The 57671-nt window shown below is 32.6% G+C and carries 62 protein-coding genes, 1 pseudogene and 1 riboswitch (2 of these 64 running past the window's edge); of the genes and pseudogenes, 7 read left to right on the forward strand and 56 right to left on the reverse strand.

What is annotated here, in order from left to right; genetic code table 11:
* The 17 genes from HYG84_RS03390 to HYG84_RS03470 form a co-directional block, all read right to left on the reverse strand.
* Positions 1-935, reverse strand: the 5' portion of a protein-coding gene (locus HYG84_RS03390; RefSeq protein WP_305829061.1) for a nucleotide sugar dehydrogenase. Its footprint begins 376 nt before the window's first position; only the first 935 of its 1311 coding nucleotides appear in the window; the start codon lies at positions 933-935; its stop codon lies off the left edge, out of view.
* 26 nt (positions 936-961) lie between these two features.
* Positions 962-2524, reverse strand: a complete 1563-nt coding sequence (locus HYG84_RS03395; protein WP_212380729.1) for a class I SAM-dependent methyltransferase — start codon at positions 2522-2524, stop codon at positions 962-964.
* A 68-nt stretch (positions 2525-2592) separates the two neighbouring features.
* Complete coding sequence (locus tag HYG84_RS03400) at positions 2593-4719, reverse strand: glycosyltransferase family 2 protein (protein ID WP_212380730.1); 2127 nt, start codon at positions 4717-4719, stop codon at positions 2593-2595.
* Positions 4720-4905: 186 nt separating this feature from the next.
* Entirely contained in the window at positions 4906-5958 is a 1053-nt protein-coding gene (locus tag HYG84_RS03405; protein WP_212380731.1) for a flagellin N-terminal helical domain-containing protein, read from the reverse strand.
* Between the two features lie 235 nt (positions 5959-6193).
* Entirely contained in the window at positions 6194-7141 is a 948-nt protein-coding gene (gene flgL / locus HYG84_RS03410; protein WP_212380732.1) for a flagellar hook-associated protein FlgL, read from the reverse strand.
* A 12-nt stretch (positions 7142-7153) separates the two neighbouring features.
* Positions 7154-8665, reverse strand: coding sequence for a flagellar hook-associated protein FlgK (flgK, locus tag HYG84_RS03415; RefSeq protein WP_212380733.1), 1512 nt, complete (start codon positions 8663-8665; stop codon positions 7154-7156).
* Between the two features lie 12 nt (positions 8666-8677).
* Entirely contained in the window at positions 8678-9172 is a 495-nt protein-coding gene (locus tag HYG84_RS03420; RefSeq protein WP_212380734.1) for a flagellar protein FlgN, read from the reverse strand.
* A 47-nt stretch (positions 9173-9219) separates the two neighbouring features.
* The gene (gene flgM / locus HYG84_RS03425) at positions 9220-9513 is read right to left on the reverse strand and encodes a flagellar biosynthesis anti-sigma factor FlgM (protein ID WP_212380735.1); all 294 of its coding nucleotides are present in this window, start codon (positions 9511-9513) and stop codon (positions 9220-9222) included.
* An 80-nt stretch (positions 9514-9593) separates the two neighbouring features.
* Positions 9594-10013 carry a TIGR03826 family flagellar region protein gene (locus HYG84_RS03430; protein WP_212380736.1) on the reverse strand — a complete coding sequence of 140 codons (420 nt, stop codon included), beginning with the start codon at positions 10011-10013 and terminating at the stop codon, positions 9594-9596.
* Positions 10014-10082: 69 nt separating this feature from the next.
* Positions 10083-10817 (reverse strand): ComF family protein, encoded by a 735-nt coding sequence (locus tag HYG84_RS03435; RefSeq protein WP_212380737.1) that lies wholly within the window; start codon positions 10815-10817, stop codon positions 10083-10085.
* Positions 10818-10834: 17 nt separating this feature from the next.
* The gene (gene recD2, locus HYG84_RS03440) at positions 10835-13060 is read right to left on the reverse strand and encodes an SF1B family DNA helicase RecD2 (RefSeq protein WP_212380738.1); all 2226 of its coding nucleotides are present in this window, start codon (positions 13058-13060) and stop codon (positions 10835-10837) included.
* A 162-nt stretch (positions 13061-13222) separates the two neighbouring features.
* The gene (locus HYG84_RS03445) at positions 13223-13387 is read right to left on the reverse strand and encodes a YvrJ family protein (protein WP_212380739.1); all 165 of its coding nucleotides are present in this window, start codon (positions 13385-13387) and stop codon (positions 13223-13225) included.
* 112 nt (positions 13388-13499) lie between these two features.
* Complete coding sequence (locus HYG84_RS03450; RefSeq protein WP_212380740.1) at positions 13500-13715, reverse strand: DUF2922 domain-containing protein; 216 nt, start codon at positions 13713-13715, stop codon at positions 13500-13502.
* Between the two features lie 84 nt (positions 13716-13799).
* Positions 13800-14021, reverse strand: a complete 222-nt coding sequence (locus tag HYG84_RS03455) for a DUF1659 domain-containing protein (RefSeq protein WP_212380741.1) — start codon at positions 14019-14021, stop codon at positions 13800-13802.
* 49 nt (positions 14022-14070) lie between these two features.
* Positions 14071-14643, reverse strand: a complete 573-nt coding sequence (locus HYG84_RS03460) for a sigma-70 family RNA polymerase sigma factor (RefSeq protein ID WP_212380742.1) — start codon at positions 14641-14643, stop codon at positions 14071-14073.
* A gap of 176 nt (positions 14644-14819) precedes the next feature.
* Positions 14820-16007, reverse strand: a complete 1188-nt coding sequence (metK, locus tag HYG84_RS03465) for a methionine adenosyltransferase (protein WP_212380743.1) — start codon at positions 16005-16007, stop codon at positions 14820-14822.
* 138 nt (positions 16008-16145) lie between these two features.
* Positions 16146-16253, reverse strand: a riboswitch (SAM riboswitch).
* A gap of 114 nt (positions 16254-16367) precedes the next feature.
* Positions 16368-16835, reverse strand: a complete 468-nt coding sequence (locus tag HYG84_RS03470; RefSeq protein ID WP_212380744.1) for a COG2426 family protein — start codon at positions 16833-16835, stop codon at positions 16368-16370.
* A 172-nt stretch (positions 16836-17007) separates the two neighbouring features.
* Between HYG84_RS03470 and HYG84_RS03475 the strand changes: the two genes are divergently transcribed.
* Together HYG84_RS03475 and yyaC are read left to right on the forward strand one after the other, a co-directional pair.
* Positions 17008-17160: a Spo0E family sporulation regulatory protein-aspartic acid phosphatase gene (locus tag HYG84_RS03475; protein ID WP_212380745.1), complete on the forward strand. Its 153-nt coding sequence runs from the start codon at positions 17008-17010 to the stop codon at positions 17158-17160.
* Between the two features lie 97 nt (positions 17161-17257).
* On the forward strand, positions 17258-17827 hold the full coding sequence (gene yyaC, locus HYG84_RS03480; protein WP_249168702.1) for a spore protease YyaC: 570 nt from the start codon (positions 17258-17260) through the stop codon (positions 17825-17827).
* Positions 17828-18042: 215 nt separating this feature from the next.
* Here yyaC and HYG84_RS03485 read toward each other — a convergent pair whose 3' ends face one another.
* The 18 genes from HYG84_RS03485 to HYG84_RS03570 form a co-directional block, all read right to left on the reverse strand.
* A complete protein-coding gene (locus HYG84_RS03485; RefSeq protein ID WP_212380746.1) occupies positions 18043-18606 on the reverse strand; it encodes a GerMN domain-containing protein in 564 nt (187 codons plus the stop codon).
* Positions 18539-18760: a hypothetical protein gene (locus HYG84_RS03490; protein ID WP_212380747.1), complete on the reverse strand. Its 222-nt coding sequence runs from the start codon at positions 18758-18760 to the stop codon at positions 18539-18541. The genes HYG84_RS03485 and HYG84_RS03490 overlap by 68 nt, the downstream gene beginning before the upstream one ends.
* Positions 18753-18983: a hypothetical protein gene (locus HYG84_RS03495; protein WP_212380748.1), complete on the reverse strand. Its 231-nt coding sequence runs from the start codon at positions 18981-18983 to the stop codon at positions 18753-18755. Before HYG84_RS03495 ends, HYG84_RS03490 begins: the two co-directional genes overlap by 8 nt.
* Positions 18984-19123: 140 nt before the next feature.
* A complete protein-coding gene (locus tag HYG84_RS20240) occupies positions 19124-19549 on the reverse strand; it encodes a DUF1292 domain-containing protein (RefSeq protein WP_249168703.1) in 426 nt (141 codons plus the stop codon).
* A 63-nt stretch (positions 19550-19612) separates the two neighbouring features.
* Entirely contained in the window at positions 19613-21127 is a 1515-nt protein-coding gene (locus HYG84_RS03505; protein ID WP_212380749.1) for a putative bifunctional diguanylate cyclase/phosphodiesterase, read from the reverse strand.
* Between the two features lie 116 nt (positions 21128-21243).
* Positions 21244-21678 carry a 3-hydroxyacyl-ACP dehydratase FabZ gene (fabZ, locus tag HYG84_RS03510; protein ID WP_212380750.1) on the reverse strand — a complete coding sequence of 145 codons (435 nt, stop codon included), beginning with the start codon at positions 21676-21678 and terminating at the stop codon, positions 21244-21246.
* Positions 21665-21811, reverse strand: coding sequence for a hypothetical protein (locus tag HYG84_RS03515; protein ID WP_212380751.1), 147 nt, complete (start codon positions 21809-21811; stop codon positions 21665-21667). Before HYG84_RS03515 ends, fabZ begins: the two co-directional genes overlap by 14 nt.
* Positions 21812-21859: 48 nt before the next feature.
* Entirely contained in the window at positions 21860-22762 is a 903-nt protein-coding gene (locus HYG84_RS03520) for a phosphatase PAP2 family protein (RefSeq protein WP_212380752.1), read from the reverse strand.
* A gap of 132 nt (positions 22763-22894) precedes the next feature.
* Positions 22895-23896, reverse strand: coding sequence for an ABC transporter substrate-binding protein (locus HYG84_RS03525; RefSeq protein WP_249168740.1), 1002 nt, complete (start codon positions 23894-23896; stop codon positions 22895-22897).
* A 41-nt stretch (positions 23897-23937) separates the two neighbouring features.
* Complete coding sequence (locus HYG84_RS03530) at positions 23938-24726, reverse strand: ABC transporter permease (RefSeq protein WP_212380754.1); 789 nt, start codon at positions 24724-24726, stop codon at positions 23938-23940.
* The gene (locus HYG84_RS03535) at positions 24720-25541 is read right to left on the reverse strand and encodes an ABC transporter permease (RefSeq protein WP_212380755.1); all 822 of its coding nucleotides are present in this window, start codon (positions 25539-25541) and stop codon (positions 24720-24722) included. Before HYG84_RS03535 ends, HYG84_RS03530 begins: the two co-directional genes overlap by 7 nt.
* A 1-nt stretch (position 25542) precedes the next feature.
* The gene (potA, locus tag HYG84_RS03540) at positions 25543-26586 is read right to left on the reverse strand and encodes a spermidine/putrescine ABC transporter ATP-binding protein (protein ID WP_212380756.1); all 1044 of its coding nucleotides are present in this window, start codon (positions 26584-26586) and stop codon (positions 25543-25545) included.
* A 235-nt stretch (positions 26587-26821) separates the two neighbouring features.
* A complete protein-coding gene (locus HYG84_RS03545; RefSeq protein WP_212380757.1) occupies positions 26822-27361 on the reverse strand; it encodes a spore coat protein in 540 nt (179 codons plus the stop codon).
* An 85-nt stretch (positions 27362-27446) separates the two neighbouring features.
* Positions 27447-28616 carry an NAD(P)-dependent malic enzyme gene (locus HYG84_RS03550; protein ID WP_212380758.1) on the reverse strand — a complete coding sequence of 390 codons (1170 nt, stop codon included), beginning with the start codon at positions 28614-28616 and terminating at the stop codon, positions 27447-27449.
* 74 nt (positions 28617-28690) lie between these two features.
* A complete protein-coding gene (locus tag HYG84_RS03555) occupies positions 28691-29884 on the reverse strand; it encodes an N-acetylglucosamine-6-phosphate deacetylase (RefSeq protein WP_212380759.1) in 1194 nt (397 codons plus the stop codon).
* A 12-nt stretch (positions 29885-29896) separates the two neighbouring features.
* On the reverse strand, positions 29897-31225 hold the full coding sequence (locus HYG84_RS03560) for a family 4 glycosyl hydrolase (RefSeq protein WP_212380760.1): 1329 nt from the start codon (positions 31223-31225) through the stop codon (positions 29897-29899).
* A 4-nt stretch (positions 31226-31229) separates the two neighbouring features.
* Entirely contained in the window at positions 31230-31985 is a 756-nt protein-coding gene (locus tag HYG84_RS03565; protein ID WP_212380761.1) for a MurR/RpiR family transcriptional regulator, read from the reverse strand.
* Positions 31985-33559, reverse strand: coding sequence for a PTS transporter subunit EIIC (locus HYG84_RS03570; RefSeq protein ID WP_212380762.1), 1575 nt, complete (start codon positions 33557-33559; stop codon positions 31985-31987). The genes HYG84_RS03565 and HYG84_RS03570 overlap by 1 nt, the downstream gene beginning before the upstream one ends.
* Positions 33560-33904: 345 nt before the next feature.
* Here HYG84_RS03570 and HYG84_RS03575 point away from each other — a divergent pair, with 345 nt between their 5' ends.
* Together HYG84_RS03575 and HYG84_RS03580 are read left to right on the forward strand one after the other, a co-directional pair.
* Positions 33905-34636: a zinc dependent phospholipase C family protein gene (locus tag HYG84_RS03575; RefSeq protein WP_212380763.1), complete on the forward strand. Its 732-nt coding sequence runs from the start codon at positions 33905-33907 to the stop codon at positions 34634-34636.
* Positions 34637-34739: 103 nt separating this feature from the next.
* A complete protein-coding gene (locus HYG84_RS03580) occupies positions 34740-34949 on the forward strand; it encodes a hypothetical protein (RefSeq protein WP_212380764.1) in 210 nt (69 codons plus the stop codon).
* A 116-nt stretch (positions 34950-35065) separates the two neighbouring features.
* Here the strand turns inward: HYG84_RS03580 and HYG84_RS03585 are convergent, their stop codons facing one another.
* The 4 genes from HYG84_RS03585 to HYG84_RS03600 all read right to left on the reverse strand — a co-directional run bounded on the left by HYG84_RS03585 (position 35066) and on the right by HYG84_RS03600 (position 39732).
* The gene (locus tag HYG84_RS03585; RefSeq protein ID WP_212380765.1) at positions 35066-36442 is read right to left on the reverse strand and encodes a GntP family permease; all 1377 of its coding nucleotides are present in this window, start codon (positions 36440-36442) and stop codon (positions 35066-35068) included.
* 93 nt (positions 36443-36535) lie between these two features.
* Complete coding sequence (gene pdxA / locus HYG84_RS03590) at positions 36536-37534, reverse strand: 4-hydroxythreonine-4-phosphate dehydrogenase PdxA (protein ID WP_212380766.1); 999 nt, start codon at positions 37532-37534, stop codon at positions 36536-36538.
* Between the two features lie 37 nt (positions 37535-37571).
* Positions 37572-38897, reverse strand: a complete 1326-nt coding sequence (locus HYG84_RS03595; RefSeq protein ID WP_212380767.1) for a four-carbon acid sugar kinase family protein — start codon at positions 38895-38897, stop codon at positions 37572-37574.
* Positions 38898-38970: 73 nt separating this feature from the next.
* A complete protein-coding gene (locus tag HYG84_RS03600; RefSeq protein ID WP_212380768.1) occupies positions 38971-39732 on the reverse strand; it encodes a DeoR/GlpR family DNA-binding transcription regulator in 762 nt (253 codons plus the stop codon).
* 349 nt (positions 39733-40081) lie between these two features.
* Here HYG84_RS03600 and HYG84_RS03605 point away from each other — a divergent pair, with 349 nt between their 5' ends.
* Positions 40082-40675: a LysM peptidoglycan-binding domain-containing protein gene (locus HYG84_RS03605; protein WP_212380769.1), complete on the forward strand. Its 594-nt coding sequence runs from the start codon at positions 40082-40084 to the stop codon at positions 40673-40675.
* A 316-nt stretch (positions 40676-40991) separates the two neighbouring features.
* A complete protein-coding gene (locus tag HYG84_RS03610; protein WP_212380770.1) occupies positions 40992-41570 on the forward strand; it encodes a cyclodeaminase/cyclohydrolase family protein in 579 nt (192 codons plus the stop codon).
* 81 nt (positions 41571-41651) lie between these two features.
* On the opposite strand, the gene HYG84_RS03615 is transcribed toward HYG84_RS03610, so the two are convergent.
* From HYG84_RS03615 to HYG84_RS03645, 7 genes are all read right to left on the reverse strand, one after another.
* Positions 41652-41978, reverse strand: coding sequence for a rod-binding protein (locus tag HYG84_RS03615; protein WP_212380771.1), 327 nt, complete (start codon positions 41976-41978; stop codon positions 41652-41654).
* Positions 41979-42046: 68 nt separating this feature from the next.
* A complete protein-coding gene (locus HYG84_RS03620; RefSeq protein WP_212380772.1) occupies positions 42047-42241 on the reverse strand; it encodes an ATP-binding protein in 195 nt (64 codons plus the stop codon).
* Between the two features lie 112 nt (positions 42242-42353).
* Complete coding sequence (locus tag HYG84_RS03625; protein ID WP_249168704.1) at positions 42354-42818, reverse strand: VanZ family protein; 465 nt, start codon at positions 42816-42818, stop codon at positions 42354-42356.
* Positions 42819-43427: 609 nt separating this feature from the next.
* The gene (locus HYG84_RS03630; RefSeq protein ID WP_212380773.1) at positions 43428-43943 is read right to left on the reverse strand and encodes a hypothetical protein; all 516 of its coding nucleotides are present in this window, start codon (positions 43941-43943) and stop codon (positions 43428-43430) included.
* A gap of 146 nt (positions 43944-44089) precedes the next feature.
* Positions 44090-44932: a 4-hydroxy-3-methylbut-2-enyl diphosphate reductase gene (gene ispH, locus HYG84_RS03635; RefSeq protein WP_212380774.1), complete on the reverse strand. Its 843-nt coding sequence runs from the start codon at positions 44930-44932 to the stop codon at positions 44090-44092.
* Between the two features lie 273 nt (positions 44933-45205).
* Positions 45206-45445: a DUF2442 domain-containing protein gene (locus tag HYG84_RS03640; protein WP_212380775.1), complete on the reverse strand. Its 240-nt coding sequence runs from the start codon at positions 45443-45445 to the stop codon at positions 45206-45208.
* Between the two features lie 16 nt (positions 45446-45461).
* Complete coding sequence (locus tag HYG84_RS03645) at positions 45462-45860, reverse strand: DUF4160 domain-containing protein (protein WP_330655566.1); 399 nt, start codon at positions 45858-45860, stop codon at positions 45462-45464.
* A gap of 516 nt (positions 45861-46376) precedes the next feature.
* Here HYG84_RS03645 and HYG84_RS20250 point away from each other — a divergent pair.
* Positions 46377-46760 (forward strand): hypothetical protein, encoded by a 384-nt coding sequence (locus HYG84_RS20250; RefSeq protein ID WP_249168705.1) that lies wholly within the window; start codon positions 46377-46379, stop codon positions 46758-46760.
* A 684-nt stretch (positions 46761-47444) separates the two neighbouring features.
* Here HYG84_RS20250 and HYG84_RS20725 read toward each other — a convergent pair.
* The 10 genes and pseudogenes from HYG84_RS20725 to HYG84_RS03700 form a co-directional block, all read right to left on the reverse strand.
* A pseudogene (locus HYG84_RS20725) lies at positions 47445-47611 on the reverse strand (UDP-N-acetylglucosamine 2-epimerase (non-hydrolyzing)); the annotation flags it as partial.
* 33 nt (positions 47612-47644) lie between these two features.
* Positions 47645-48805: a Coenzyme F420 hydrogenase/dehydrogenase, beta subunit C-terminal domain gene (locus HYG84_RS03660; protein ID WP_212380776.1), complete on the reverse strand. Its 1161-nt coding sequence runs from the start codon at positions 48803-48805 to the stop codon at positions 47645-47647.
* A gap of 13 nt (positions 48806-48818) precedes the next feature.
* Positions 48819-50036, reverse strand: coding sequence for a polysaccharide pyruvyl transferase family protein (locus HYG84_RS03665; protein WP_212380777.1), 1218 nt, complete (start codon positions 50034-50036; stop codon positions 48819-48821).
* A gap of 34 nt (positions 50037-50070) precedes the next feature.
* Positions 50071-51099 carry an EpsG family protein gene (locus tag HYG84_RS03670; RefSeq protein ID WP_212380778.1) on the reverse strand — a complete coding sequence of 343 codons (1029 nt, stop codon included), beginning with the start codon at positions 51097-51099 and terminating at the stop codon, positions 50071-50073.
* A gap of 35 nt (positions 51100-51134) precedes the next feature.
* Entirely contained in the window at positions 51135-52256 is a 1122-nt protein-coding gene (locus HYG84_RS03675) for a glycosyltransferase (protein ID WP_212380779.1), read from the reverse strand.
* Between the two features lie 30 nt (positions 52257-52286).
* On the reverse strand, positions 52287-53483 hold the full coding sequence (locus tag HYG84_RS03680; RefSeq protein WP_212380780.1) for a glycosyltransferase family 4 protein: 1197 nt from the start codon (positions 53481-53483) through the stop codon (positions 52287-52289).
* 119 nt (positions 53484-53602) lie between these two features.
* Entirely contained in the window at positions 53603-54253 is a 651-nt protein-coding gene (locus HYG84_RS03685) for an acetyltransferase (protein ID WP_212380781.1), read from the reverse strand.
* A gap of 20 nt (positions 54254-54273) precedes the next feature.
* Positions 54274-54885: a sugar transferase gene (locus tag HYG84_RS03690; protein WP_212380782.1), complete on the reverse strand. Its 612-nt coding sequence runs from the start codon at positions 54883-54885 to the stop codon at positions 54274-54276.
* Positions 54886-55998, reverse strand: a complete 1113-nt coding sequence (locus HYG84_RS03695) for a DegT/DnrJ/EryC1/StrS family aminotransferase (protein WP_212380783.1) — start codon at positions 55996-55998, stop codon at positions 54886-54888.
* A 34-nt stretch (positions 55999-56032) separates the two neighbouring features.
* Positions 56033-57671, reverse strand: the 3' portion of a protein-coding gene (locus tag HYG84_RS03700) for a nucleoside-diphosphate sugar epimerase/dehydratase (protein ID WP_212380784.1). 260 nt of this gene lie beyond the right edge of the window; only the last 1639 of its 1899 coding nucleotides appear in the window; its start codon lies beyond the right edge, outside the window — the gene reads right to left on this strand; the stop codon is at positions 56033-56035.

The raw sequence follows: 57671 nt of genomic DNA on the forward strand, positions 1-57671 counted from the left end.
TTATGGATAACCCATTCTGGCATACCAGCATTTACTTCTCCAGAAAGTTCTATAAATCTTGTGTTAATACCATATTCTCTTGCCTTCCAAGTTAAATAAAAAGGATCTATGGGAATACAATGCCCTCCTAATCCTGGACCTGGATAAAAGGGTGTAAAACCAAAGGGCTTTGTAGCAGCAGCTTCTATTACTTCCCAAATATCTATATTCATTTTATCAGCAACTATTTTCATTTCATTTACAAGCCCAATATTCACTGCTCTATAAATATTCTCCAGAAGTTTTGTTAATTCCCCAACTTGAGTAGAACTAACAGGAACCACTTTATCAATAACATCTCCATATAATGCTATCCCCATTTCTAAACATCGAGCTGTACTTCCCCCTATTACTTTGGGTACTGTTCTTGTTGTGAAATTTATATTGCCGGGATCTTCTCTCTCCGGAGAATAAACTAAAAAAAAGTCTTTCCCTATTGAGAATCCTTTACTTTCTATACGAGGTCTTAACTCCTCTTCAGTAGTTCCAGGATAAGTAGTGCTTTCTAAGCTCAATATCTGACCTTTCTTTAGATATGGTAATATGCTTTCCAATGAATTTATAACATAAGAAAGATCAGGCTCTTTATATTTATTTAAAGGTGTCGGAAGACAAAGAATAATAGCATCTACTTCTTGAATTTTTGACAAATCTGTTGTAGCATCCAAATTTTCCTTCTCCACGCAGCTTTTAATCCTATCACTTTTAATATGATTTATGTAACTTTCCTTATTTTTAATGATTTTATTTACTTTATCTTCTCCACTATCAAATCCAATTACTTTATAATCCAATTCAGCAAAAGCTAGTGCAAGGGGTAGCCCTACATATCCCATTCCAATAATACCTATAACACTAGTTTTATTTTTAAAGTTTTCTATTAAATTATTTATCATATGTATGTTGTCTCCCCTTTTTAGTCTTATATCTTTCTACAATAAAACTCCATTCTGCCCATTCCTTCATTGGATCCACTTATCTCCAACACTTCAAATCCTGCCTCTTCCAAATAATTTAGCATAACATCTTTTGTAAAGTACGATAAATGAGTAACCACATTCCAGAATACATTATTTTCTTTCATTTTCTTCCCATATAGCGTATCTTGTATTGGTGTTGCAACAACTAATATACCATTATCTTTTATTAGTTTATTTATTTGCTTCAAATCTTTAAGTGGAGTTTGTAAGTGCTCTATTACTTCAAATAAAGTAACTACATCATACTTTCTATCTTCATTAAATAAATAGAAGTTTTCTTGTTTTAGCTCTAGCTCAAACTTATCTTTCGCATATTGACAATCTTCAGGAGTTAATTCCAAACCTTCTGCTTTCCATCCTCTATCTAATGCAGTACCGGTGAATACTCCTATGCCTGTACCAATATCAAGCAATGTTTTTGCACCTGATGTATATCCTTCTATCTTTTCAAGTCTTTTATTGGACATATTTACTAGAAACTCAAATCTAGCATCAATATCACCATAAATTCCACCAAATTTTTCTTTTGCTATTTCAGAATAATATTTATTTAACTTCTCTTCTGCTGGTAGAGGATTAGCATATATTAAATTACAATTAGTACATTTAACCCATTTTCTAATAGGATTTATTAGTTCCTTATTATCTTCCGAAATAGATTGATTACACACATTCACTACCTCAAATTTTTCATTACCACAACCTATACAAGCTATATTTCTTTCTTCATAGTTATATTTATATTTTGATTTTCTATTTCTCAAATCTGCTAATGAATTATCTAGCTCTAGAGCTTTTTTGTGATACTTTAAAGCATTTGTAAAATCTTTTATGCCATTTGCAGCTACTGCCATAAAATAGTAAATAATTGCTGTATTTTTATTTATTTTATTTAACCAATAATTGCAGATAGCAATTATTTCATGATATTCTCTATGACTTATTTTCCTTTGTATCTCCTGAACTATTCTATCAAAATCCTTATTTTGAAAACATCTTATTATTTCTTTATCTATAGTATTGTTGAAATATTTGGTAATACTTTCTCCACTTATATTTTCGTTTTTATTATTATTAAGGCTAATTCTCTCTTTATTATCTCTAGTAGCTTCAAATTCCATATTTCCTTTTTGTGTAAGACCCAATCTTTCGATTACTTCTTCTATACCTATTTTTTCCTCTTTAGTTTCGGCATTATCCCTTGCCTTTATATAATATTGTAATGCTTTCCTTATATATGATTTTACTTCATACAAATATCCTAAATTATATAATAAATCGAAATGACTATTATTTAATTTATATCCTTGTAAAAAGATTTCCTCTGCATCAACCATCCTACCCTCTATCATAGCAATAATTCCAGCCATAGAATAAGCATCTACATCATTCGGTTCCATTTTTCTATATTTTTTTAATAATATTTTAGCTGATTTAATTTCTCCTTTTTCAATCAGTTGTTTTATATTTTCTTTAAATTGTTTCGTTATAGTTTCATTTTGCATTTATATCACACCCATTCCATAGATATATAACCTTTATCATCCTTAATAAAACTAACTCACTTTACTTATTAATTTAAAATTCCACTACCATCTAATTGTTTCAGCTTTATCAAAGCAATTTCAGATTTAAATAATAGCACTTCCACATCCTCTGGTATTATTTCCTCATACTGTCTAATAAGTTCCTCTGCTTCTTTAATCATGTTAGTTTCAATCATTAAGTTAATATTATCCTTGAGATGTTTTTTCAATAATTCCATCTCTGGATTCGATTGACTATGATCATTTTCTATTTCCTGCATAAGTATCTCTATACCAGTTCTCATAGGATATACTTTTAGAGCTTTTCTCAAATATTGTATATATTCCTTCATATTTTTCTCTTTCACTTTATTAGCCTTTAATAAAAACAAAAAGAATCTATGTTCATCATTTTTAACATCATAAATAAGTTCTTCTTTTAATACATTAGGATGGTATATGCTTTTAATATAACAAGTCCCGTTATCTACATACCTTTCAAATAGCTTCATGTGTTTATCATAGTTCATCTCTTCTGCAAGTAAAACATGTCGTGCTAATACAATCCAATAGCGCAAATTAGAAATATGTTCTGTATTTTCGTTTTTATATAAATAATGAATAATTTTCTCATGCATATTTTCATAATTATTTATAGCATATTTTAAAAACTCATTTACTTGCTCCACGCTACCTATATATCCAAATGAATCAATAGGCAAATCATTCATTATAATATATACAATAATATCTCCATAATAATAAGGAAGTTCATTATAATTTAAATTAAGTACTTCCTCAATAATATCTTCATTTAATGGCTTATCATTTGATATATGGATTCTTATAAGATTTAACAAATAATAAGAATCACTTTCTTCTCCATTTATAGAATAAAAATCACTAATTCTATTGGAAAATATCATTTTTTGCTCTATAGTCAGTCTTTGATTTTCAAATGTATTTATAAATTTAAGCCTAATATCCTCTTCTTTATAAATCTCCTTAAAATAATCAGATAATACATACTCCATATTTTCGCATATTCCTAAATTGATAACGGCAACTGATTTTAAATCTGATGACTTCATCATATTAATATACTCAAGTGCTATATCATGTTCTTTTTTCTTTACATATATAGATGCTATATTATATAGTGCTAGTTCCTTAGTCTCATCATCAAAATAATAAAAAGTAAGGGCTGGGTCTTTAGACAGTAGGGTTTTTTCAAATCTGTCATTACACTTTAAATACTCTTTAAAAGCATTGATAGCGTTATCATAATCATTTATAGCACTATATGATATTCCCAGTAGAAACCATAAATCAATATAATCCTGTGTAATAGATAATCCCTCTTTGCATATTTCAATGATTTCGCTATGTTTTCTATTTTCACTTGCTATTTTGGCATATGTACCATGAACATATATATATTTTCCTCTTTCTCTATAAGGAAGTTTTTTTACTAGTTCATATGCTTTACTAATTTCCATTAATCCTTGTTCTATATCTAATGTAGAATAGGAAACCGCCAATTGAAATTGATAATAAATGTTCTCAGGATTTTTTTCTAATTCTTTTTTTAATATTCCTGCAGTTCTATCAAATTTCTTTTTTACAAACTCCTTATCTTCCCAAATATAGCCATAATGTCCAAATATAACGTTAGTAGATAAAATAGGATTTTTATACATAGGTTGATTATGAATTGCTCCTTTATATTCGAAATCAACAGTATTTCTAAATCCTCTATTAAAGTTACTTATAGCGTATTTTGTTTCTTTATCTACTACCGGTGTTTTCATATAGTTTTTTATTTTAACAGATATAGTGTTATACTTGGATAGATCATTTTTAAATAGTTTTATCATTTCTTTTGGATTTTCGATTTCTTCATCTGCATCAATAATCCAAATCCATTCTCCTTTGGCATAAGATATAGATATATTTCTCATTTCGGAAAAATTATTAGTCCAAGGATGTTCATATACTTTTTCTGTGTATTGTCTAGCAATCTCAATGGATCTATCTTCCGACCCAGTATCTATAACAATTAACTCAGCTAATCCTGAATCAATAACTGGCTTAATACTTTCAAAACATCGATGTAGATTTTTTTCTTCATTTTTTATCATCATACAAATGCTAACTTTTTTTTCATATGTCATTTAATATGTCCTCCTCTTTATGTTTAATTGATGCTATACAAGTATTCATTTATTTATACACTATCAATTAAACATTTAAAAAGAGCCAGAGGAAAAATCCCCTGACCCTCTATTATTTAGTCTAATTATGTCAAAATTTAAATTAAGCTATTAACTTGAAATTAATATCTTTAGCTATAACTTCAATTATCTTAATAATTGAAGTACATTTTGAGGAGCTTGGTTTGCTTGAGCAAGCATAGCTGTAGAAGCTTGTTGAAGAATGCTTTGCTTTGTTTGTTCCATCATTTCTTTAGCCATGTCTACGTCTCTGATTCTTGACTCAGATGCTTGTAAGTTCTCAGCAGATGTATCTAAATTCTTAATAGTATGCTCTAATCTATTTTGAAGAGCACCTAGCTTAGATCTTTCTGCGGATACAGTTTCTAATGCATCGTTAATAGTTGTAATAGAATTATTCGCTTTATCTTGACTAGAAATATCTGCACCTTTAATAAATATAGCGTCTTCTTCTAATGCACTTGATGATGCATGGAATAAACTAGCTGTAGTTGTATCTGCAGTATAGTAACCTGATTGTGTAGCTTTAACTTCTTCTACACCGGTAGATGCTGCTATAATTACATCACCTTTTTCATAGAATGTAGCTGTAACTGCATTAGCTCCAGTACCAGATACAAGAGTATTAGCAGCATTAGTTCCTGTAACAGTAACAGCAGTAAATTCTGTTCCTACACTTAAATCAGTTGATTTCATTCCATTGATGCTAAGCTTTAGGTTTTGATTTTCATTAGCACCGATATGGAATGTTCTATCGCTAAAGTTACCATCTAAAAGTTTTTGTGTGTTAAACTCTGTAGTATCAGCAATTCTTGTTAGTTCTGCCGCTAATTGGTCAACTTCTGCTTGAAGTGCATTACGGTCAACATCAACGTTTGTATCGTTAGCTGATTGTACTGCAAGTTCTCTCATTCTTTGTAGAATTGCATGAGACTCATCTAAAGCACCTTCAGCTGTTTGAATTAAAGAAATACCGTCTTGACCGTTTTTAGAAGCCATGTTAAGACCTTTGATTTGTCCTCTCATTTTTTCAGAGATAGATAATCCAGCTGCATCGTCTCCTGCACGGTTGATTCTAAATCCTGAAGATAATTTCTCCATTGATTTTGCTCCGCCATTGTTAGCGATTCCTAATTGTCTATGAGTGTTCATAGCCATCATGTTGTTATTAATTCTCATTGTTTATTCCTCCTTGAATTTTATATTTGCCCTCGGCATCCTTGCCTATAGGTCAATTTTTTAGCTTTATAATCTACTGCCGGCGTTGTAGATTATAAAGTTATTTGCTTACATAATATATATCGGTACAAGCTAATATAACTTTATAGTAAAAAGTAAATTTTTTTTATGTTTTTTGTCTAATCTTCTAATTTTATTTCTATATTAGCCTTTACCCGGCTATAGCTATTTTAATCTATCTTAAGAAGTCTAAAAGTGACGGCTGAATTATTCTTGCACCAACCTGCAATGAAGCTCTATAAACATTTTCATCGTTCATTAGTTGTATTGCAGTTTCTGCTTGGTCTATATCTTCTATTTTGGACTTTAGTTCTCTAAGGTTAATTACATCATCTTCTATTCTGTTTACTATTAGTTCTAATCTATTTACTCTTGCACCTATATCCCCTCTTATTGAAAGGGCTTTGTCTATGTATTTGTCTATTGTGCCTAACTTATTAGTTAATTCTGCTGTATTTCCACTGTCTAGAAGTCTTTCTATTTCTTCTATATCAGTAATAATACTTGCTTTAACTCCCGCTCCAGGTACTGTTGTGCCCATTTCAAACAGAGAAACTCCTAATGTATTTACATTTATAGTTTCACCTACACCTATTTGAAATTTAATTGTATGTTCATTTAGTAAATCTGAAATAGGATCACTAGGCCTAGCAGCATCTAAACCAGTAGTATAACTTCCATCAGGGGCAAAAAGCTTTGTATCTGTATTCTTCCCAGAAAAAATATAGTTTCCAGAGTAAGCCGTATTTCCTTGGCTAATAATTTGTTGTTTTAGTTCTGCAACTTCACTTTTTATCTTTTGTGTTTCTTCCTTTGTTAAAACCCCATTTGCAGCTTGCCCTGTTAGTTCACGCAATCTTTTAAGCGCTTCTGTATACCCTATTACAGTATCCTCCGTATTTTTTACCCAAGATAGTGCATCTTGTACATTCTTCTTAAACTGATGCAGTTCACTTATATCTGCTGTAAGCTTTAGACTTCTTGTAATCCCTACTGGGTCATCAGAAGGTTTATGTATCCTTTTTCCTGTATTGTACTGCAATTCTGTTTTGGCAAGCCTTCTTATGTTTGTCTGTAAATTTCGAGTCATGTTTGCAATCATCATATTATTAGTTACACGCATAATTTAACCCTCCTATCTGCCTACTATGCCTATTTTATTTATAACTACGTCTAGCATTTCGTCTATTGTTGTTATCATTCTAGCTGAAGCATTGTAAGCATGTTGAAATTTAACCATATTTGAAAGCTCTTCATCCTGCCAAACTCCTGATATTGATTGTCTTCTATTTTCTATTTCACTTAGCAGGGTCAATTGGTTAAGTGCGTTTCTATCTGCTTCTTCTGCTTCTACTCCAAGGGTCCCTATTAGAGATTTTATAAAATCTTCTGGTTTTCCTTCTTTGAACATACTTTGTTTATGTCTAAGTTCACTAATTTGCAACATAATGGTTCCATCTTTTGGAAGAAGTTTTTTATCCTCAGATGCAGCAATTTTGTTTACGTCTTCTAATTCTACATTTACCCTAATATTAGATGCATTAATATTTTTAAATATATTATCGTCAATTTTTGCACCACCAGTAGGCACTCCATCTACTGTAAAAAATCCTAATCCGGTACTTTCATCCAGTCCAAACCCTTCAAGATGTATCTTGTTAATCTCATTAGCAAACACATTTACAAAATGATTCAATTCTTTTATATAGTAAGGTACTCCTTTTTCATTTCCACCTTCGCCATTACCATCACGCATAACTAATATGGCTTTTAATTCCCCGGTGATATTGTCAGCATCAAATCCTGTACCATCTGCCCATTTAATTTCATAAATATCTATTTGCTTATCAAAACTACTAAAAAATTCACTTGGTACCTTTTCTGTTTTAAGCCCTGTAAACTCTTTATGATACACCAACGGCTTTCCTGCCACCTTTATTACCATCTGCTTATGCTTTGGATTATCTGGATTAACTACCTCTAGTACCTCTACATCTACTATTTTGGATAAATCATCTATTAATAGATTTCTTTTATCTCTTAAATCGTTGGCACTGCTGCCATCTGCTTCAGCTCTAAGTATTTGGTCGTTAAGTTGAGCTATTTGCTTGCCATACGTATTAATAGAAGATACCATAGAATTAACTTCAAAGTTAAGGTCTACTGCCATCTTCTCTAGCTGATTATACATATGATTAATTGAGTTAGTAAATGTAATTGCCCTTTGTCTAACTAGTGTTCTAGTAGTTATATTATCTGGATTTTTACTAAGCTCTTGAAAAGATTCAAAAAGCTGGTCTATCACCTTACTTATACCTGTATCCGAAGGTTCGTTCATTATAGATTCAATAAAAGATAGCCCATCTGCCTTTGCATTCCAAAATCCTAGTGCACTAGCTTCGTCTCTATATTTATAATCAAGAAATTCGTTTCTTAATTGATGTATTGCAGTAGTATCTACCCCTGTACCTAACATACCTTGTCCACCATATAGCCTCATTGGGGTACTTGCAGTTTGCTCTAGCCTTTGTCTGGTATAGCCTCTTGTATTAATGTTTGCAAGATTATGCCCTGTTATATCTAATGCTCTTTGAGCGGCAAAAAGTCCTGATCTTGCAGAGTTAAAGCCTGAAAATGTTGATCTCATATTGTACCTCCCCTATACTCGCATATCAAAAAAATTGATAGGCTTTACTTCTTTATTTTCTGAAGCATTACTACTATATCGATTACCTTCCTCTGGTGAATGGGTAAGCATTTCTAAATTAAAATTAATATACTGCAAGCTCTGGTTAATGAGCTTCTCATTACCTTCATTAACCACCTTTAAGTCAGCAATAGTTTCTAATAGATTATTTCTAAGCTGATCAATCTTATTCCCAGCATCTTCTTCAACAAAAAGAATTAGCTCAGAAACAGTAGTTATAGCTTCTACATTTAACTCTTCAGCAATATTAGTTAGAATGGATCGTCTAATTTTTTCAAAGGTACCCATATTCATAATATACTGCTGTTCTTTTTTTGTAATATCTTCTAATACTTTAATATCTCCTGCAACTATAACCTTAGTCTTTTCTTCTGCTAATTTTAGAACTTGAGTATATAGATCAGTTTCTTTTATTAAGGCATCCTTCAATTGTTCAATAGACTTCATATTTTTATCACCCCTAAAACAGAGTTTTGCTTTATATTTTTATATTTTTATATCTTTCTATCAACAATAACGCTTTCTATAATTTTATCTGCTATTTCCTCACCTGTTACGTTATAGCTTCCTTGTTTAATCTTATCCTTTAATTCACCAACTAGATCTTCTCTAACCTCTGGTAAGTTTTTAAAAGCTTTCATAGCAATTTGATATTCCTTTGCTCTATCTGAAAGTTGTAATTCATCTTTTGGTCTTTCTACACCCTTTGTATTCCCAAGTTTTTCTGTGGTCTTGTTATTATATATCTGCATAGCCTTATTTACATTAGGGTTATTAAAAATCTTCATAAAAAAACACCTCAACTTTTCCGATTTAATTCTCATTAATATTATCGGTAATGTTGAGATGTTTCTTTAGTTTATTTAATTTATTTAAATTTTTTCCTGATTTCTGCTGTGTGCATTTTCGTATCTAGTTTACCTAAGTCATTTATTTTTGGTTGTTCTGCTTTAGGTTTTAATACAGCAGTAAACTCTTTCTTCATACTAATTATACATGGGTCGCAAAATCTACCTGAACGTATTGGTGCTCCACATCGTTCACAATCTAACAAAAGATTATCTTCTTCTCTAATTTCAATTCTACTTTCTCTCAAATACCTCAGAATTTTCTTTTCATCTACGCCTGTTTCTTCCGATACTTCAACTATAGTTGCGCCTGGATTGTCATATAAATACTCTTTTACTTTTTTGAAATCATCTTCATCACTATTGGCACATCGTGAACATACCTCACTTGCTATATATGCAAATACTCTACCACATTTTTTACAATTTCTTAAGTCCATAAAACCCCTCCTCCACCTTTATTAAAACTTATAATTTAAAGATTGCAAAATCTTAATTACACAATTTTTTTAATCTCTAGCAAAAGTAAGTACGGTTACAGATTTTGCTCCATGTGTGGTTAATAACCTACTACAAACATTCACTGTGGCCCCTGTAGTAAAAATATCATCCACTAGCAATATGTTTTTATTCATTATTACCCCGTTATCTACTACTTTAAAAGCATCATTTACATTTTCCTGTCGCTCTTTTTTAGATAGGTTATGCATTACTTTAGTATTTTTAACTCTAATAAGTACATCTATATTTATTGGAATATTCGTTTCTTTAGCGATATATTTACATAAAAGGGTTGCCTGGTTAAAACCTCTCTCTCTTTCTTTGCCTTTATACAATGGTACTGGCAAAATTAAATCTATCGCCGTACATTCCTGATTTAACTTATATGCCATCATAGATCCCATAAGTCTGGCTAAGTATGTTTGGCCAGAATATTTAAATCTGTATATTAGCTTTTTTATATCTTCCTCGTATTTAACTACTGATATGGCTCTATGGAAATAATAATGACTGCCCTTACATTCTTCACAAGTTGGACCATCTTCTATCATCCTTAGAGGTATTCCACATTTAATGCAGTAATGATCTGGAATAAAAGGTATGGCACTATAGCAATTCAAACACAAACTATATTTTCCTTCCTTTTCAATAAAGTTATTGCACATATAGCAAATTGCTTTAGATGGATATATTAGTTCTAATAATGCATCTACATATTCTTCTACCACCTGTAGAATTTTCATATTAAATTCCACTCCATTTAAGAATTTTGGAAGTCAAAGAACTTTTTTAATCTAATTCCCAATCCTGAATATCTTTCAACAATTTTATTATTATCTACCATACGTCTTAAATAATTCTCTGTGCCTACTAAAACTACAAGTGACTTGGCTCTAGTTATTGCAGTGTATAAAAGGTTACGGGTAAGTAGCATAGGTGGTCCCCATGTAACAGGCATAACTACGACCGGAAACTCACTTCCTTGGCTCTTATGTATAGTAATTGAGTAGGCAAGTTCTAGCTCATCTAGCTGCGTAAAACTATATACTACACTTCTATTATCATCAAAGAAAACCGTTAGTTCTTGCTCCTCTGTATTTATATACTGTACGTAACCAATATCTCCATTGAATACTCCTTCACCCTGTTTCTCCTCTGCGTCTACATCAAGACTTGTCCACTTTAGAGTATAGTTATTTTTAATTTGCATAACCTTATCCCCTACACGGAAGATCTTTTCCCTTAATTCTCTCTCTCTCTTATATTTATCGGGTGGATTCAAATAATTTTGTAGTTCCTTATTTAAATTTAATGTACCTACATCACCTTTTTTCATAGGGGTAAGCACCTGAATATCTCTTATAGGGTCAAACTTATAATGTTTTGGGAGCCTTTCCTTAACAAGACCTATTATAGTATTTAAAATGTCGTCATTCTTACTTCTATTAATAAAGTAAAAATCCTTGTCCTTATGATTTAATATAGGATAATCTCCTTGATTAATTTTATGGGCATTTACAACGATCATGCTTTCTCCAGCCTGTCTAAAAATCTCATTTAAACGAACTACCTTTATTACTTGGCTATCTATTATATCTCTTAGTACATTACCGGCTCCAACAGAAGGCAGCTGATCAACGTCTCCAACAAAAATTAATCTTGTTCCACGTGAAATAGCCTTTAAAAGACTATTCATTAGCATAATATCTACCATGGATACTTCATCTATAATTATTACATCTCCAACCAATGGATTATCTTCGTTTCTTTGGAATAGCATGCCTTCATCCTCATCGCTATAACCCATTTCAAGTAGTCTATGTATAGTTTTAGCTTCCTTACCCGTTGCCTCTGTCATACGTTTGGATGCTCTACCAGTAGGAGCAGCAAGTACTATTTTCTTTTTAAGCTTTTCGAAAACCTTAATTAATGTATTAATAGTGGTTGTCTTACCTGTACCAGGTCCACCTGTAATCACTAAAATCCCATTAGTTATAGCCTGTCTTATAGCTTCTTTTTGATTTTCTGCAAGGTATATTCCATCTTCTCTTTCTATATTGCTTATTTCTTCGTCTACATCAATTTCTAGTGTATCTAATGCTATCTGCGAAAGCTCTATAAGCTTATTACAACAATTAGTTTCTGCGTAGAAATATGGCATAGAGTATACTATTATTTCCTCATCTTGCCGCTCTAGCTGTATCTTTTGTTTAAGAGCCATCTCCTGTATTCCCTCTACCACTGCCTCTTCTTCTACTCCTAATAACTCTCTTGCTCTATCTATTAAAAGATCACTAGGTGCGTAAGTATGCCCTTCCGTATGGAATGTATTAATTGTATATCTAATTCCAGAATGTATACGATATTTGGAATTTGGGGAGATTCCCATAGTTCGTGCAATAAGGTCTGCTTTTTTAAATCCTATGCCTATAATTTCATCTGCTAGACGATAGGGGTTCTCCTGTATATAGGCTATGGTCATCTCTTTATATTTTTTATAGATTCTAACTGCAAAACCTGGACTAATTCCGTACTGGGAAAGGAAAAGTATAATTTCTCTTAGCTCTCTTTGTTCTTCAAATGCTTCGGCTATTGTTTGTGCCTTAGCTTCTCCAATTCCAGAGACCTCCGTTAGTCTTTGTGGGGCATATTGTATAACCTCCAAGGCATCGGTTCCAAAATGGTCTATTATACGTTCTGCCATTTTTTTGCCTATACCTTTTATAACTCCAGAGGATAGGTAGTTTAATATCCCTTCCTTTGTTGAAGGCTGCACATGACGATATTCTTTAACATCCATCTGTCTGCCATATGTTGGATGAACTATCCATTTACCTTTTACTGCGATTACCTCACCTTCTTTTAGAGCAGGTAAGCAGCCGACTATTGTTACTTCTTCATCTTCGCAGTCTAATATACCTACTAAGTAACCATTAGCCTCGTTTTGAAATATAATTTCTACTAATCTACCTTCTAATTCGACCACTATACTTTCCTCCCAGCTACTCAAATCTTTCTCCTATCTTCGGTGTATTGCTAATGCTCCCATTTCCATAGACGGGAGATCAAGCACTACATCCTCAAAATAAGTACGACTATGATTCAGATGGAGTTAAATCTCCATCTGAATCAAGTTTTCTTTATTATATCATATTCCTTTGGGAGTTTTGACTGTTAATAGATCGATTGATTTTGCTAGTTCATTTATACTAATAGTTAAGCTTTCGACTTTTCCTTCTAGCCTAATTAGTAAGTAAATAGAAATAACTATTGGGAATCCTAGGTTTGCAACCTGGCCAAATATATCATTCATTTCTTTACCTCCATATATTCATATTAGAAACCCCATTATGCTATATTTATATTTAGTTTTACCAACTATTATATTGGAAAAGCCGAGGTTCTACCCCCGGCTATTTCTATATTTACGCAAAGCTTAGATCTTCCTCTTGAGTGATTATTACCTTAGCGCCTTCTGCCTCCACAAGATTTACACCACTTGGAGCAAATATGTTTTTGCTAATAATACCTTCCATTACTGTTTTAACTTCTTCAGATGTTATATCTTCTCTAGCATTAGCTACAACTATTTTAGCTCCTTTACCGTCTTCTCTTTTAAAGCTTAATTCTAATACTCTCATTGTTTCACCTCCTCCTTTGGAAGGGTGTCCCTTCCACATATTAGAGCTGTTTGAAATGTAAGATCAGAGTCCCTTTACCTACAATTACTCAGCCAATTCTTTTTCATCGATTCTAACTACTGTTTTTAAGGACTTTGTTTGAAGTCCGGCCATATCTACAGCTACTGCGTAAATATCGCTATCATCTGCATCTCCTTTAACATTACTGTAAGTTTTGCTTACTAGCTTTTCTCTTCCTTCTCCGTCTACACTGTCAATGAAACGAAGTCTAACTCTTGAGCTTTGGTTAATTATATTTACTGGCATTTTTTCACCTCCTCCCTTACACCTATTACATGTTTTGAGGAAAGAAAAGTTAGCCTACTTTATATAAAATACTTTTTAATTTTTCTAATGCCTTCGCTTTACCCTTTGCAACTGTAACATAATGAACCTTTCTTGTTTCTGCTATATCCTTCAGCATATAGCCTTTTAAATAATAGTCTTCTATAATCCCTCGCTCTTTAGCATACAGCTTATTAATAGCTCTTATTAAATCTTTATACTCTTCTTCTTTTAAATAATCTGACTCTATAGAAACCTTTTCATCTACTAATAAATCTAGTAGAGATGTCCCGCCATCTTCTCCAACAAATTGATCTAAGGGAATGGTTATTTTTTCCTTTCTACGTCTATTTTGATAATAATGCTTTAGTCTAATTGTAACAAAGCCTAAGAATGGAACTCCCTTACTCATATCAAAGACATTTAAAGCCTCTAATATTTGCCATGCCCCTTCCTGATAAAGCTCCTCGTCCCATCCAGTTTGTCCACCATATTTTTTACTATATGAAACTACTAATGGTTTAAGTCTATCAATAATCCACTCTTTTGCTATACTGTCTCCTTTTAGAGCAGCTCCTACTTTCTCATCAAATTCAATGTACAAAATTATCCTTCCTTTTGGAAGGGGCCCCTTCGAATATTACCGGTTAATACGATTGTACATAAGTAAATAAAAAAAGAACAAAGTGGAATTATCCTCTTTGTCCTTTTTTTATTTACCTTTTATTTATCTATTCCTTATATTGCTATCAGTTTTTTCAGGAATAGATCTAATTTATCTTATAGTCCTGCTTCTTTTCTTAATATATCCGCCTTATCTGTTCTTTCCCATGTAAGGTCTAGGTCTGTTCTTCCAAAGTGTCCATAAGCAGCAACTTTTCTATAACCAGGCTTTCTTAGGTCTAAATCTCTAATAATAGCCGCTGGTCTTAAATCGAAGTGCTTTTTAACAAGTTCTGTTAATTTTGACTCATCTACTTTACCAGTGCCAAATGTTTCAACTAGTATAGATACTGGTTCTGCAACCCCAATAGCATAGGCTAATTCGATTTCACATTTGTCTGCTAAGCCTGCAGCTACTATATTTTTAGCAACATATCTAGCAGCATATGCAGCAGAACGGTCTACCTTTGTTGCATCTTTTCCAGAAAAAGCTCCTCCACCATGACGAGCATATCCTCCGTACGTATCAACAATTATTTTTCTTCCTGTTAAACCAGCATCTCCTTGTGGTCCTCCGATAACAAAACGACCAGTTGGATTAATAAAATATCTTGTATTTGCATCTAATAGTTCTTCTGGAACAATTTTGTTGATAACATGCTCAATCATATCTTTTTCAATAGTTTTACCATCTACATCAGGACTGTGCTGTGTAGAAATAACTATTGTATCAATTCTAACAGGCTTGTCTCCATCATACTCAACAGTTACTTGAGTTTTTCCATCTGGTCTTAAATAGTCCAGTGTACCATTTTTTCTTACATCAGATAATCTTTTAGCTAGTTTGTGCGCTAATGAAATAGGTAGTGGCATAAGCTCTGGTGTTTCGTTGCAAGCAAAGCCAAACATAATACCTTGATCTCCCGCTCCTATAGATTCTAGTTCATCCTTTTGGGCACCTTTCTTATTTTCAAGTGCTTCATTAACTCCCATTGCAATATCTGGGGATTGCTCATCTATTGCAGTTAATACTGCACATGTGTCAGAGTCAAAACCATACTTTGCCCTAGTGTAGCCTATCTCTTCTATTGTCTTTCTAACTATTTTAGGAATATCTATATAACAATCTGTTGATATTTCACCTGCAACTAGTACAAGTCCTGTAGAAACACTTGTTTCGCAAGCAACTCTAGCTGATGGATCTTTTTCTAAAATAGCATCTAATATCGAATCAGAAATTTGGTCGCATATTTTATCTGGATGTCCTTCAGTTACTGACTCAGAAGTAAATAATCTTTTTATCACTAAAAAAACCTCCCTAGTTCTTATTCATTTTATTATTTCCCACTTCAGCAATAAAAATTGCATTTTGACGCCTTAGATGGTGAAATTAGAAAATAAAAAAAACCTCATTCCATAGAAAGAGGTTATATTCTTTGCTCTTCCTCATCTTTCAGAATTATAATTCTGTAGGATTTAGCACCACACATACGAATATATTGTGGTTGCCGGGTTTCATTGGGCCTATCCCTCCACCGCTCTTGATAAGGCATCAAGATTTTTATTTAATTGTAACTAGAACTAATATTAGCATTAGGTCGCCTATATGTCAACATTTTTTTACATATATGCAACTTTTTATTAAGACTTTATCATATATTTCGCCTAAATATTTACCATAATATAACTAAGTACAAACATAATAGCACCTGCAATAATATTCCCTAGTGCAATAGCAGGGAAGGCATGCCTAAATCGCATATTAAACAGTATTGCAGCTAAACTACCTGTCCATACACCAGTTCCTGGTAATGGTATAGCCACGAAAATTATTAATCCAATAATACTATATTTTTTTATTTTTTTACTTTTTTTCAGTGTACTTTTAACTAATTTATCTACAAAACTTCTAAAGAATTTTGTTCTTCTTAACCTAATAAAAATAGGCTTTAAGAAAAAAAGTAAAAAAGGAACGGGAATTAGGCTACCTAAAATACCTAATATAGTAGCATGTATGGGGCTTAGTCCCATAGATACACCAATAGGAATAGCTCCTTTAAGCTCCATTAACGGCATTGCCGCGATTAATAATACCATTATTTCTTTAGTAATAATTTCAAGTATTTTCTCCATTTCATCACCCCTACATACTTACATTATATATGAATATTTCAAAAAATATCATTAGATTTATTTTGTAATAATAAATTAATAATTAAACTTTTTAGTCGTGATATAATATTTGTATAGTATAAACTATAAAATATTTTTATTACACTACTTTGACAACTCACGAGGTGATTTTGTGGACAGAATACAAGAACTTGAACTACTAATAGAACAGTTACAGACTAAACTCCGAAATTATTTGGATGATGAAAGACCTAAAAATGAAATTTACGAATTAAGTACGCAGATTGACGACCTAATAGTTGAATACTCTAATTTAACTAGGTAAATTGTCTAATGTTATGGAAACAATTATAAAATTTTTGTTTCTTATCATTGGAATATTATAAGAACATCCCCTATATATTATTTAAGGGGGTGTTCTTTTGAATATACAAACAAATCAATACCATAGAAACACTTCAAATTGCATAGGTCATTATAAGGCTCCTTCAGCAATAAAGGAGCTTTCTAAATACTTGCATAATAACATTAGAGCACCTCTACTTATTTTTTGTGTCGGCACTGATCGCTGTATAGGTGATGCTCTAGGGCCATTAACAGGTACAATTTTAAAAAAGCTAAATCCATCATTTCCTGTATATGGTACAATAGAAGATCCAATTCATGCACTTAATATTTCTAGCAGCTTAAGAGAAATAAAAAAAAGGCATCCCGAATATTTCATAGTAGCTGTGGATGCCTCATTAGGAAATGAAGATGAAATTGGCAATATAGTAATAAGAAAAGGTTCTCTTTACCCCGGAAAAGGTGTAGGTAAGAAACTTCCTGCCGTAGGGGACATTTCTATTGTTGGAATAGTAGAGGATGCCAGCTGTGATGTTGTCTCTACTATTCATAATATTCGTCTTCATTTTATTATGTCAATGGCAGAGGTTATTGCATCTATTATTACAGATGGATCAGTTGATGATAATCTTAACAATCCATTCTGAAATTTCTCCCCAAGTAATAAAGTCCTTAGAACTTAAATTTGCACCTGCTTCAATATTACATTTAATATCATTTTTTAATAGATTTTGGTCTAGGTTTTTATAGCCTTTAATATAACCGCGGATATATTTTTATGTGCTAAAAACCCCTTCTAAATTAGAATTTTTTCATAAAAAAGACCTAAAAGTAATTACTTCTAGGTCTTTTTATACTTTGGTTAATCTTCAACGTCTGATTTTTTCAATGGCTCTTCAATAAATATGTGCCCCATTAATGTTTCTCTTTTACTTCCATCTACTAAAAACTGTACGCCCTCTACTTCTTCAAGTTCAGTTAAAGAAAATACTATCTGTTGTAGTATTAGGGCTTCCTCCATTGATCCTCCATTCAAGTTTTCTCCAGATAAGTTTACATAAGCTATATTTTCTGCTGTTTCTACACTTAATACTTTAATTTTTTCTAATACTGTTGTTAGTTTTTCATCTTCAGGTTTCCTTTTTAATTCTTCTAATATAACTTCTTCTATAGGTTTTTCACCTATTTTTACTTCTCTATCTACTCCTATAGTATGGTCTAGACTCTCATCGCCAGTCATAATATACTCCTGATTAGCAAAGTATAGCTTTACTGTTGCTGTTTCACCTTCTGGTGTTGGATCTACTACAGTATTACCATCTCCAGTATTATTTCCATCTTCTATTGGTGTCCTAGTATTACATGCAGCTAATGTAAATACCATAATTACTGCCAATAAAAATAATGTTATTTTTTTTATGTTCATATTTATCATCTCCTAGTTTTTTTATTGTGTTTTCTTTGTCAGTTTCATTTATTCTTTCTGGATCACATAGCACAGCGGGGTCGTTTTGCATATTAGTGTTAATATCTATGTCAGCAGGTTGTATTAGAGACCTAACTACCTTAATACTATCCATAAACAGCAACTTGTAAAATATTTATACCTCCCTTAATATAGTATCCGATCTCTTCTTCTAAATTAGGGGCCCCTCTTATTTCATTATTATTAATAATTTCATTCTCCAAAATATAGAAACTATCTTCCAATATCCTTTTATCCATATTTAGTATAACAATTCTTCCACCTAATGTAGGTGAGTATTGCTTCACTATTCTCTTTAAGCTTACTAAATTATTCATAATTCGTAAATATTTTTTTTAATTTCATGACCTTTTTCAATTTTTTCTAGTCTCCTAGTTCATCATCTATACTAAGTACTCTCATAATTACGCTCCTTATACTATAAGCAAAGGAAGGGTTATAAACCCTTCCTTACATACTATTCCTCGTCCTCGTATTCCTCTTCATCTTCTTCGTCAAAGGCTACTAGCTCTAAAAAGGCTTGGGATACTGCATCGAATTCTTCATCAGATTCGATATTGATTAGCTCAACACCCTCTTCATCTTCTTTAAATTCATATAATAATACATTCTCTTCTTCAACTGGTAGAAGCGCAATATATTCTTTACCATCTAACTCAAATACTTCTAAAACAGCAGCGCTAACTTCTTTGCCATCCTCTAAGCTAAGCTGGATCATTTGATACTCTTGGTGATCGTGGTCTTGGCAACCGCATCCTCCATGGTTATGGTCGTTGTCGTGATTTCCCCCACAACACTCATGATTATCATGGTTTCCTCCGCAACATTCATGGTTATCGTGATTTCCTCCGCAGCATTCATGCTCGTGATTATGATTTGTCATGTTAAAACTCTCCTTTACAATTATTTTACTTCATCATATATTATATACCATATTTTCTATTTCCTACGCTATATATAACATTTTTTCAATTTCATCTGGTGGTACCGGGCGACTAAATAAATATCCCTGTACTTTATCGCAGCCTACTTCCTTTAAATAATTAAACTGTTCCTTAGTTTCTACACCTTCTGCAATAACTTCCATATTTAGACTCTTGCCTAATACTATAATGGTTTTAGTAATTGTAGCATCTTCTTCCCCTATATCTCGTATAAATGAAGAATCTATCTTTAAAACATTTATCTTAAACTTCTTCAAGTATCCTAGTGATGAAAATCCTGTACCGAAATCATCTAAAGCTATTTTTAATCCTATATCCTTTAATCTATTCAATATATCTATAGTTAATTCAGTATCTTTAATAGCAATACTTTCTGTAATTTCTAAGTGTAGCCAGCTAGGGTCAAGTTCAGTATCCTTTAATACTTTTACAACTTTATCTACAAAAGAAGATTCTTGAAACTGTAGAGCTGAAATATTAACAGAAACAGGCAAAGAAGCATAACCTAAGTTTTGCCAAGCTTTATTTTGAGTACAAGCGGCTTTTAGTACCCAATCACCTATGGGAATAATTAACCCCGTTTCCTCTGCTAATGGGATAAATTCAGCGGGAGATACAATGCCCATCTCTGGACTTTCCCAGCGTATTAACGCTTCTAGTCCCACAACCTCACCAGTTAAGCTATTGACTTGTGGCTGATAATATAATACAAATTCTTCTTTTTCCACAGCTCTATGTAGATTGTTTATAAGATCCAATTTTTTATTCATTTTAAGGTTCATGCTATGATCATATACTTTAAAATTATTTTTTCCACTTTCCTTAGCTCTTTGCACTGCTAAATGAGCACTTTGTAGTAAGAGATTAACATTGTATCCGTCCCATGGGTAGCTAGCTATTCCGATACTAACAGTTAGATGGAGTTCTCTTTCTTTAAAAACAAAAGGAATCGCCATAGATTTAATAATTCTTTTAGCCATATGGCAAACATCTTCTATTGATTCATTTTTACTTAGTAATAAAACAAATTCATCCCCTCTAATATGGAATAGTTCGCATTGTCCATCTATTATTTCTGTAAGCCTATTAGCAATTTTTTTTAATACTTCATCGCCTACTGCATGTCCTAAAGTATCATTTACAATTTTAAATCCGTCAACGTCTATAAATAAAATTTTAAAGTTTTTATCGCATGTTTGTTCTAATATTAATTCGAATCTTTTTTCTAATGCTATTCTATTAGGAAGGTTAGTTAGCATATTTTGCAAGCTAAATTGTTCCATATAACGATTGCATACCATACTTTCCTTAATATCTTCATCTGAAATATAATTATTGATAATTTTAATGGCAATTGCTCCACAAAGAATACCAGCTGTATAAATAACTGTAAGTATAAGAGCTTTCTCAAAAACATAATCCGATTTAATAAGCAAGGGAATACTTAAGTAATTAACTATTACACCTAATAATACCAACGCTAAAACGAGCAATGTTCTTTTATGAAGGCGTTCCATGGCTGTCTCTCCATCCCATTAAATTAGAATATCAATTTTGTATGTTTACAATGCATATATGTTTACAATATATACTTGTTCGACAATTATGTTCAAAATCCTCTTTAAAATAGAATCTAGTTCCTATCAATTAATGCAAATGTTAAATTTGCAGAACAAGCTAATTGATCTTCTACATAAGCTTTTGCCTCTGCCTTGCCAATACTTCTCCTAAAAGCTGTCATTTCAATTTCTATACGAATTGTATCCCCTGGTACTACCTGCCTTCTAAATTTACAATTATCTATTCCAGTAAATACACCTAGTTTCCCTTTATTTTCTTCCGATCCCATACATGTAACTGCTGCTACCTGTGCCATGGCTTCTACAATTAAAACCCCTGGCATAATAGGCTGACCTGGAAAATGGCCCTGAAAAAACGGCTCATTTATACTCACATTTTTAATACCTACTGCACTTTTTCCTGGATCCATTTCGATAATCTTATCTACTAATAAAAAAGGGTATCTATGTGGAATAAGATTTTGTATTTCAACACTATTTAATTCCATATATAAGCTCCTTCCAGTCAATGTATTTAGCTAGTGCATCCTTTTCAGAGTCTAACTGCCCCTCTAATAGCATTAATAAATAATTTAATCTTTGTTTTTCATTCATTTTCTCGATACCATTTAAATTAACCATCTGTCATCTCCTTATAACCTTATATTAAAACTCTTATAATCTATATAACTAAAATACATATTTCCATCTTCTATTTTTTTTAGAAAGTCCTAGCTTAACAAAAACCCAAGGTGCCCCATAGGTTGCCCATAGACCAACGGCTGCATACCTAATAACATCTGCTATTAAAGGAGATATTTGAATAATATCCGATGATGCGAATAACATCTTTAGCCCTGTTTTTAATCCAAATAGGCCTGCAATCCCAAGAATAAACTTAATTACTTGCTCTATAATGGAACCACTTTCATCAAAGTATAAATATCTCTCTTGTAACTGATAGCCAGAAAGAAGTCCTATAGAAAAACCTACAACCATACCCTTATCATGTCCTGGTAACATCAATAATATTGGAATCAATAAAAAAGGTATAATAAGTCTAAATACAAATGGAAGACTTCCTATAATATTAGCTATAGGCTCGTATATAAGGTTATATATTACAAGAATGATTGCTGCTAATGCTATACCTACTATTATGTCTATAGGATAATGAAGTCCTAAATATAGTCTAGATATAGACACTAAAGCGATTATAACAATAGCAAGAATTGTAACCCACATTCTTTTAAAATAATAGGAAGCATATAGCCATAATGCCGCTGTTCCTTGAGCATGTCCACTAGGAAAGGATGTTGATCCTCCAGTTGACTCTCCATATAGTATTCTAACCTGATCTGCTGGTGGTCTTGATCTACCTGTTGACCCTTTAATAACCGAATTAGTATAAGAGCTAATTAGGAAAAACATTGTAAATCGAAAAGCCTGTTTCTTATTAACGCACCAGTATAGAAAAGGTATAATTATCATATAGTATTCTGGATTTCCCATCATTGTAGTCAATATAAAAAATTTGTCTAAGAATTCACTTGAAAATCGTTGCAGCCACAAAATAAATGTAACATCTGACATAGAGATTCCTCCTAAATAGTATTCAGTAGATTATAATATATAGTTCTACAATTAATGTTCCTTTTCCTCTACATTTTTATAAATTAAACAAAAAACCTTTAAAGAATTTATTCTTTAAAGGTTTTTATTAAATTAATACGCCTTAATTTCTGTCCAAATACGATCATATTCCTTTAAAAAGTCACTTGGATCTAAAAATATTTCACAGTTTTCTATAACTTCATCAGAAGGATAAGCAACTTCATCGTTTGCAACTTCTTCATCTAAAAGCTCTAAAGTTCCTGTATTAGGTGTTGAATAACCAATATACTCAGTATTCTTTAATCCAATTTCTGGTCTTGTCATAAAATCGATAAATTTCTCTGCTAATTCCTTATTTTTTGTACCTTTAGGAATAACCATATTATCAAACCATAGATTACTGCCTTCCTTTGGTACAACATATCCTAAATCTTCATTTTGTTCCATCATAAATACTGCATCTCCAGACCAAGCTACAGCAAGTGCTGCCTCTCCGCCAATCATCATATCCTTTCCTTCATCCACAACATAGGCCATAACTAGTGGTTTTTGCTTAATTAGCTCTCCCTTTGCTAATTCTAGTTCCTTAGTATCCCTAGAGTTAAGAGAAAAATCTAATTTTTTAAGGGTAATTCCGATGGAATCTCTTTGGCTATCCATCATTAAAATTTGTCCTTTGTATTTCTCATCCCATAATATATCCCAGCTATCTACATCTTCTTTTACAACTTCTTTATTATAAAGTATACCTACAGTTCCCCACATATATGGAACTGAGTATTCATTACTAGGATCGAAATCTAAGTTTTTAAATTTATCATCAATATATTTATAGTTATCAATTTTAGTCATATCTATTTTTTCTAGCATATCTTCCTTTATCATACGTTCTATCATATAGTCCGACGGAATTGCTACATCGTAGCTAGTTCCACCAGCTTTAAGCTTTACATACATATCTTCGTTAGTAGAGAATGTATCGTATATTACCCTTACTCCAAACTCTTTTTCAAATTCTTTTAACACAGACTCATCTATATAATCTCCCCAGTTGTAAACAGTTAAAGTTTCCTTCGAACTAGAAGAACAACCCACTACTAAAGCTGCCATCATAGAAACTACTAGGAAGGCAATAACTAATTTAAATCTTCTTTTCACTTTTTAACTCCTCCTTTATTTTCAATAACAGTTCTTTTGTTAATAATTAAAAGTAAACCTAGTACTCCTAAAAACATTAGTGTAGATAATGCATTTATTTTAGGGTTAATTCCTCTTCTTGCCATAGAGTAGACAGCTATAGAAAGATTAGTAACCCCTTTACCTGCTGTAAAAAAGCTGATAACAAAATCATCTATAGAAAGTGTAAAGGCCATTAATGCTCCTGTAACTATTCCTGGCATAATTTCTGGCAAAATAACCTTACGAAATGCATAAAATGGTGTTGCACCCAAATCCATGGCTGCCTCGGCTAAATGTTTATTCAACTGCTTTAGCTTTGGTAAAACTGCCAACACTACATAGGGTATACAAAAAGTAATATGGGCAAGTAGCATAGATAAAAATCCTAATTCTAAATTAATGAATATAAACAATGTCATTAAGGATACACCTGTTACAATATCAGGATTTAAAACAGGCAAGTAGTTAAGGTTTAGCACCACTTTTTTACCTAAAAACCCCATATTATAAATACCCACAGCAGCTATAGTTCCAATTATTGTAGCAATAATCGCTGATAATAGTGCAATTACCATAGTATAGTAAAATGCATTTTTTATAGGAGCATCATAGAGAAGCTCTTTGTACCATCTTAAAGTAAATCCTCCCCATTTCCCTCTAGACCGGGACTCGTTAAAGGAAAAGGCAATCAAAGTGACTATGGGAGCATATAGGAATACAAATATTAAAAATGTATAAAACCTTTTAATAAATTTTCCTACCATAATCCTCCCTCCTCTTTTTGATCGTCGTATTTAGTCATAATTGCCATAGCTATTAAAATAAATACCATCATTATTATAGATATAGCAGAACCAAAGTTCCAATCATATACATAGGTAAACTGCTGTTCTACCAAGTTTCCAATAAGCATATACTGTCCCCCACCTAAAAGTCTTGGAATAACAAAAGTTGTAACCGCCGGCATAAAAACCATAGTAATACCAGATATTACTCCTGGTAGACTCATTGGAAAGATTACCTTCCTAAATACAGTAACCTCGTTTGCCCCTAGATCCCTAGCTGCTTCTATTAAAGTGTTATCTATCTTGCTAAGTACAGAATATATAGGCAGTATCATAAATGGAAGGAAATTATATACCATTCCTAAAACTACAGCTCCATTATTATATAAAAGATTTAGTGCAGGAAGATTAAGGGCCTGTAATATATTATTAATAACTCCATTTTTCCCTAGCAAAGTCATCCAAGCATATGTTCTAAGTAAAAAGTTCATCCACATAGGTAGTACAAAGAGAAGAACCATTAAGTTTCGCTTAGAAATGTCTGTTCTAGCAATAATCATAGCCATAGGATAACCTAATATTAAGCAAAACACTGTAGATATAAGAGCTAAGTTTAATGAACGTAAAAGTACTTTTCCGTAAACGGGCTCCATAAAACGTCTATAGTTTTCCAGAGTAAATTCTCCACCCTGAGATGTCAAACTAAAATAAAGAACTAGAATTAGAGGAACAACTATAAAAACTAATAACCATCCTATATAAGGGTAAGCCGCAGCTTTTTGTTTTATCCTCATACTACCTACTCCTTTTCATAATGTGGATTAAATCTGGGGCCATATTCATACCAATATGACTTCCCATAGGCGCCATAATAGTATCGTGGATTTTCCACTGTCTTTCATTTTCCTCCACTATCATTTCATAATGAACACCTTTAAATGTTGTAGAAATTACTTTGCCCTTTAACATACCCTTTTCCGGAGTAGTTATTTCAATATCTTCTGGCCTTACTACAACATCTACATTTGCATTATCCTCAAAGCCCTTGTCTACACAATCGAAGGTTTGATTTGCAAACCTAACTAAATAGTCTTTTATCATAGTTCCTTCTACAATATTACTCTCACCTATAAAGTTAGCTATAAATGCTGTCTTTGGCTCGTTATAAATGTCCTCTGGAGACCCTATTTGTTGAATCTTTCCACCATTCATAACAGCAATTGTATCTGACATAGTAAGGGCTTCTTCTTGATCGTGAGTAACATAAACAAAGGTAATACCTACTCTTTGTTGCATCTTTTTAAGTTCTATTTGCATTTCTTTTCTAAGTTTTAAGTCTAAAGCACCAAGAGGCTCATCTAATAGAAGGACTTCTGGCTCGTTAACCAAGGCTCTAGCTATAGCTATTCTTTGCTGTTGTCCACCACTTAAAGAATCTACAGTTCTTTTTTCAAATCCCTTTAGTCCTACAAGCTGTAGCATTTCTTCTACTTTTATTTTAATCTCTTTCTCAGAGATTTTTTTTATTCTAAGTCCAAAAGCAATATTTTCAAATATGCTCATATGTGGGAACAAAGCATATTTTTGAAATACAGTGTTTATTTGTCTTTTGTAAGGAGGTAGATCATTGATTCTTTTTCCTTCAAAAAAAACATCACCCGCCGTTGGGTATTCAAAACCACCAATAATTCTTAATGTGGTAGTTTTACCACATCCACTTGGACCTAATAGCGTTAAAAATTCATTTTTTCTAATATAAAGATTGATGTTGTCTAAAACCAATGTGTCGCCGTCATAAACTTTAGTGATATTTTTTAAATCAATGATATGTTGGCTCACCAGTCATACCCCCTTTATTACTTATAATCAACTTTTTGTTTATAATTAGTAAACTTTTATTACTAGAAATAAGTATAATGAAAATCACTATGCTATGTCAATGGGTTTTAGTAATTTTTAAAAAAATATTATTATTCCTTTTTATAGCAGATTTTTTCGTTAAAAAAAGTTCTCACTAATTAAAAGATTTATACTTTGATAGACAATAAAAAAGAAGGGTTTAAACCCTTCTTTTTTATTGCGGTGTATACATTCCGTGACTTTGCATATAGTTAAATATATCTTCTCCATGTTGTTGTTCTTCTTTTTGAATATGGTTAAGTGCTTGCCTTACATTAGTATCTATACATTCAAAAATAGTAGTGTCGTATGTACCAGAAACATATTTTTCTGTCATTAATAGATCTTCACAGAATTCCTTATCTTTTTGATTGGAGTTTCCAGATGTGGATGCATTTTGTATTTGCTTAATATTTTGCATTTGTTGACCACTTTGTTGCTGATTTTGCATTCCACTCTGTTGTCCGCCCTGTTGTCCACTTTGTTGACTACTCTGACCTTGTTGATTGTTCATAGCTGGAACCTGTCCATTAAGTATTTGATTAATTGTGTTTAAGTGCTGCTGCTCGTGCTGAGCATGTTTTTCAAACATTTGCTTTAGTTGAGGGTCTTGCGCTCTATTTGCATAATCGGTATATTTTTTAATGCACAATTCCTCATGGCTTTTTTGATCTTCTAAAAGCAATCTTTCTTTTTGTGTTAATGTTATATTCATATTAAACACCTCCTACTAAGTAGTTTGCTTAATAGGAGGTTTTTTATTCATGCTTTTTTTCTTAGTAAATAAATTCATCGTCTTTTTATCTTCTTGCGACACCAGTTTTTCTAGCTGCTTCTTCTACTGCACTTGCGACTCTTTCTGAAACCCTTTTATCGAATGGATTCGGTATAACATATTCCGCATTTAATTCATCATCACCAACGAGATTTGCTATTGCATAGGCTGCTGCTAACTTCATTTCCTCATTAATTTCCTTTGCTCTTGCATCTAGTGCTCCTCTAAAGATACCGGGAAAAGCTAAAACATTATTTATTTGATTAGGAAAGTCTGAACGGCCAGAAGCTATTACACTAGCTCCCGCTTCCTTTGCAACATGGGGCATAATTTCAGGAATAGGATTAGCTAGGGCAAATATAATAGGATCTACATTCATAGCCTTTACCATATCCTTTGTTACTATATCTGGTGCTGATACACCAATAAATACATCAGCCTCCTCCATAGCATCTTTTAAGCTTCCCTGCCTTTTATTTTTGTTAGTTATACTGGCCATAGCTTCCTTATATATATTGTTATGTGGACCTGAGTAAATAATGCCCTGTCTATCGCATAACAGAATGTCTTTAACTCCCATACCGTTAAGCATCTTTGTGATAGCAACACCCGCAGCCCCAGCTCCGTTAATAACAACAACTATATCCTCAAGCCTTTTGTTAACTATTTTTAATGCATTAATAAGTCCAGCAGTAGCAACAATAGCTGTTCCATGCTGGTCATCATGAAATACAGGTATATCTAGCTCTTTTCTAAGTCTTTCTTCAATCTCGAAGCATCTTGGTGCTCCAATGTCCTCTAGGTTAATTCCTCCAAAGGTCGGAGAAATTGCTTTTACAATATTTACAATTTCATCTACATTCTTTGTATCAAGGCAGATTGGAAATGCATCTACATTGGCAAATTCCTTAAATAATATGGACTTACCTTCCATTACAGGCATGGCTGCTTCTGGGCCTATATCCCCCAGACCCAACACAGCAGTACCATCAGTCACGACGGCTACCAAATTACCTTTTGCGGTATATTTAAATGCATTTTCCTTGTTTTCATGTATTTTTTTACATGGTTCAGCTACTCCGGGAGTATATGCTAGACTCAGGTCTTCATTGTTTGCTACTCTAATCTTTGAAGTTATTTCAATCTTACCAGCTTTCTCCTCGTGAAGCTTTAGGCTCATCTCTTTTACATCCATATCTCTAACCTCGTTTCTACAATTATAGGGCTGTATTAAGCGCCAAAAGCTCAATACAGCCCTAATTAATTACACTATTTAATATTTTGCTTTACTCCCCCTACATATACATCAAGTAGGTTCCATTCATCATCAATTACTAAAATATCTCCATCTTTACCAGGCTCTATAGATCCCTTAGTTTCATATACTCCAATATATTTTGCTGGATTTTCCGAAGCCATTTTCACTATATCACTAATAGATGCCTGTACATTTTTTACTACATTACGGACAGAACCAAGAAAGCTAAGCTCTAAGTCCTTAACGCTATCATAATCAGATTTACTTATTCGCTCTTCTGTTCCATCATCGTAAACTAGTTTAACATAGTCCCTGTCAGGAATAAATGTGCACTTACGAATATAGTGATGGAATGGCTCGGTAACATGAGCAAGACCTGTACAATCTGTGCTTAATATAATACCTTCTGGACCTTTTACCTTGTAAACAATTTTAAAGGCTTCAGGCTTTACAGTCATACCTGTTTGCTTACCAAACTCTGCGTACATATCATCAAAATACATAGCTGCACCTGCAGTGCCCAGCCTCCTATGGTGAAATCCTCTCATGCCACTAAAAGTATGTGTAAAACCACCTAGACCTAGGTCCTTCAGTCTTTCAATATCTTCAAACTCTGCTGCACTATGGCCTATAGAAATTTGAATACCTTCATTATTTACATATTTAATAAATTCCTCAGCTCCTGGTAATTCTGGTGCCATGGTAATTAATTTAACATTTTCTTTGCCAGCACTTTCAAAAAAGCCTTTTAATAGCTCTGTAGAAGGATTTAAGCAGTACTCTTCTTTTTGCATACCTTTATACTCTTTGTTTATAAATGGACCTTCTAAATGAAAACCTAAGGCCTGTGCGCCCTTGTCTGGACTCCAATTATCTACTGCCTTTTTCCCCTCAGCAAGATACCTATTTATTTGCTCTATAGAATCTGTTCCTGAAGTAGCTAAGTAAGATGTAACCCCTACTTTTACTAGCTCCCTAGACATATTTTCTATAGATTCCTTTGTACCTTCATACCAAAAAGACCCAGTTGCCCAACCATGAAGATGAATATCGATAAATCCAGGTATAATAACATTATCACTATAATCGATTATATCATCTGATGTAGCTTCATTATAAATACCCTTTATTTTTCCATATACTACTTCTAAATAGCCCTTTTGAAAACCTTCTGGAGTGTAAATATTCTCACAGTATAAATACATTCAATCACTCCTTTACTTTAATCCCCAATATTCACCATTAACTTCCATTAAATCATCTAGTACTGCCTTTGCCTTATTTGGATTTATTATAGTTCGGTTTAGAGTTAAGGCCTGAACTGCTTTTTGATAATTTTCCTCTAGGCACGCTTCTACTGTTAATTTCTCGTAAGCATATTGGTTTTCCAGTAGTCCCTTATAAAAGGTACCTACTTCGCCATAAGGATACGCTTCTGCTCCATTTTTAGTAAGTTCTCCAGCACATTCAACTATAGCATCCTTAGGTAGGTTTGGAATAATGCCTTCGTTTCTTACCATAACTACAAATACCTTTTTCAAATCATAAGCAATAGATTCTGCCACCTCTACCATCATGTTTCCATGAACTTGACCGATAAGTAGTGGTAAGCCATCTAATGAATTTTGTTCTCTAGCTTGTTTACAAATATCTAATACTTGCTTTTCTCTACCTTTTTTAGCCTCATCTGCCCTTGTAAATTCAGGGTTACTCTCTCTTACTATCTCGTCTGAGAAGAAATAGTATTGTAAATATGTGTTAGGCAAATACTCTGGGAAATGAGCCATCATTCTATTAACATTTTTGTAGGTTTCTAGCCAAGATGGATCTCTTTGCTCAGCATTAAATGGCTTAAATTCATGGTTTGTTAAATAATCCTTTAACTTTGGAAGTAAATCTTCTCCACTTGGTGTATGGTAAAGCTTTGTAAACCATCCAAAGTGATTTAGTCCAAAATATCTTGGCTCAATGTCGTACATATCTACATCTAATATCTTTGCAAAAGATTTGATCATTGAGTAAGGCTGATCACATATATTTAATATTTTTTTATCGTCAGGGAATACTTTGTCTAATGCTACAGCAACTATAGCAGCCGGATTTGTATAGTTTAATATCCAGGCCTCAGGCGCATATTCTCTTATTTTCTTCACCATATTTATCATAGGTGTAATAGACCTCATACCATAGGCAAAGCCTCCTGGTCCGCAGGTCTCTTGTCCTACTAAACCATGTTTTAGTGGAATTTTTTCGTCATGACTTCTCATTTCAAAGTTTCCAGCTCGCATTTGGCAAAATACATAGTCTGTACCTACATATGCCTTATCTTCATCATCTGTAAATAGAAGTTCTACTTCTGGACAATGTTCTTCCATTACTAATCTAATATAGTCCTTTTGAGCATCTATACGCTCTTTACTAATATCGAATAAAATTAGTTTTTTAAGAGGAAACCTCTCTTTATAATTAACTAGACTTCCTATTAATGCAGGAGTTCTTGTACTTCCACACCCAACTATTGTAACTATTTGTTTTTCACGGTTCATAATATTACTCCTTTCCATGCATGTCGATATACGTTATTAGAATATGGGTTAGTGTGTGTAAGCCAATTCTTGAAATCAAATCGTTATATTTTGTCTCCGTATCATCGGCAAAGCAAAACATATTATAATTAGCCAACTTTTGTAATGAGTTGCTAGAAAAAGAAGTTAATGCAATAACATCTATACTTCTTGCCCTAGCAGCTTTAGTTATAGTTAATATTTTCTCTGTTTCTCCAGATAGGGACATAACAAAGAGGGTTTCCTCTTTGTCAAGTCCTTCTCCTAATACGTCTATAAGATTAGGATCACTAATAAATATAGACTTCACTCTAAGCAATGCTAATCTAGAGCTTAAGAGATCTGCAATGGGTTTAGAAGCTCCCCTTGCAATTATATATACTATCCTTGAATTTATTATTTTTTCTGCAATAACCTTTATATTTTCCTCGCTTTGTAGAGCTAAGGTTTTAGTTACCTCATCTTGGATATTGCCTAATATATCTTCAAAGGATAGAAGCTCTTCCTTTTTCTTTTTGCTTTGAACATAATCTTTCACATAGTATCTAAGTTCGCTGTAACCATCAAAGCCAAGCTTTTTAGACAGATTAATAACAGAGGTTTTTGATACATATAATATTTCTGCTACCTCATTAGCTGTAAGATGAATTACCTTTTCTGGATTATTCATTATATACTCTATAATTTTTTTCTCAAGTCCAGTAAGCTCCGAATATTTTTCTGTCAATTTGCTTAGATTCACTATTTAGCCACCTCGCCCCGTAGCTGACGGTCTACGGCATTTTTAACAAATTCTACGTTTGGACCAAATACAATGTGTATATGGTTCTTCGTAGGGAAGAATATGCCAGAAGTTCCAGATGTCTTTAACTTTTCTTTATCCACTGTTTTCATATCCTTTAAATCTATCCTCAATCTAGTAACACAGTTTTCAACGTTTAGTATATTTGCTCTTCCTCCTATTGACTCAATTACAATTGCAGCAACCTCGTCATATCGCTTTTCCTTTAGCAAGGAGTTATATTCTACCTCATCTTCTTCACGACCTGGTGTTGGAATGTTCCACTTTTTAATAGCCCAGGTAAATAAGAAGTATGTGATGAAGAATAGCGGAATACCTACTATTAAAAGATTATACCATTTAGTATTTTCATACATTAGACCAAATATAGCAAAGTCAAATATTGTTCCTCTAATATATCCTACACCTGTCTTTAGTAGATACAATACAACTGCTCCTCCGGCTGCTAATGCAACATAAAGCACATAAAGTAATGGAGCAATAAATAGGAAAGAGAACTCCATAGGCTCTGTTACGTTTCCTAGGAACGGAGTAAGTACCATGGTTATAATAATACCCTTTACAAAAGGCTTATTTTTAGCATACGCTGTTTTATACATAGCAAGGCCTATTGCTGGAATGATAAATAATGTTACAAGCATTTGGTTTTGCGCCATAAATCTAGTTAAGTCTGGTAGCATCTCCCATGCTTCATGATTTGGACCTAGCTCAAATAAAATCTTGTTAAGAGCTGGTAATACACCTACAAAGGTTTCACCTGCAATTACATAGGTTCCTCCAGCTGGTGTAAATCTAAGTAGAGCACTCCAAACGTGATGAAGGCCGAATGGAATTAAAAGACGAACCATTACTATATTTAAAAATACTCCAAATGATCCACTTAATATAACAGAAGACATTGAAATTAATGCATTAGTTAGCATTTGCCAAAAGAATGGAATTATTAATCCTATAACCATAGTTACCCCAATAGAGATTATTGGAACAGATTTTTTACCACTAAAGAAAGCAAATGCTACTGGCAATTCCAGGTCATAGAATCTATCTGCTAGAATTGATCCCACAAGCCCACTTATAATACCACCAAGTACATCTAACCTTAAGGTTTGGATTCCCAACACCATGCCTTGACCCAATTGAGCCATTTGGTCTGCTGGTGCAAGATTACCTGTTGCCTTTAACCAAATATTGATTGTAGCATTTAAAATTAAATAAGATATAATAGATGAAAATACCGCTATACCCTTTTCCTTCTTAGACATTCCATAGGCTACACCCATGGCGAATAAGATAGGAATATTACTAAAAATAACATTTGAAATATCTCTTAAACTAGTTAAAATAAGTTGAATAGTAGGGTTGCCTAACATAGGAACTCGTTCAATCATATAACCTTGTACTAAAGCCCCTGCCAATCCCAGTACCATTCCCACCGGTGCCATAACAGCTATGGGAAGTAGTAAGGATCTACCAAACCGTTGAACTTCTTCACTAAATCTACTGCGTTTTGACAATTCCTTCACCTCTTTTATCAAAATATTTTGAAACTACCTTAATATTATATTCTCATAATAGCTATTCGAACACAATAGATATGCTATCTTTAGGACTATGTTACCTTCATTTGTCTACGGTAATTATTTATGACTTTGGTCTATAATTATGCTTTACAGTTGCCAACTCACCAAGCAGGCTAGGTCTTTCTGTACTATTAACAATAAGAACCATATCTTTATAGATCTACTTAACTAAGCAATTCAAGAGTTATTTTTGATATTTTACCTAAAAAATCCTATGTCTATTATTCTATATCTAGTAAATAATAAAGATATCTCATTTAAATTGAAGGTGATTATACAATGGATAAGGATATTTTTGAAACTACATATGATTATTTTCTTAAAACAGTATTCGGGATTGTTAACCCTGTAAAAAAATCAATTATTAAAACCCAGTGTAATGTACATAAATTTATTAATATTAAAGCTCTAAAAATTCTTAAAAATGATAGGTTTATGAATGAATATAACTTTTTCACCAGCTATATTTACTACATTAATAAAGGTGCCGTATGGGCTGATCAAGATTTTAAGAGTACTAATCATTTTTATAATCCTTATAAGAAGAAGGGGTTATATGGAAGAAGAAGCGCTATGGAACTTGGTGTAGATTATTATTCAAAGGCAATTGATCTTTGGGCAATAGGAGAATTTAATAAATCCTTATTTTATCTTGGAGCGGCTCTACACATTATTCAAGACATGACAATCCCACAACATGCTAACATTAGATTACTGGACAATCATAAGCAATATGAAACTTTTGTAAAGCGTACCTATAGATATGTTAGTGAGTTCCAAGTTAATACAGGTGCATATTTATTAGACTCAATAGAAAACTACATTAGATTTAATGCTCGTATAGCTCTTAAAACTTATAAAAGATTTAAACACATTTCTGAAGATGAAGAAAGATATTACCGCGTTGCAAGATGTGGTCTACCTTTATCAAAACGGACTACGGCTGGAGCTATGGTTATGTTTTATCGGGATGTATTTGGTTTTAATCATAAAAAAAATAAAACTCATTAAGTCATAAAAGTCCCTTTATAAATGTTATTGTTTAATATCATTGGGTAGATTATAATATTGTTATCTCTAAAGAAATTATTATATAAGCAAAAGGAGAATTTTTATGGCGAATTCAGAAAATAATAATCAAGATACTAACAATCCCGAGAGAAAAAAGATTAGCTTAAAAGAAGCTATGCAGCAAAAACTAGCAAGTAAAAAACAAGAACAATCCACAGGAAAGCACTCAGCTAATTCAGCAAAAAATAATATAAACATGAAAAGTCAGCTTACAAAAAAACCAAATACACAGCGTAGAAAAATGGGTGAATAAATTAAAAAGTCTTTTAGAGTAATCATTCTCTAAAAGACTTTTTAATTTATAATAATCTATTTTATGTTATACTTATAAGGTTTTTTCATTTTCATTAGGGCAGACAAAATCTTATACTATCCAAATATACCATTAATAATTAATAATGAAACCAACCCTACTGCCCATGCAATAGTTGTTGTTACGGACCATACTTTAATCTGCTCTTTAGCTTCTTTAATTCCTAACATACGGTTTACTACCCAGAAATAACTATCATTAAAGTAAGAAAATATTAGAGATCCTATACAAGCAGCTAATGCAGCAAATACAGGGTTAGCATCTAATGTGGCAATAATTGGTGCAGTTATAGATGCTGCTGTAATCATTGAAACAGTTCCACTTCCTTGTATTAAACGCACTAGGGAAGCTATTATAAAGGGAAGTAAAATAGGTGGTATATTAGTTGAAGCAATTAGATTAGCTATATGATTACCTGCACCACTATCCCTTAATACATTTCCTAAGGCTCCGCCACCACCAGTAACTAAAATAATAATACCCGCTGATTTAATTCCTTGCTCCATTTTTTCTATGGTTTCTTCTCTAGTACTTTTAGATGTTAGTCCATAAATTGCAACTAAAAGACCAATTCCTACAGCAATAACTGGCGCTCCTAAAAACTTAATAGCACTTATTCCTGCTCCTTCTAGTTCTAGTGCAGTCGCAACAGTGCTTAATAAAATTAATATGACTGGCACTATTATAGGTGCAAAGGCCATGAATACTGATGGAAGTTCTCTATCGTCCTCATCATGTTCAAAATTAGAGATTGATTTTTCATATTCTGGTCTAATCCATCCTTCACCATCTTCACTTGGAAGCTGATAAATTTTCTTTCCAAGCCACTTTCCGTATAATGTTCCTGCAATAGTCATGGGAATAGCTAAAACTATACCCCACAGAATAATACTCCCCACACTTACTCCAAATATTCCAGCAACCCCTACTGGTCCTGGTGTTGGTGGAACAAGGGAGTGGGTAATTACAAGTCCCAATGCTAGAGCTATACCTAAAGATACTACAGACTTTTTAGTTTTTCTAGAAATAGCCTTTACTAAAGGAGATAATATTACAAATCCTGAATCACAAAATATAGGTATTGAAACAATAAATCCAGTTATGGCTAAAGCCCATTCTTCTTTATCTTTTCCTAAGGCCTTAATAAAGGTTCTTGCCATCCTTTCTGCGGCTCCAGATGCTTCAAACAGCTCGCCCATCATTACTCCAAATCCTATAATAATTCCTATACTGCCTAAAGTTCCTCCAAATCCATCGGAAATAGAGCCTATAACACTTTCAGCCGGCATTCCTCCAATTAGTCCAGTAGTTGCCGCAGCAATAATTAAAGCTGGAAAGGCATGGATCTTTGTTTTCATAATCATAACAATTAATAAGAAAATACCAATTACTAAACCAAATATCATTTGGTTACCTGATACCGCCACATCCATTACATATCCTCCTTACTTTTTATATCTATATACTAGTGATGGGCCCATATATTTAAATTATCACTAGTATATTTTTTTTTTATAAATACAAGACTAACGATTAAAATTAGGTGCATACTTAGCTGCTAGTAAAATAGCCTCTTCCATACTTACAGAACTAGCTTCTCCTGTACCAGCAATGTTAAAAGCAGTACCATGGTCTACAGAGGTTCTTAAAAATGGCATATTGTTAGTAATGGAAATTGTTCGTTCAAAATCTACCATCTTAGTTGCAATATGGCCTTGATCATGGAATAGAGATAAAATAGCATCATAACTTCCCTTTAATCCAAAATGGAATACTGAATCTGCCGGTACAGGGCCAACTACATCTATTCCTTCTTGGCGGGCTATTTCAATAGCAGGCACAATTTCTCTCACCTCTTCATCACCAAACAGTCCATTTTCACCACTATGTGGATTTAAACCTGCCACAGCTAGTTTAGGATCTTCAATACCTAATCTTGCCAGTGCCTTTACAGATCTTTTTATATAATCAAGTACTCTATCTCTAGTTACCATATCACAAGCTTGTTTTAAAGATACGTGTCTTGAAAGAAAAAACACCCTTAAATTAAAAACTTGGAACATAGTTAAAGGATCTTCTGTATTTGTTAAATCTGCTAAAATCTCTGTATGTCCAATGTAATTAATATTACCAGCCTTTAAGGCCTCTTTATTGATAGGAGTTGTAGCAATAGCATCTACCTTGTTTTCAAGGGCTAGTTCGACAGATTTTTTAATATAATCAAAAGCAGCCTGTCCAGCCATGCCCTGAACCTTACCCATTTGTAAATTATCAATATCTACATTTTTTAGATCTATTAGGTTAAGTACACCTGAAACATAGTTTCCTTCCCTAACATCCTCTATTATGTTGATATCTAAATGTGTGTTTGTAAACCGCATTGCTTGTCTTAGGGTTTTTTCATCCCCTACAACTACAGTCTTAGAAACCTTATTAACTTCTTCATTTACCAAAGCCTTAACTACAATTTCAGGACCTATTCCTGCTGGGTCACCCATGGGCACACATATATATGGTCTTATCATTCTAAACGTCTCCTCTCTTTTTAACTTCTAATATACATTACTTACTAATATTTAAATGATATTCATTAGAAATCTTTGTTAATAAATACTCTACACTTTTAACAAGGGCTGTAGAATCTCCAATAAGTCCACCCTTTGTAATAATAGGTGTATTATCATACTCTCCATCGATTATTCTTCCATAGGCCGCAAGTGGAAGTACTTCATCCTTCACCTCTATACCTGAAGATTTAAACTCTTTACACACTGCAACAGTTACATCTCCTCCACTCGTATATAATCCTCCTATTGCAGCATCTTTTCTTTCCATAACCTTTTTAGCAATTTTAGCCAATCCATTAGAAATTCTTTGAGAAGCCTCATCCTCTGTAATTCCTAAATTAGTAGCATGTTCACTTAAATTTAGCACTTCATCTTCCCTTTGAGTAGTTACTACACCAACAATTTCATAGTTCTTAATATCATTAAATAGTTTTTCCACAACCCTATCAATTTCACTATTATAGGTGTCCTCATAAATTAGATCTTTAGCATTTACTGAAATTAATAATGGGTTGTACTTTAATCTAAGTTCATCTAATTGTTTTCTAGTAGTATTTGTTACACTCCCTACAACTAACATTACTTTTCTTCCTGGCACTTTTATTGGCTCACCAATTAATTCTTTTGCTAAAGCCGCAGTAAATGGGCCTGGGTCTACTGCTATTACATTTAACTTAGTAAGCTCAACAGCCTTTGCAATTTGAGATATATCTTCATTCGTTGTAGCATCAATTACTATAATTCTATTACCTTTGTCCTTTTCATCTAAAATAGATTCTCCTATGGAGCGAGCTCCCTTAAGGGTTTTGTCCAGTGGTATAAACCCTACTGAATATTTTGTCTGCTCTTTTATAATGCTTGGAACATAGGAATGATTAACAGGAGTCTTTGGATCCTTAGCTACGTCTGTTTTTTCTAAAGGTACGGAACTTACCATTAAATATCCTCCTACAGTTATCCTTGCTGAAGCAGGAAACGCAGGTACAACTATAGCTAGTTCTTGTCCTTTTAATTCATCCAATACTGCATCAATTTCTGCTCCTATATTTCCACGTAGGGTACTATCTATTCTTTTAGAAAATAACCCTACTTCTTTATCTTTAAAAAACTTAACTATATTATTTACACTAGAGTAGGCTTCTTCCTTTGAAATTCCCCTACTATCTGTAGTGGTAGATATAACATCGAAGTTGTCCTTAGCCTCTTTATAATGATTATCCAGATTTAAAAAGGTGGCCGTCTTAAATCCTTGTCTAGCTAAAAGCACTCCTGTAGCATTTGCCCCAGTTAGGTCATCGGCTATAATTACTACCTGTAACATTTAATCCCTCCTAATGCCATTATTCTTTCCCTAATATTTTTAAAAATATTAAAAACCTTTTTGGTACATTTTTCTAAACTAGCTTTACTTCCACATCTAGGTTCTCAAACTCTTGTCGTATTTCATCATCTATACCAGTATCGGTAATTATTAAATCTAGCCTATTTAACGAACATATTTTAGCAAAGCTAACCTTTCGAAACTTTAAACTATCTGCTACTAATATCGCCCTTTCAGCACATTTAATTATTTCTTTTTTCCACTGGGCCTTCTCCATAGTTGGAGTTGTAATTCCCCTTTGTATATCTATAGCACTGGCCCCTACAAAGGCAATATCAGCATTAATATTTTGTAAAAACTCAATTGCAGTATTTCCTAAGCAAGCTCCCGTATCCCTTTGTATAGTTCCACCTGTACAATATACTTCTATCCCATCATATTTTGAAATAAATGCTCCAATCATAAGATCATTTGTAATAATCTTTAAATTTTTAATGTCTACTATACCTTTGGCAATTTCCATATTTGTAGTTCCAGCATCTAAAATAACTATGTCTCCTTCTTTCACTAAGGAGCTAGCATACATACCAATCCTTTGTTTTTCCTCTATATTTTGTTCTGCCTTCTTTGTATAAGGGATCTCTTTTGTTAACAGATTGTGTAAAACGGCACCTCCATGAGTTCGTGTAATTAGTTTATGTTCCTCTAAATACTGAAGATCTCTTCTTATAGTCATTTCAGAGACCTCTAATATCCTTGCTAGATCGTCTATAACGACTTTCCCATCTCTATTTAACAACTCTATTATATGGTTTCTTCTCTCTGCTTGAAGCATATTATCCTCCTATTTGTTATATTGTAACAAATTTCATGTTATAATTAGTTGTTTTATGTTTTATTATGTTAATTATATGTTTTATTTTTTATTTTATCAATATATTTTTAAACTTTGCTAAAATAAAAAGTCCTTTAAAGAGGATCCTCTTCAAAAGACTTTTTATCTACAATTTAAGTAAATTATAAATTAGTATGGGTGAACTTACCATAGATATTAAAAAAATACCTATCTCTTTTGTATGGTATATAATCTAAATCTTTATAGAACCAATTCCTATTATTTAAATATACTATAGTATACTATATTCCTATAGTATACTATAGCGCTTTAAAGGAGGAGATTAGTTATGTACTATCAGCAACGCACATGCCCTATTGGAACGATGCCATATACTATTAGAGCTGGAGATACATTTTTTGCACTGTCTAGAAGATTTAACGTATCACTTGATGCCATAATAGCAGCTAACCCTGGTGTTGATCCAGATAGATTGTTTATTGGTCAAATAGTTTGTATACCAGGAACCACTCCACCACCTATAAGTCCATGTCCTACCTTAAGACTTGGCAGTATAGGTCCTTTTGTTACTCAGCTTCAACAGCTTTTAAGAAATGCTGGTTATGATCCAGGACCTATTGATGGTATTTTTGGATCTAGAACCCGAGCAGCAGTTATGGCTTTCCAAAGAGATATGCATATTCCTATAGATGGAGTAGTGGGTAGACAAACTTGGACTGCACTTGGTGTAAATTGTGGTGTTATACCTCCACCAACTACTTGCCCTATTGGAACGACCCCTTATATTATAAGAGCGGGAGACACATTCTTTAGTCTTGCTAGAATGTTTAATACAACAGTAGACGCAATAATAAGAGCTAACCCAAATGTAAACCCAGATGCTCTAAGAATTGGCCAAATAATTTGTATACCAAGAGCTTAAATACAATGGTCTAGAAAATATACCCTATTTTGTATTATCTAGATACAAAGGAAACTTCACTCCTCATAAGATCAAATTCTTTTATTCTAGGAAATCTAAAGTTCTTATTTGCTCTTTCAGAAGATAAGGTTTCAGAGTTGATAACTATCGGATGAAACAAAAGCTATAGGGATTAAAATTACTTTTAAAATCCACTATAGCTTTTAAATTTGTATATGTATGATTAAAAAGTTCTTAACTTACAGATAATAAACTAAATATTAATAGGACAAAAAAAAATTTCTACAAGCAACATGTCCCAATGGAGGAGAATAAATTGAGAATTGCTGATAAGTCTATAGATAGGTTTCTACATGATATTGCTACTAAACCCCGCACTCCTGCTGGAGGAAGCATAGCTGCCTTATGTGCTGCTTCTGCAGCTGCTCTTACTGAGATGGTGGCTAGACACACAATCAATAATAAGGATAAATCCGTAGACATTCTAGATTATATGGATGAAGTGATACAAATATGTTCCGCCTATAGAGAACAATTTTTAGAGGATATGGATAGGGATACACAAGCCTATAAGAATGTCATAAATGCTATAAACAGTACAGAAGAGAATAGAGAGGAATGCTATAAAACCTCAATAAATATACCTTTAGAAATAACTCATAGAGTGTTAAATATGGTTGGTATTATTAATAAAATCATTAAAGAAGGTAATGATTATTTAGTAACTGATGGAGCAGCGGCTTTACTTATTGCAAAAGCTACTATTACTTCTTTAATATATCATATAAAATGCAATTTAATTTTTATACAAGACAAAGATTTTTTTAACAAGATAACCACTGAGCTGGAATTGATAGAAGAACAAATAAAAATATATAGCAAAAATACCCCTTAGATGCAGGATCACTCCCTTATCTAACGAGGTATATCTCTTTAACAAGTTAATCTTAGCCACTTCTCCAGTTGGTATAGCTCCTTATTCATTATCAACTATATTAGTAATTTTATTTGTATTTCGAGATAACTGCTTATACAGCTCTTGTGCCAAACCTATACCTTGCCCTTTAGACATGCTTTGTGCCATCTGCTCGTCTTGCATATCTTCAAATATTTCTCTAGCATAGCTCTTTTCTGTTAAGCCATCTGTATTCATTCCACTTCTTGCTTGTTTTAGTATCATATTTATAAAAATACTCTCAAATTCTCTACAAACCTCCATAAGTTTTTGAGGATCATCTGTCTGTCTTATGTTAGCTGTTTTGTCTATTTGACTTAATGGGTTTATTGGATTCATATTAATCATCTGCTCACCTACATTTTTTAATTTATAGTTTATACTAATTTAATATTATCATAATTTCGTCTATCATATCAATTAATATTCACTATAATCCTATTTAATTTATGCTTCACTTGGAAGAAACAATCTAAAGCTGCTTCCTTTACCAACTCGCTTTTTACATTTATACTGCCATCAGATATATTCCTGCATATTAGCTTAATTAATCCATTTGAATTAGTGTATTCAATAGCATTATCAATTAAGTTTAACAGTATTTGCTTCATCTAGTCTTGATCGCCAATTATATTATTTAAATTATCGTCTACTGTAGCTTTTAACTCCATATTTTTATTCTGAACTGTAGGAAAAAGTAAATTTTAAACTTCGTCTAATTAGTTATCTTTTAACTATTTTTCCTACAAACCAATAGAAGCCTATACCTGCAGCTGATCCAGCACTATCAATAAAAACATCTCTTATCTGCGGCCCTCTGCCAGGAACAAAGGCCTGATGTATTTCATCACTGATAGCATAAATCACACATATTGCAAATGCTATTAAAATTCCCTTAGTACCCCTAGTTCCACTTGTTCTAATAACAGTAACTACTAACACTCCTAGAACTAAATATGAAAAGAAGTGGGCATTTTTTCTTATTAAATGATGTAATCTACCAATATTTATATCCGTTGTTCTATTTGGAACAATTTTTTCTACTGTTTCTATGACTATTCTGATTACTCTATTACTAAGCTGTTTTGATCTATTGGCAGGCTGGGCTGATGAAATAAAAATAATAAGCATCCAAAGTAATACTGCTATCATAAAAAACGTAGTAGTTGAATTTTTCTGTCTAGACAAAGATCTTACTCCTTTTCAATTTCTTTTACTCTATATTATATCCTATTTTACCTCTTAAATAATAGTAGTATTAATTATTTTAGAACTAGCTCAGTCAACCAAAACTGTTATATGAATGTAAATAAAAAAGATATAAAAAACTATCATTACCATTTTCAGACAATAACTATTATGTTGCTTCTCGGATAAAGGTTTTGTAGACAGTGCTAAATCGATTTGGCAATATCTGATTTTGCATCAAAGGTAGATACTCTTAACTCTAAATTTATAGAAGCTAAAAATAGATCTATGAATATATACTCAAGCTAGAGAGGAAATAAGGAAGTATCTGGTAAGTCTGAAGATATAGTTGTACAAGTTAAGCTTTAAAGATAGGATATATTTATAAAGAACTTCCCTTTCTCCAAATATATTCGATAAGGGAAGTTTTATTTTTTGCATAATGCCATTTTATGGCTACAGCAGGGTCAGGAGCTAATCATAGAAGGGGCAAAGGTAGTGAGATTGCTGATAGATCCACGAACCTTGTTATATTCATAATAAAAAAGATTCAATGCTTAGAGTTTTTTTACTTTGCATTGAATCTTGATTGGTGATACTTATAAAAAGTTAATTATATTTTTCATAAAGATCTTTTAAATATTTAACATCATCTGGACTTAATTTTTCCTTTAAGTCTTTCTTTATTCTACTTAATTCCTCTTTATTCACTCCACCAGAAGCAAGGCTAACTAATTCCTTTATTTCATCCATAGAAAGCTTACTAGTGAGCATACTCGTTACCTTTAATTTGTCCATAGTAGAAAAGTGATCTTCTATTTCTTTTAACTGTCCAGCAGTAAACTCATTACTTTTGCTAGAATTTTTGTCTTCAGCATATCCTTCTTTTTTACCTTCACTAGTATTATTTTTTTCGTGGCTTTCTTTACCAATATCTTTATCTTCATTCTCCAAATCATTATCAGCAATAGAATAATCTGTAACCTCATCTGTTACAAGTTCTAAGTCTAGTCCGCTTAGTATTTGATTACCTATCATTTTATCAAATATATAATTAACTGAAAAAGCTCCTGCTATCCCTACTACCAGAATAATGATAACTATAATTGCAATTACTTTTTTCATAGTAATACCTCTTTCGTTAGAGTATTTTTCATTATTTATAATAATATCATAAAAATCTGTCCTTTGAAACTATAAAAAATATGCAGCAAAGAGAAGTTTGCTTTATCCATTTCGTGATAAATGGATAATTAAAGCACTCAATATTTTTATATATGATCTAGTGCTTGTATTACTTCATCTATAATCCACTGAGGTGTTGAAGCGCCTGCTGTAATTCCGATTACTTCATGCTTAGCTATTTGATCCATCGGTATATCCCTTGCCGTCTCAATATGATAGGTAGCGCTTGGTTGCTGACTTTTACAAACTTCCACTAGCTTCTGAGTATTAGAGCTATGGTATCCTCCTATTACTAATATGGCATCTACTTTTTGAGCTAATTCCCGGGCTGATTCTTGTCTGTCTTTAGTAGCATTACAAATAGTATCAAATACCTCTACTACTTTTGCTTTATTATATAATTCCTCTTTTAAGATATTATATTTTTCTCTTTCCATAGTTGTTTGGACAACAATACAAAGTTTATCCACCATAGGCATAAGCTGAGCATCTTCTAGTTCCTGTATAATAAATGACTTATAATTGGCCCAGCCATTTACTCCAATCACCTCTGGATGCTTCTTGTTACCTATAATAGCAACAGCATATCCTTGCTGCTCATAATCGCTTACAATCTGCTGAATTTTTTTTACGAATGGACATGTATTATCTAATACATTTATTTTTTTCTGTTCTAGTATAGAATAGATTTCCTTAGATACCCCATGAGAGCGAATCAGAACAGTTCCACTTTCCACTTCTTCTAAGCCTTCAATAGTCTTAACGCCTTTTTCTTCTAGAGCATATACTACAGCTGTATTATGTATAAGTGGACCTAATGCGTATAGATTTTCATTGTTAGTATTATTATTAGCTTTTTCAAATGCAGCATTAACAGCCTTTGCTACCCCAAAACAAAATCCTAAGTGCTCTGCCAAGATTACTTTCATTAGTACACCTGCTCTTTCTTTTATAATGTAATTTTATTTAAATCAGTATGTATTATAATTCCATATTATATCATATCTCGACTTCTTTAGATGGAAAATAAAGATATACTGTCATATTCTATAAAATAAATAAAGAAACAGCAAATAAATTGCTGTTTCTTAGTCCGTTTAATTCTATTTCACCGATCTTAATACTTACAACTTAATTTCTGGTGAGTTGGTGACTGACACCGGTTTTTCCTTCTGCCATTTCGTTGAGTTTACCTCCAATGTCTATTGATATTTTACACTCTTTTCATAGAGTACTTCTGGATCAATATCGGCTTGATTACTCCATTCAATACTATCAAAACTCACTCTAACAGACCTAAATTTTTCCTTATCCTTTAACTCTTTAAAGATACCCTTATTGAGGTAAGGCTTCATATCAAATATTCTTTTTTCACCATTCTCAAAAGTTAAAAGTAATTGATAATCACTTAAAGGCTTTACATCTGTAATAGCTAAATACATACATAAAACACCTCCATTATTTTAGTGGATCAATTTTAAAAGGAAGTTCACTATTCATTGCTAGGCTCCAGTTTGCTAGTAATTCTTCCTGCCTTAACTCTGCCCATGCTAAAACAAGCTTCAATTGTTTACTTGGAAGATTCCCTTCCGTTAATTCACACGTGTTTATGTCAATTATAGCTTTATACTCTCCGTAGTATGCATGAAAATGTGGTGGGTTATGCTCTTGTGGAGCACAAAACATCCTAATTATTATTCCATAAAACATACTTATAGTTGGCATAATATCATCCTTTTTTATATTCAATATCATATATATCTTTATTATATCACAAATCGATTCTAAGAAAGAAAATTTATAGTAAAATGAAATTTTAAATTCTGGTTTTTTAGAGCGTGTAAGACTAAATTCCATATTATTAGAATTTACCTGTGCGCCCCTTTTATAGTACAATAACAGGTACAGTTGATTGCCTGCCTGTGCTGAAATAGGGAAGAAGATGAAACAATCAAAAGGCAATCAAAACATTTAACACTATCACAAAGAATAGGAATTGAAAAAGGATTACTCTCTGGATTATCATTTGTAAAAATAGCAACAAACATAAGTAAAGATCCAAGCACCATTTCTAAGGAGATAAGAAGGCATGCGAGTGTAAAAACAAGGAAAAATCAATTTGCTCCCATTCCATGCGGTAGCAGAAGTAGCTGTAGTCAGATTAACCTTTGTACCCAAAAATGTGGTTCAAAATGCAAGATGTGTCGTGAACTCAAAATTCGTTGTACAGATTTCTGTAGGGACTATGCCCCTGTTCAGTGTGAAAAACTATTAAAACCACCATACGTCTGCAACGGATGTGGTAAGCGGATAAATTGTCTTATAGAACAGAAGATATACTCCGCAAAGTACGCTGATGACTGCTACCGAGAGTTGTTGGTGTCAGCGAGGGAAGGGATTAATCAGACTCCTGAAAGTATTCAAAGACTTGATGAACTTGTATCGCCTTTAATCAAAAAAGGACAGTCTATTGCTCATATATATGCCAATCACGCTAAAGAAATTAAGTGCTCTAGAAGAACTTTATACTCCTATATTGATCAGTCGGTATTAGCAACAAGAAATCTTGATATGAGGCGCAGAGTCAAATACAAGAAGTGCAAAAAATCAACCCAGTGCAGTATTGTGAATCGGGAATTTCGTAAGGGACGCAGCTATGAAGATTTTCAAAAGTTGTTAAAAGGTAATCCGTCTGTACCTGTTGTTGAAATGGATACCGTAGAAGGGAAAAAAGGAGGAAGTACAGAGGGTTTTTGATAATTTCACACAAATGCTAGGTGCTGAATTATTCCAAACATTATTTCCAATCGTACTTACCGACAATGGCAGTGAATTTCAGAATCCACTGCCATTAGAATCTACATAATACGCGAAATGCGAACTAAAATTTATTATTGTAATCCTAATAGTTCCTAGCAAAAAGGTATGATTGAAAAGAACCACCAATATATACGTTTTGTAGTACATAAAGGAAATACATTCGATCTGTACACAGGATGATGATCAATCACATTAATAACGCAGCAAGAGACAGCCTCAATGGATGTACTCCATTGAGGCTGTCTCAGTTGCTTTTGAACTATCAGCTACATACCGGTCTATCACTTCAGGAGATTACACCAGATGAAGTAATGCTCAAACCAGAATTACTGAAATAAAATGATGTTGCACAGGCAGATTTCACTGACTAGAATTTAGTCTTACACGAAGGCAGGTGGAATTTAGTCTTGCGCACTAATTTTAGCTGCCAGATTGCCGTGCAGAGAATCCGTAAAATCTATGCTACTAAAGCTATTATACGTTAAAAAACTGGTTTGTTAATGTATTAAAACAGAAGTCAATCCTGCATAAAACAGGTTACTTCTATACACTAGAATTCAGTTTTTCATTCAACGCTTAATTTTTTCTAGAATATTTATAGTTGCATCAAATAGTGTCTGCTTCGATTTCATAATTAGGTACTATATTAAAGGCATGTAATACTTGGTCTAGCATTTCTCTATGTTGTCCTGTAACACATTTTTCTCTTGTTTCTAACTCTTTAATTAGGGGCACATCTTAATTGCTTCCGGCCTTGTGCCAAACACCCCCATTACTTTTTTCTTCATTTTGCCACCTATCCTTATTTCAGTTATATATCGTTAGATATTAAGCTTATTTTTAATATATACCTTTAATTTTCTAACTAATATTTTATATTTGGTATCTTTCGCATACATATTTACTAGTGAATCAAAATCTCTAGTATTTAATTGAGAAAAAAAAGCATCTCTTAATTTACTATGAGGTACAGACTTACCATACATAGGATTGTGCTTTATTGAATCGGTGAAGTTTACTTCCTTATATGTTATTAATCCTTTTAACTGTTCAAATGCAATTTCACCCTTTTCCGTATTTAATAAAACAAGTGATATGCCTTTATTATCATTAAGTGATGGTTCTATATTTTTAATTCCCCAAAAATCAGCTAATGTTATATCACTTTTTCTATGTTCGCCTTTAAACTTACATTTAAAACATGAAGGTCTTAGAGATAGCAGCTTCGAGAATGCTTTCATATATGTGTCTTCATTCTTACTTTTTAAATATACATCACCTGACTGAAACTTAATATTCATTTTATAATTATGCCAACCTTCATCTTTAGTACGGAATGATATTTCTTTTATTTGCTCCCCTTGTTCTGCAGTTCTACAGGCAAGGTAGCTTTCCCATACCGTTGGTGAAGGCACTCCTTGACATATAATGTCCTGACATAACAAATTATTATATTCTTTACCTAAATAACTTTTTAACCCAGCAATTTGGCATGGTGTTCCTGTAAAAAGTACTTGCCTTCCTTGTTCTAAAAAATTTCGTGCTGCTTTATATGAATATCCAATTTCACTCTGAACATATTTCGATCCTCTAAATTTACTTAATTCTTGATTATCTTCAAGAAAGCTATGGACAACCTTAAAGTCTTTACTGAATTTGGCCCCAAAAACTACGCCTTTATGCTTAAGTATTTCTTCAGCTATTACGGTAAATATTCCACCTGAAGAACTATTTATTCGAACACTATTATCTTTATTAGTGCAAGCATATGCCTTAATGTTATTCCGATTAACTTTCTTCTTATTTATTATAGGACATACGTTGATACACATTAGACACTTTGTACATGTGTTATAGTTAACCTTAGGATAAGTAAAACCTTTTTGATCACTGTTCATCGAAATAGCACCTTGCTTACATGCATTGTAGCAAGCAGAACACCCCATGCAATCTTTTGTATATTTTATTTCTCTATCAATCATAGCCATCACCTATTTATTTAATGTTTCTAAAAAGCTCTATTATTCTAGATTCATCACTTCTAATTTTTGTAATTCTAGATTTGATGTCCTTTGAAATTTCATCTTTGCTAGTTAACATTTCTACAGTTTTATTTTTTAATTCTTTCTTAATATCCATCAAATGAATTACCCATTTAGTATCATTATAAATATAGTTAGCCATCCCTATCGCTTTTTGACTGTACGCTAAAAATATTGTTGGTATTCCCTCACAAACCGCATTAACTGCACAATGCATTCTCGCAGCTATAACAATGTCACATGTCTTAAGAAACTCTTTTGTTCCTAAGAAGCCCTCTGCACCTTCAAGTAAACTTACAGACTTGACTATATTGTTAGGGATGCTATCATATATATCCTTTAGGTAGTCTAAATCATTATCTTTATTAGACAATGGACTCAATACATGTGGCACTAAAACTACCTCTGTGTTTGATATGCTCAATAAATCTTGAATTGTTTCTATAACTTGTTCTTTAAAAGAATTACTTTCTCCAACTTGCTCAAAAACTGATAATGGGCTAAGGTTTAAAGCAATTCTAATGTTACTCGACTTCTTATACTTTTGCTTACTCGTATCTTTAATATAAAATGCTGGGTCAGAACAGAGTTGTACGTTACCATTTACGTTGTTTTTATTTAGATAGTTAAAAGATGTTTCTTCTCTACAAAATATTTGATCAACTTGCTTTAGGTGCCTAAAGTAATAGTCTCGTACCTCTGGTTTTTCGCCAAACGGACCTATAGATGCTCCCCAAATTACATAGGGTTTAGACCTTAGTACAGTATTACCAAATTCCACAATACCACTATGCTTGGTTTCTTTTTTATTTTTAAGAATATATTTGGGTATTGTATAGATATCTCCGCCTACCGAAAACACAAGATCACATTCATTTACTACAGCTTCAGCATCCCAAATAATTAATTTCTGTTCTATATTAATCATTCTTAATATTCTATTTATAATACGTCTTAATATCGCTCCTTTTTTTTCAGGTGCTCTCTTAATAGTGATATCCAAATCATTCACTATTTGTTTATCTTCTTTAGGGAATCTCGTATATAAAATAACATCACTATTAGGCCATGCTTGTTTTATTAATTCATATGTACCCCTTGCAATAGCCTCACAGCCATAATTATATAAACCATACATGCCAAATAAAGCAATTTTCAACTTTTTTTCCATAATATCACCTTCTTTCAAAATTTGTGTACTAATTTTATATAAAGAATAATTTATACTCTACAGTTCCAATTAATATCCCAGCTGTGTAAGCAATATATATATATATAGCCGATAATTTAACTAAGCCATATAGAGCATGCTTAGTAGCACTTCTATATTTAGATACTATAAAAGGTACAAGTATTATTGTATAAATATTAAAGTAGCAGGTTAATCTTGTAACAAAAACGGTGTGCTCACTAAACATTATCATTAATAATGCATTAACCCAAATAAAATTTATTAATAAACTTTCTAATTTATCAGGATGTTTAATTATTAATTGTGCTGAAATATATATACCAATAACTAGAAGTAGTCTTGGATCGTATAACTTATAAGAATACCCATAAACCTCACTTTGCATATATATATAATATCTATGTGCAAAAGTATTCAACCTTAGTATGGTAAGTATGTTTAATATAATATTGCTAATTGAAAAAAAACTACTTAATAGTCCTGCACCTAAAATAGTTATAATCCCTATATATTTATTCACTTTTTTATCAGCAATGAAGTACATAATAACAAGTATCCATGCAGTTTTATGAAAGGTACTTGCTAAAAAAATTATTGCTATGAACTTAAATAGTTTTTTTTCATATAAATACTTCAAACTAAAAGTTGTTATACCTATTGCCACCGCCGTTCTAGCTGCATGCATATCAAACTGAAAATATAGTGGTAGAAAAAGCAAAATAGATAACATTCTATCAGGTGAGTATCTTTTGATAAATACATAAACACATATTAAGCTAATAAAATTCATAATGACTATAACAGCTTGTTGATGTAGACCCAGTATATTGACAGCATAAGATATTATTCTAAATCCTATCTCCATAGGGAAGTTAGGGTCAAATATCCTATCTAGTGATGTTATGTACGTAGAATATCGCAGGTATGAAAAATAATCTCCATTACCGTTACCTCTTAATGCGGCAAAACTAAATAATATTAGAAAAGCTGTTATATAATTTAATCCCAGGTTGTTTTTCTTTATAAATTGCATTTGTATCATGACTATAAAAAATAGTAGGAAAAAGTACGGCCACATTATATCACACCTTCTACATTCGTTATAGATTTACAATAAATATTAAGTAATTTTACTTCTTCGTCCTCCCAAAACAGACTATTATCAAACATGACGCTACTATCGAACCGATAACCTTTATCAAATAGAGTTAATAAGGATATTATTTCAACCACATCGTGAGGGTCTACTGTATATCCAATATTTAAATCAATTACAGACTGCCCAATCATTGTCTTTTCAGATACAATAACTCTTTTCTTAAATATAATAGATTCAAAAAACTTATTACTAATTGCATATTTTACGTTTATATCTTTATTTGGGTAGGCTGCCCAGATATAGTCACATACATTGTATATAGATGGCAGATCTAATTCCTGGTATCTACCAGTCATGATGACTTTATGTTGTAAATTATTTGTTTCAATATATTCTTTGATATCATTAAAATTTGGGCCACTTCCTGCTAAAAGTATAATTATATTTTCTATGTTATTAGCCGCATTAATTAAATTAAGTAATATATTTTTGTATCTAATAGTCCCTACAAAACCTATAACAGTTTTATTTTTTAGAGTACTTTCGTAAGGTAACATATATTCATTAGATTTGAAAGTTTCTAATCTCTTTGATGGTTTATTATTAATTGTAATCTTAGTTATCTTATTGATACCTTTACTATTATAGTAGATTTCAAAGTAAGGAGATGCTAGTACCATAGCACTAACATATTTTTTAATAATATTTAATTCAAGTTTTTCCCTTATCCAATTTAAAACCTTGTTCCTTAAAAACTTTATATCATAGACTTCATAAATAATCTTTGCTTTTCTGGATATTATTACTGAAGATATTAGCATTTCGAAATCAATAGCGTGAATATAGTCAGGATTAAATTTATTAAAATACTCTTTTGCCTTAAGAGTAAATCTTGCTAAGTTTATTGCTTTATCTTTTTTATTACCATACTCAATATTTTGATTAAAAACTTCCACATAATCTTCCATTACTGGTTTAGACTCTCTATTCCATGCGAAGACTTTAATTTCACAATTTTCGTGTTGATTAATCATAGAATTTCTAACTTTTTTAACCCTAGGTGATAACGGGTAGTGATCACAAAGTATTAATATCTTCATTCTTTCCCCTCAAATCTCTGTAAATATATTTTAAATTTCAAACAGCTTCAGTATATCTTGATACGTTTTTTTTCTATCAAATTTGTCTTCGGCCATTCTTCGATTATTCCTTCCCATTTCTTCCCTTCTTTTCTGGTCATTTACCAGTATCATTAGCTTGTTGGCAACATCGATAGCATTGCCATTTATACAGTTAAACCCCGCTTCATATTCTTCAATTAAATTTCTATATTCCTCACATTCTTGTGTGTTTAGCACAGGAACTCCAGCTGCTGCATAGTCGCCTACTTTATTTATAATACTTCCAGCTGATCCAGCTTTAATTGGGTTTATAGCTATATCACACGATGCTAGAATACCCACCATTTTTTCATATTGTAACCTACCCATAAACTCAACCCAAGTATTTTGTTCTTTAGCATAGTCTTCAAATCTCTGCTTCAGTGGGCCATCCCCCATAATAATAAACTTTATATTTTTAATCCCTTTTTCACTTAGCATTGATAATGAATCAATAACTAGCTCGATTTCGTAACTATGGCCTAATGTCCCAATATATGCTAACCAAATTTCACCTTTAAGCTTATTCACCCGACCATGTGATAACCTATCAAATAACTCTAACTCTGTTCCAAGATATATACTCTTCCCATTTTTACATTTTTTGTTTACTTGTAGTGCTCTGTCTAAATAAGTATTCGAAACAGCAATTATTTCATCTGCAGCCCTATAAATATAGTCCGCACATCGTTGCATCGGGTAAAACAAAATATTGCTAATTATAGGTGTATTGAATAGCATTTTAAAAGCTTCTGGCCATAGATCTTGGATATCAATAATGAACTTTATTTCATTTTTTTTAGCATATTCTGCGGCTATTTTTGCTACGTCTAGAGTTGGTACCGAACAATAGATAACATCAGGTTTTTCTCTACCTAAAAGATACTTTTTTAAGTTCAGTCCCATAACATAATGACTATAAAATCTACTAAAGGACACATTTTTCTTATATCCAATTTCATGTACCATAGTTAGTTTATAACTACTATTCTTTAGTTTTACTTGACCTTCAATTCTTTGTTGTTTTTTTTGATGTGAAAAGCTAGAAGTTATGACTTCAACTTTATGGCCAAATCTTCCAACTTGATCGGCAATATAATGAAATCTCCCGTTTCCATGTTCACCTGGAACTTGCGTAAAATGTGTTATAAACAGTATGTCCTTCAATATATGGCACCTCACTTTTATCAATTTATGTTCTAATCCCAATTTTATAAAAAATTAAGACACTAATAAATACAACAAACTATACTAGTAAACCCAATAATACAGTTGGATTTAAATATCTACTTTCCAAAAACTTTCCTAGTAGTATTTTTTTTTAAAAGCTTGGCAGGATTTCCTACCATTACCGAATTTGGATCAACATCTTTAAGCACAACAGCACCCATACCAATAATTGAATTTTGGCCAATGTTTATGCCATTTCGAATAATTGCCCCACTGCCTATATAACAGTTTGAAGCAATATTAACATCGCCACCAATTGAAGCATTAGGAGAAATTACAGTATAATCACCGATATTAACATCGTGTCCGATTACAACATGTTTATTGATTAAACATCCTTTGCCAATATGTACGTTTACAGTAATAGTAGCTCCAGTATGAACAATGGTACCATTTTTTACAGAAGATAATCTAGATAAATTCAATCCCGAGTCTATCACACTAACATATTCTAGATTATAGTGTTCAAGTTTTTCATAAAGAAATTTCCTTGAAGATGGTTCGCCCGCTGCAACGATAAATTCAATATTAGATTGATCAATTTGATTCAAGGCCTCTTCAAGAGTAAAGACTGATACTTCATCAACTATACGGCTCTTGACATTATCATCAATAAAAATAACCTCTTCCCACTGACTCATTCTATAGGCAAGGTCAGCAATTTCTCTTCCCATTCCCCCGCAACCATATATACAAAGTGTTTTCATTTATATCAAATCCTCACAATCTAATTTGTAGTCCCTTTAAACTTCTCCATAGTAACTGACTCACTTTTATTTACACCTTCTCTTCTAAATACCTTTAGAAATGTCTGAACAATAATTTTTATATCAAGCAACATATTAAAATTATCTACATACCAAACATCATAATTAAACTTATCTTCCCAACTAATCGCATTTCGGCCATTTACTTGTGCTAAGCCTGAAAGACCTGGTCTTACTTCGTGTCTTCTCTTTTGGTGATCATTATAAAGTTCTAAGTATTGAACTAATAAAGGCCTAGGACCGATAATTCCCATATCTCCACGAACTATATTCCAAAGTTCAGGAAGCTCATCTAGACTAGTTGATCTTAGGAACCCTCCAAATCTGGTTAGTCTCATTTCATTTGGTAGTAACTCCCCATCCTCATCTCTTCCATCCGTCATAGTCCTAAACTTATACATAGTAAAAATCTTCTCGTTAAGCCCCGGTCTCTCTTGCTTAAAAATAATCGGACTTCCAAGCTTTAATCTAACTAATACAGCGACTATCAAAAGAACCGGGCTCAATACTATAATCGCGATCAGCGACAATACAAAATCCATCATTCGTTTCCCATAATTTCTATAGAACATCTACGCCCACAACCCCTTAACAATCTCACAAACTCTATTTAAATCCTCATCCGTCATCTTAGTATCAGATGGCAAGCAAACACCGTTTTCGAATAAACTTTCACTTACCTCTCCACCAATATAATCATACTGGGCAAAAAACGGCTGCATATGCATCGGCTTCCAAACAGGTCTTGATTCAATATTTTCCTTTTCAAGAGCCTCCATTATATCAATTGGTCTAACTTTGCCACTTAGGGTTAAGCAACTTAACCAATAATTTGGCTCATTCCATTCATTAACTGGCATAAACTCTACACCTTCAAGTTGTCCTAACTCACGCTTATAAAACTCAAATATATATTTCTTCTTAGCTACTCTTTGATCTAATACCTTAAGTTGCCCCCTACCAATCCCAGCAACAATATTGCTCATTCTATAGTTAAATCCTAATTCACTATGTTGATAGTGCCTTGCTTGATCCCTAGATTGAGTTGCCCAAAATCTAACTTTAGCAATTTTCTCTTCATTATCCGAAACAAGCATACCTCCACCTGAAGTGGTAATAATCTTATTACCATTAAAACTAAACATTCCATACTCTCCAAAAGTCCCAGTATGTTTCCCTTTATAATAAGTTCCCAAGCTCTCAGCAGCATCTTCAATTAAAGCTACATTATGTTTCTTACAAAGTTCCACGATCTTATCCATATCAGCAGATAGACCATAAAGGTGAACTACAATCACAGCCTTAACTTCCGGATACTTCTCAAATGCTTGCTCTAACGCTCTAGGACACATATTCCAAGTCTCATAATCACTATCTATAAACACGGGTGTTGCATTTTGATAAATAATCGGGTTAGCTGTAGCTGAAAAAGTAAGACTCTGGCAAAAGACAATATCTCCTTCACCAACCCCGGCTGCATTAAGTGCTAAATGAATAGCCCCTGTTCCAGAAGAAAGTGCCGCAGCAGCTTTACTCTCAACCTTTGCAGCCAATTCTTTTTCAAATTCATTAACATTCTTACCGAGAGGAGCAATCCAGTTAGTATCAAATGCTTCTTTTATGTATTCCACTTCATATCCTTCATCACTCATATGAGGGGATGAAAGCCAAATTTTCTTTGACATTTACTAAAACTTCCTTCCATTATTAAATCAACGATTAACTAACTTTCTTATAACCAGGCACTAACTTCTTTACCACTACATCAATAAGCTCCATATCTTCTTTAAATAAAATAGCTTTAAGCATCTCGATATCTTTTCTTAGTTGTTCTATATCATTAGATACTGGCTTCCCAATAAATATCTTCTCATGCTTAGTTTCTATTAACCCTTCTTCCGCCATTAGAAGCTCTTCATAAAGCTTTTCTCCTGGTCTTAGACCTGTATATTCTATCTTTATATCTACATCTGGCTCAAAGCCTGATAGCTTTATTAGGTCCCTTGCTAGGTCTGCTATTTTTACTGGGTCTCCCATATCTAATACAAATATTTCTCCACCTTCTGCCATTGCTCCAGCTTGGATAACTAACTGTACTGCTTCTGGTATCGTCATAAAGTATCGTATAATTTCGGGATCTGTTACTGTTACAGGGCCACCTTCTAATATTTGCTTTCTAAATAGTGGAATTACACTACCATTACTTCCTAGTACATTTCCAAATCTAACTGCTACAAATTCTGTTTTACTTTTCTTGTCTATTGCTTGTACTATCATTTCTGCTATTCTTTTAGTAGCCCCCATGATGTTTGTTGGATTTACTGCCTTATCTGTTGAAATAAGTACAAATCGATTTGCACTGTATTTATCTGCGCATTCTGCAACATTCATAGTTCCAAATACGTTATTTTTAATAGCCTCCATAGGGCTACTCTCCATTAATGGAACATGCTTATGAGCTGCTGCATGAAATACTACTTGTGGTTTATAATTTTTAAAAATCTGCTCCAATCTGTTTTTGTCACGGACAGAGCCGATAATCACTTCCAAGTTTAAGCTATTCCCATGTTTTCTTATTAATTCTTGTTGTATTTCATAAGCACTATTTTCATAAATATCAAATATAATTAACTTTTTAGGTGAGAAACCTGCTATTTGTCTACAAAGTTCAGATCCAATTGATCCTCCACCACCTGTAACTAAAACTACTTCATTAGTTAAGTAGCCCGATATTTCTTTTAAGTCTACTTTTATAGGATCTCTTCCTAATAAATCTTCTATTTGAATATCTCTAATTTTCTTTATATCAACTCTACCATCAATAAGCTCATAAACTCCTGGCAAAGTTTTTAAATTGCATTTTGTCTTACTGCAAATACTTACTATTTCCTTTATCTGAGCCTTGCTTATTGCAGGCATTGCTATTAGTATTTCATCTATCTTTTTTTCTTCTACAATTCTATTTATATCTGCTCTAGTGCCTAAAATAGGAACACCATGGATTTTTCTTTTGTATTTTTGAGGATCATCATCTATTACTGCCACCGGATATTTGTGGATTTGCGGATTATTATACATCTCTTTAATCATTATAGATCCTGCTTTTCCGCCACCAATTATTAATACTCTTTTTCTATCTAAATCATCTTTAAATAATGCTAATTTTATTCTTCTCATAGCACGATAAGTAAATCTAATTCCACCTACTAAAGAAATGGAAAGTATCATAAATAAAACGTAAAAACTTCTTGGAAACTTAATATTTAATATGAAATTATACATAAAAAAAAGTGCTGCGCTTCCTACTACTGATGAAAAAACAACATAAACTAATTCATCTAAGCTAGCATAGCGCCAT

Origin of the sequence: Alkaliphilus sp. B6464, assembly GCF_018141165.1 — a bacterium.
Taxonomy (GTDB): domain Bacteria; phylum Bacillota; class Clostridia; order Peptostreptococcales; family Natronincolaceae; genus Alkaliphilus_B.

Excerpts from the sequence above, each read along its gene's own strand:
- HYG84_RS03395 (WP_212380729.1), bottom strand. The coding sequence starts at position 2,524 with ATGCAAAATGAAACTATAACGAAACAATTTAAAGAAAATATAAAACAA.
- HYG84_RS03400 (WP_212380730.1), bottom strand. The coding sequence starts at position 4,719 with ATGACATATGAAAAAAAAGTTAGCATTTGTATGATGATAAAAAATGAA.
- HYG84_RS03405 (WP_212380731.1), bottom strand. The coding sequence starts at position 5,958 with ATGAGAATTAATAACAACATGATGGCTATGAACACTCATAGACAATTA.
- flgL (WP_212380732.1), bottom strand. The coding sequence starts at position 7,141 with ATGCGTGTAACTAATAATATGATGATTGCAAACATGACTCGAAATTTA.
- flgK (WP_212380733.1), bottom strand. The coding sequence starts at position 8,665 with ATGAGATCAACATTTTCAGGCTTTAACTCTGCAAGATCAGGACTTTTT.
- HYG84_RS03420 (WP_212380734.1), bottom strand. The coding sequence starts at position 9,172 with ATGAAGTCTATTGAACAATTGAAGGATGCCTTAATAAAAGAAACTGAT.
- flgM (WP_212380735.1), bottom strand. The coding sequence starts at position 9,513 with ATGAAGATTTTTAATAACCCTAATGTAAATAAGGCTATGCAGATATAT.
- HYG84_RS03430 (WP_212380736.1), bottom strand. The coding sequence starts at position 10,013 with ATGGACTTAAGAAATTGTAAAAAATGTGGTAGAGTATTTGCATATATA.
- HYG84_RS03435 (WP_212380737.1), bottom strand. The coding sequence starts at position 10,817 with ATGAAAATTCTACAGGTGGTAGAAGAATATGTAGATGCATTATTAGAA.
- HYG84_RS03445 (WP_212380739.1), bottom strand. The coding sequence starts at position 13,387 with ATGAATGATATATTTGGCCAGGTTGCAAACCTAGGATTCCCAATAGTT.
- HYG84_RS03450 (WP_212380740.1), bottom strand. The coding sequence starts at position 13,715 with ATGAGAGTATTAGAATTAAGCTTTAAAAGAGAAGACGGTAAAGGAGCT.
- HYG84_RS03455 (WP_212380741.1), bottom strand. The coding sequence starts at position 14,021 with ATGCCAGTAAATATAATTAACCAAAGCTCAAGAGTTAGACTTCGTTTC.
- HYG84_RS03470 (WP_212380744.1), bottom strand. The coding sequence starts at position 16,835 with ATGGAGAAAATACTTGAAATTATTACTAAAGAAATAATGGTATTATTA.
- HYG84_RS03485 (WP_212380746.1), bottom strand. The coding sequence starts at position 18,606 with ATGAACATAAAAAAAATAACATTATTTTTATTGGCAGTAATTATGGTA.
- HYG84_RS03490 (WP_212380747.1), bottom strand. The coding sequence starts at position 18,760 with ATGGATAGTATTAAGGTAGTTAGGTCTCTAATACAACCTGCTGACATA.
- HYG84_RS03495 (WP_212380748.1), bottom strand. The coding sequence starts at position 18,983 with ATGAATAATTTAGTAAGCTTAAAGAGAATAGTGAAGCAATACTCACCT.
- HYG84_RS20240 (WP_249168703.1), bottom strand. The coding sequence starts at position 19,549 with ATGACAAATCATAATCACGAGCATGAATGCTGCGGAGGAAATCACGAT.
- HYG84_RS03505 (WP_212380749.1), bottom strand. The coding sequence starts at position 21,127 with ATGGAACGCCTTCATAAAAGAACATTGCTCGTTTTAGCGTTGGTATTA.
- fabZ (WP_212380750.1), bottom strand. The coding sequence starts at position 21,678 with ATGGAATTAAATAGTGTTGAAATACAAAATCTTATTCCACATAGATAC.
- HYG84_RS03515 (WP_212380751.1), bottom strand. The coding sequence starts at position 21,811 with ATGGTTAATTTAAATGGTATCGAGAAAATGAATGAAAAACAAAGATTA.
- HYG84_RS03520 (WP_212380752.1), bottom strand. The coding sequence starts at position 22,762 with ATGTCAGATGTTACATTTATTTTGTGGCTGCAACGATTTTCAAGTGAA.
- HYG84_RS03525 (WP_249168740.1), bottom strand. The coding sequence starts at position 23,896 with ATGATGGCAGCTTTAGTAGTGGGTTGTTCTTCTAGTTCGAAGGAAACT.
- HYG84_RS03530 (WP_212380754.1), bottom strand. The coding sequence starts at position 24,726 with ATGGTAGGAAAATTTATTAAAAGGTTTTATACATTTTTAATATTTGTA.
- HYG84_RS03535 (WP_212380755.1), bottom strand. The coding sequence starts at position 25,541 with ATGAGGATAAAACAAAAAGCTGCGGCTTACCCTTATATAGGATGGTTA.
- HYG84_RS03545 (WP_212380757.1), bottom strand. The coding sequence starts at position 27,361 with ATGAATATAACATTAACACAAAAAGAAAGATTGCTTTTAGAAGATCAA.
- HYG84_RS03550 (WP_212380758.1), bottom strand. The coding sequence starts at position 28,616 with ATGGATGTAAAAGAGATGAGCCTAAAGCTTCACGAGGAGAAAGCTGGT.
- HYG84_RS03555 (WP_212380759.1), bottom strand. The coding sequence starts at position 29,884 with ATGTATTTATACTGTGAGAATATTTACACTCCAGAAGGTTTTCAAAAG.
- HYG84_RS03560 (WP_212380760.1), bottom strand. The coding sequence starts at position 31,225 with ATGAACCGTGAAAAACAAATAGTTACAATAGTTGGGTGTGGAAGTACA.
- HYG84_RS03575 (WP_212380763.1), top strand. The coding sequence starts at position 33,905 with ATGGATAAGGATATTTTTGAAACTACATATGATTATTTTCTTAAAACA.
- HYG84_RS03580 (WP_212380764.1), top strand. The coding sequence starts at position 34,740 with ATGGCGAATTCAGAAAATAATAATCAAGATACTAACAATCCCGAGAGA.
- HYG84_RS03585 (WP_212380765.1), bottom strand. The coding sequence starts at position 36,442 with ATGGATGTGGCGGTATCAGGTAACCAAATGATATTTGGTTTAGTAATT.
- pdxA (WP_212380766.1), bottom strand. The coding sequence starts at position 37,534 with ATGATAAGACCATATATATGTGTGCCCATGGGTGACCCAGCAGGAATA.
- HYG84_RS03595 (WP_212380767.1), bottom strand. The coding sequence starts at position 38,897 with ATGTTACAGGTAGTAATTATAGCCGATGACCTAACTGGGGCAAATGCT.
- HYG84_RS03600 (WP_212380768.1), bottom strand. The coding sequence starts at position 39,732 with ATGCTTCAAGCAGAGAGAAGAAACCATATAATAGAGTTGTTAAATAGA.
- HYG84_RS03605 (WP_212380769.1), top strand. The coding sequence starts at position 40,082 with ATGTACTATCAGCAACGCACATGCCCTATTGGAACGATGCCATATACT.
- HYG84_RS03615 (WP_212380771.1), bottom strand. The coding sequence starts at position 41,978 with ATGATTAATATGAATCCAATAAACCCATTAAGTCAAATAGACAAAACA.
- HYG84_RS03620 (WP_212380772.1), bottom strand. The coding sequence starts at position 42,241 with ATGAAGCAAATACTGTTAAACTTAATTGATAATGCTATTGAATACACT.
- HYG84_RS03630 (WP_212380773.1), bottom strand. The coding sequence starts at position 43,943 with ATGAAAAAAGTAATTGCAATTATAGTTATCATTATTCTGGTAGTAGGG.
- ispH (WP_212380774.1), bottom strand. The coding sequence starts at position 44,932 with ATGAAAGTAATCTTGGCAGAGCACTTAGGATTTTGTTTTGGGGTAGCA.
- HYG84_RS03640 (WP_212380775.1), bottom strand. The coding sequence starts at position 45,445 with ATGTATTTAGCTATTACAGATGTAAAGCCTTTAAGTGATTATCAATTA.
- HYG84_RS03645 (WP_330655566.1), bottom strand. The coding sequence starts at position 45,860 with ATGGAATTTAGTCTTACACGCTCTAAAAAACCAGAATTTAAAATTTCA.
- HYG84_RS03660 (WP_212380776.1), bottom strand. The coding sequence starts at position 48,805 with ATGATTGATAGAGAAATAAAATATACAAAAGATTGCATGGGGTGTTCT.
- HYG84_RS03665 (WP_212380777.1), bottom strand. The coding sequence starts at position 50,036 with ATGGAAAAAAAGTTGAAAATTGCTTTATTTGGCATGTATGGTTTATAT.
- HYG84_RS03670 (WP_212380778.1), bottom strand. The coding sequence starts at position 51,099 with ATGATACAAATGCAATTTATAAAGAAAAACAACCTGGGATTAAATTAT.
- HYG84_RS03675 (WP_212380779.1), bottom strand. The coding sequence starts at position 52,256 with ATGAAGATATTAATACTTTGTGATCACTACCCGTTATCACCTAGGGTT.
- HYG84_RS03685 (WP_212380781.1), bottom strand. The coding sequence starts at position 54,253 with ATGAAAACACTTTGTATATATGGTTGCGGGGGAATGGGAAGAGAAATT.
- HYG84_RS03690 (WP_212380782.1), bottom strand. The coding sequence starts at position 54,885 with ATGTTCTATAGAAATTATGGGAAACGAATGATGGATTTTGTATTGTCG.
- HYG84_RS03695 (WP_212380783.1), bottom strand. The coding sequence starts at position 55,998 with ATGTCAAAGAAAATTTGGCTTTCATCCCCTCATATGAGTGATGAAGGA.